General features: G+C 57.9%; 56 protein-coding genes (1 of these 56 only partly in view). 36 read left to right on the top strand and 20 right to left on the bottom strand.

Annotation, left to right across the window (positions count from 1 at the left end):
• Window positions 1–358 carry the beginning of a KamA family radical SAM protein gene (locus C7H10_RS05860; RefSeq protein WP_106694128.1) on the bottom strand. 1,007 nt of this gene lie to the left of the window's left edge, so only the first 358 of its 1,365 coding nucleotides appear in the window; the start codon lies at window positions 356–358; its stop codon lies beyond the left edge, outside the window.
• Between the two features lie 659 nt (window positions 359–1,017).
• Here C7H10_RS05860 and aceE point away from each other — a divergent pair.
• From aceE to C7H10_RS05840, 4 genes are all read left to right on the top strand, one after another.
• Window positions 1,018–3,681: a pyruvate dehydrogenase (acetyl-transferring), homodimeric type gene (gene aceE, locus C7H10_RS05855; RefSeq protein ID WP_106694127.1), complete on the top strand. Its 2,664-nt coding sequence runs from the start codon at window positions 1,018–1,020 to the stop codon at window positions 3,679–3,681.
• Between the two features lie 10 nt (window positions 3,682–3,691).
• Window positions 3,692–5,341, top strand: coding sequence for a dihydrolipoyllysine-residue acetyltransferase (gene aceF / locus C7H10_RS05850; RefSeq protein WP_106694126.1), 1,650 nt, complete (start codon window positions 3,692–3,694; stop codon window positions 5,339–5,341).
• Between the two features lie 85 nt (window positions 5,342–5,426).
• A complete protein-coding gene (locus C7H10_RS05845) occupies window positions 5,427–6,608 on the top strand; it encodes an acyl-CoA dehydrogenase (RefSeq protein ID WP_106694166.1) in 1,182 nt (393 codons plus the stop codon).
• 149 nt (window positions 6,609–6,757) lie between these two features.
• Window positions 6,758–8,008 carry an NADH:flavin oxidoreductase/NADH oxidase family protein gene (locus C7H10_RS05840; protein ID WP_106694125.1) on the top strand — a complete coding sequence of 417 codons (1,251 nt, stop codon included), beginning with the start codon at window positions 6,758–6,760 and terminating at the stop codon, window positions 8,006–8,008.
• Window positions 8,009–8,434: 426 nt separating this feature from the next.
• Here the strand turns inward: C7H10_RS05840 and C7H10_RS05835 are convergent, their stop codons facing one another.
• Entirely contained in the window at window positions 8,435–9,565 is a 1,131-nt protein-coding gene (locus C7H10_RS05835) for a DcaP family trimeric outer membrane transporter (protein WP_106694165.1), read from the bottom strand.
• A 183-nt stretch (window positions 9,566–9,748) separates the two neighbouring features.
• Here C7H10_RS05835 and C7H10_RS05830 point away from each other — a divergent pair, with 183 nt between their 5' ends.
• The 6 genes from C7H10_RS05830 (at window position 9,749) to astB (ending at window position 17,704) form a co-directional block, all read left to right on the top strand.
• Window positions 9,749–11,200, top strand: a complete 1,452-nt coding sequence (locus C7H10_RS05830; protein WP_106694124.1) for an exonuclease domain-containing protein — start codon at window positions 9,749–9,751, stop codon at window positions 11,198–11,200.
• A 59-nt stretch (window positions 11,201–11,259) separates the two neighbouring features.
• A complete protein-coding gene (locus C7H10_RS05825; RefSeq protein WP_106694123.1) occupies window positions 11,260–12,474 on the top strand; it encodes an aspartate aminotransferase family protein in 1,215 nt (404 codons plus the stop codon).
• Between the two features lie 179 nt (window positions 12,475–12,653).
• The gene (locus C7H10_RS05820; protein WP_106694164.1) at window positions 12,654–13,670 is read left to right on the top strand and encodes an arginine N-succinyltransferase; all 1,017 of its coding nucleotides are present in this window, start codon (window positions 12,654–12,656) and stop codon (window positions 13,668–13,670) included.
• 27 nt (window positions 13,671–13,697) lie between these two features.
• Entirely contained in the window at window positions 13,698–14,831 is a 1,134-nt protein-coding gene (gene astA, locus C7H10_RS05815) for an arginine N-succinyltransferase (protein WP_106694122.1), read from the top strand.
• A gap of 43 nt (window positions 14,832–14,874) precedes the next feature.
• Entirely contained in the window at window positions 14,875–16,350 is a 1,476-nt protein-coding gene (astD, locus tag C7H10_RS05810; RefSeq protein WP_072676324.1) for a succinylglutamate-semialdehyde dehydrogenase, read from the top strand.
• 13 nt (window positions 16,351–16,363) lie between these two features.
• Window positions 16,364–17,704, top strand: coding sequence for an N-succinylarginine dihydrolase (gene astB / locus C7H10_RS05805; protein WP_106694121.1), 1,341 nt, complete (start codon window positions 16,364–16,366; stop codon window positions 17,702–17,704).
• Window positions 17,705–17,713: 9 nt separating this feature from the next.
• Here the strand turns inward: astB and C7H10_RS05800 are convergent, their stop codons facing one another.
• Window positions 17,714–18,349, bottom strand: a complete 636-nt coding sequence (locus tag C7H10_RS05800; protein ID WP_106694120.1) for a TetR/AcrR family transcriptional regulator — start codon at window positions 18,347–18,349, stop codon at window positions 17,714–17,716.
• A gap of 163 nt (window positions 18,350–18,512) precedes the next feature.
• Here C7H10_RS05800 and C7H10_RS05795 point away from each other — a divergent pair, with 163 nt between their 5' ends.
• A complete protein-coding gene (locus C7H10_RS05795; protein ID WP_106694119.1) occupies window positions 18,513–19,595 on the top strand; it encodes an efflux RND transporter periplasmic adaptor subunit in 1,083 nt (360 codons plus the stop codon).
• Window positions 19,595–22,621, top strand: a complete 3,027-nt coding sequence (locus C7H10_RS05790) for an efflux RND transporter permease subunit (protein WP_106694118.1) — start codon at window positions 19,595–19,597, stop codon at window positions 22,619–22,621. Before C7H10_RS05795 ends, C7H10_RS05790 begins: the two co-directional genes overlap by 1 nt.
• 24 nt (window positions 22,622–22,645) lie before the next feature.
• Here C7H10_RS05790 and C7H10_RS05785 read toward each other — a convergent pair whose 3' ends face one another.
• The 6 genes from C7H10_RS05785 to C7H10_RS05760 all read right to left on the bottom strand — a co-directional run bounded on the left by C7H10_RS05785 (window position 22,646) and on the right by C7H10_RS05760 (window position 27,925).
• The gene (locus C7H10_RS05785; RefSeq protein WP_106694117.1) at window positions 22,646–23,698 is read right to left on the bottom strand and encodes a succinylglutamate desuccinylase; all 1,053 of its coding nucleotides are present in this window, start codon (window positions 23,696–23,698) and stop codon (window positions 22,646–22,648) included.
• A gap of 219 nt (window positions 23,699–23,917) precedes the next feature.
• Entirely contained in the window at window positions 23,918–24,640 is a 723-nt protein-coding gene (locus tag C7H10_RS05780; RefSeq protein ID WP_106694116.1) for an ABC transporter permease, read from the bottom strand.
• 2 nt (window positions 24,641–24,642) lie between these two features.
• A complete protein-coding gene (locus C7H10_RS05775) occupies window positions 24,643–25,347 on the bottom strand; it encodes an ABC transporter permease (RefSeq protein ID WP_106694115.1) in 705 nt (234 codons plus the stop codon).
• A gap of 51 nt (window positions 25,348–25,398) precedes the next feature.
• Complete coding sequence (locus C7H10_RS05770; RefSeq protein WP_106694114.1) at window positions 25,399–26,151, bottom strand: transporter substrate-binding domain-containing protein; 753 nt, start codon at window positions 26,149–26,151, stop codon at window positions 25,399–25,401.
• Window positions 26,152–26,238: 87 nt separating this feature from the next.
• Window positions 26,239–27,009, bottom strand: coding sequence for an ABC transporter ATP-binding protein (locus tag C7H10_RS05765; protein WP_061330594.1), 771 nt, complete (start codon window positions 27,007–27,009; stop codon window positions 26,239–26,241).
• A gap of 154 nt (window positions 27,010–27,163) precedes the next feature.
• A complete protein-coding gene (locus C7H10_RS05760; RefSeq protein ID WP_061330932.1) occupies window positions 27,164–27,925 on the bottom strand; it encodes an FCD domain-containing protein in 762 nt (253 codons plus the stop codon).
• Between the two features lie 226 nt (window positions 27,926–28,151).
• Between C7H10_RS05760 and C7H10_RS05755 the strand changes: the two genes are divergently transcribed.
• From C7H10_RS05755 to C7H10_RS05730, 6 genes are all read left to right on the top strand, one after another.
• Entirely contained in the window at window positions 28,152–28,577 is a 426-nt protein-coding gene (locus tag C7H10_RS05755; RefSeq protein WP_106694113.1) for a GlcG/HbpS family heme-binding protein, read from the top strand.
• Window positions 28,578–28,592: 15 nt separating this feature from the next.
• Entirely contained in the window at window positions 28,593–30,080 is a 1,488-nt protein-coding gene (locus C7H10_RS05750) for an FAD-linked oxidase C-terminal domain-containing protein (RefSeq protein WP_106694112.1), read from the top strand.
• A complete protein-coding gene (glcE, locus tag C7H10_RS05745; RefSeq protein ID WP_106694111.1) occupies window positions 30,073–31,140 on the top strand; it encodes a glycolate oxidase subunit GlcE in 1,068 nt (355 codons plus the stop codon). The genes C7H10_RS05750 and glcE overlap by 8 nt, the downstream gene beginning before the upstream one ends.
• Window positions 31,141–31,142: 2 nt before the next feature.
• Window positions 31,143–32,351, top strand: a complete 1,209-nt coding sequence (gene glcF, locus C7H10_RS05740) for a glycolate oxidase subunit GlcF (RefSeq protein WP_106694110.1) — start codon at window positions 31,143–31,145, stop codon at window positions 32,349–32,351.
• Window positions 32,352–32,459: 108 nt separating this feature from the next.
• Entirely contained in the window at window positions 32,460–32,897 is a 438-nt protein-coding gene (locus tag C7H10_RS05735; protein WP_208622803.1) for a DUF4124 domain-containing protein, read from the top strand.
• Window positions 32,898–32,973: 76 nt separating this feature from the next.
• A complete protein-coding gene (locus C7H10_RS05730) occupies window positions 32,974–34,173 on the top strand; it encodes a multidrug effflux MFS transporter (protein ID WP_106694109.1) in 1,200 nt (399 codons plus the stop codon).
• Window positions 34,174–34,176: 3 nt separating this feature from the next.
• Here C7H10_RS05730 and C7H10_RS05725 read toward each other — a convergent pair whose 3' ends face one another.
• The 4 genes from C7H10_RS05725 to C7H10_RS05710 all read right to left on the bottom strand — a co-directional run bounded on the left by C7H10_RS05725 (window position 34,177) and on the right by C7H10_RS05710 (window position 37,980).
• Window positions 34,177–34,986: an ABC transporter ATP-binding protein gene (locus C7H10_RS05725; protein ID WP_106694108.1), complete on the bottom strand. Its 810-nt coding sequence runs from the start codon at window positions 34,984–34,986 to the stop codon at window positions 34,177–34,179.
• Entirely contained in the window at window positions 34,983–35,996 is a 1,014-nt protein-coding gene (locus tag C7H10_RS05720; protein WP_244178196.1) for a FecCD family ABC transporter permease, read from the bottom strand. The genes C7H10_RS05725 and C7H10_RS05720 overlap by 4 nt, the downstream gene beginning before the upstream one ends.
• Window positions 35,996–36,940, bottom strand: coding sequence for a FecCD family ABC transporter permease (locus tag C7H10_RS05715; RefSeq protein WP_244178194.1), 945 nt, complete (start codon window positions 36,938–36,940; stop codon window positions 35,996–35,998). The genes C7H10_RS05720 and C7H10_RS05715 overlap by 1 nt, the downstream gene beginning before the upstream one ends.
• An 89-nt stretch (window positions 36,941–37,029) precedes the next feature.
• Window positions 37,030–37,980: an ABC transporter substrate-binding protein gene (locus tag C7H10_RS05710; RefSeq protein WP_167392880.1), complete on the bottom strand. Its 951-nt coding sequence runs from the start codon at window positions 37,978–37,980 to the stop codon at window positions 37,030–37,032.
• Between the two features lie 122 nt (window positions 37,981–38,102).
• Between C7H10_RS05710 and C7H10_RS05705 the strand changes: the two genes are divergently transcribed.
• Both C7H10_RS05705 and C7H10_RS05700 read left to right on the top strand, forming a co-directional pair.
• Window positions 38,103–39,029 carry a LysR family transcriptional regulator gene (locus tag C7H10_RS05705; protein ID WP_106694159.1) on the top strand — a complete coding sequence of 309 codons (927 nt, stop codon included), beginning with the start codon at window positions 38,103–38,105 and terminating at the stop codon, window positions 39,027–39,029.
• Window positions 39,026–39,880 carry an Nmad3 family putative nucleotide modification protein gene (locus tag C7H10_RS05700; RefSeq protein ID WP_106694107.1) on the top strand — a complete coding sequence of 285 codons (855 nt, stop codon included), beginning with the start codon at window positions 39,026–39,028 and terminating at the stop codon, window positions 39,878–39,880. The genes C7H10_RS05705 and C7H10_RS05700 overlap by 4 nt, the downstream gene beginning before the upstream one ends.
• Here C7H10_RS05700 and C7H10_RS05695 read toward each other — a convergent pair.
• Window positions 39,877–40,842, bottom strand: coding sequence for a calcium/sodium antiporter (locus C7H10_RS05695; RefSeq protein ID WP_106694106.1), 966 nt, complete (start codon window positions 40,840–40,842; stop codon window positions 39,877–39,879). The genes C7H10_RS05700 and C7H10_RS05695 overlap by 4 nt on opposite strands.
• Window positions 40,843–41,072: 230 nt before the next feature.
• Here C7H10_RS05695 and C7H10_RS19180 point away from each other — a divergent pair, with 230 nt between their 5' ends.
• From C7H10_RS19180 to C7H10_RS05665, 6 genes are all read left to right on the top strand, one after another.
• A complete protein-coding gene (locus C7H10_RS19180) occupies window positions 41,073–41,228 on the top strand; it encodes a hypothetical protein (protein ID WP_167392879.1) in 156 nt (51 codons plus the stop codon).
• Window positions 41,229–41,368: 140 nt separating this feature from the next.
• A complete protein-coding gene (locus C7H10_RS05685; protein WP_106694105.1) occupies window positions 41,369–42,118 on the top strand; it encodes a ParA family protein in 750 nt (249 codons plus the stop codon).
• Between the two features lie 49 nt (window positions 42,119–42,167).
• Entirely contained in the window at window positions 42,168–42,836 is a 669-nt protein-coding gene (locus tag C7H10_RS05680; protein ID WP_106694104.1) for an alpha/beta hydrolase, read from the top strand.
• A 49-nt stretch (window positions 42,837–42,885) separates the two neighbouring features.
• Window positions 42,886–43,257, top strand: coding sequence for a thiol-disulfide oxidoreductase DCC family protein (locus C7H10_RS05675; protein ID WP_106694103.1), 372 nt, complete (start codon window positions 42,886–42,888; stop codon window positions 43,255–43,257).
• Window positions 43,258–43,309: 52 nt separating this feature from the next.
• Complete coding sequence (locus C7H10_RS05670; RefSeq protein WP_106694102.1) at window positions 43,310–43,876, top strand: NADPH-dependent FMN reductase; 567 nt, start codon at window positions 43,310–43,312, stop codon at window positions 43,874–43,876.
• Window positions 43,877–43,935: 59 nt separating this feature from the next.
• Window positions 43,936–45,336, top strand: coding sequence for an SLC5/6 family protein (locus tag C7H10_RS05665; RefSeq protein ID WP_106694101.1), 1,401 nt, complete (start codon window positions 43,936–43,938; stop codon window positions 45,334–45,336).
• On the opposite strand, the gene C7H10_RS05660 is transcribed toward C7H10_RS05665, so the two are convergent.
• From C7H10_RS05660 to C7H10_RS05650, 3 genes are read right to left on the bottom strand one after another with little or no spacing between them, the layout of a single operon-like run.
• The gene (locus C7H10_RS05660; protein ID WP_106694100.1) at window positions 45,333–46,841 is read right to left on the bottom strand and encodes a flavin-containing monooxygenase; all 1,509 of its coding nucleotides are present in this window, start codon (window positions 46,839–46,841) and stop codon (window positions 45,333–45,335) included. The two genes, C7H10_RS05665 and C7H10_RS05660, sit on opposite strands and share 4 nt — an antisense overlap.
• 22 nt (window positions 46,842–46,863) lie before the next feature.
• Entirely contained in the window at window positions 46,864–47,790 is a 927-nt protein-coding gene (locus C7H10_RS05655; RefSeq protein WP_106694099.1) for a ferritin family protein, read from the bottom strand.
• Window positions 47,791–47,829: 39 nt separating this feature from the next.
• A complete protein-coding gene (locus C7H10_RS05650; protein WP_106694098.1) occupies window positions 47,830–48,660 on the bottom strand; it encodes an SDR family NAD(P)-dependent oxidoreductase in 831 nt (276 codons plus the stop codon).
• Window positions 48,661–48,826: 166 nt separating this feature from the next.
• On the opposite strand from C7H10_RS05650, the gene C7H10_RS05645 reads away from it, so the two are divergent.
• Window positions 48,827–49,450, top strand: coding sequence for a TetR/AcrR family transcriptional regulator (locus tag C7H10_RS05645; protein ID WP_106694097.1), 624 nt, complete (start codon window positions 48,827–48,829; stop codon window positions 49,448–49,450).
• 226 nt (window positions 49,451–49,676) lie between these two features.
• On the opposite strand, the gene C7H10_RS05640 is transcribed toward C7H10_RS05645, so the two are convergent.
• The gene (locus C7H10_RS05640) at window positions 49,677–49,943 is read right to left on the bottom strand and encodes a type II toxin-antitoxin system RelE family toxin (protein WP_106694096.1); all 267 of its coding nucleotides are present in this window, start codon (window positions 49,941–49,943) and stop codon (window positions 49,677–49,679) included.
• On the bottom strand, window positions 49,888–50,262 hold the full coding sequence (locus tag C7H10_RS05635) for a type II toxin-antitoxin system Phd/YefM family antitoxin (RefSeq protein WP_208622802.1): 375 nt from the start codon (window positions 50,260–50,262) through the stop codon (window positions 49,888–49,890). The genes C7H10_RS05640 and C7H10_RS05635 overlap by 56 nt, the downstream gene beginning before the upstream one ends.
• A gap of 161 nt (window positions 50,263–50,423) precedes the next feature.
• Between C7H10_RS05635 and C7H10_RS05630 the strand changes: the two genes are divergently transcribed.
• From C7H10_RS05630 to C7H10_RS05615, 4 genes are all read left to right on the top strand, one after another.
• Complete coding sequence (locus C7H10_RS05630) at window positions 50,424–50,813, top strand: hypothetical protein (RefSeq protein ID WP_146136800.1); 390 nt, start codon at window positions 50,424–50,426, stop codon at window positions 50,811–50,813.
• 26 nt (window positions 50,814–50,839) lie between these two features.
• Complete coding sequence (locus tag C7H10_RS05625; protein WP_106694094.1) at window positions 50,840–51,514, top strand: SOS response-associated peptidase; 675 nt, start codon at window positions 50,840–50,842, stop codon at window positions 51,512–51,514.
• A gap of 297 nt (window positions 51,515–51,811) precedes the next feature.
• On the top strand, window positions 51,812–52,765 hold the full coding sequence (locus C7H10_RS19090; protein ID WP_146136799.1) for a hypothetical protein: 954 nt from the start codon (window positions 51,812–51,814) through the stop codon (window positions 52,763–52,765).
• Between the two features lie 8 nt (window positions 52,766–52,773).
• Complete coding sequence (locus tag C7H10_RS05615; RefSeq protein WP_106694092.1) at window positions 52,774–53,340, top strand: hypothetical protein; 567 nt, start codon at window positions 52,774–52,776, stop codon at window positions 53,338–53,340.
• A gap of 5 nt (window positions 53,341–53,345) precedes the next feature.
• Here the strand turns inward: C7H10_RS05615 and C7H10_RS05610 are convergent, their stop codons facing one another.
• Window positions 53,346–54,086, bottom strand: a complete 741-nt coding sequence (locus tag C7H10_RS05610) for a hypothetical protein (protein WP_106694091.1) — start codon at window positions 54,084–54,086, stop codon at window positions 53,346–53,348.
• A gap of 564 nt (window positions 54,087–54,650) precedes the next feature.
• Here C7H10_RS05610 and C7H10_RS05600 point away from each other — a divergent pair.
• Genes C7H10_RS05600 through C7H10_RS05580 form a run of 5 tightly spaced genes read left to right on the top strand, consistent with a single transcriptional unit; the run spans window position 54,651 to window position 55,963 of the window.
• Window positions 54,651–54,812 (top strand): MerR family transcriptional regulator, encoded by a 162-nt coding sequence (locus C7H10_RS05600; protein ID WP_244178193.1) that lies wholly within the window; start codon window positions 54,651–54,653, stop codon window positions 54,810–54,812.
• Complete coding sequence (locus C7H10_RS05595) at window positions 54,812–55,123, top strand: hypothetical protein (RefSeq protein ID WP_106694088.1); 312 nt, start codon at window positions 54,812–54,814, stop codon at window positions 55,121–55,123. Before C7H10_RS05600 ends, C7H10_RS05595 begins: the two co-directional genes overlap by 1 nt.
• The gene (locus C7H10_RS05590) at window positions 55,120–55,368 is read left to right on the top strand and encodes a hypothetical protein (protein ID WP_106694087.1); all 249 of its coding nucleotides are present in this window, start codon (window positions 55,120–55,122) and stop codon (window positions 55,366–55,368) included. The genes C7H10_RS05595 and C7H10_RS05590 overlap by 4 nt, the downstream gene beginning before the upstream one ends.
• Window positions 55,365–55,700 carry a hypothetical protein gene (locus C7H10_RS05585; RefSeq protein WP_106694086.1) on the top strand — a complete coding sequence of 112 codons (336 nt, stop codon included), beginning with the start codon at window positions 55,365–55,367 and terminating at the stop codon, window positions 55,698–55,700. Before C7H10_RS05590 ends, C7H10_RS05585 begins: the two co-directional genes overlap by 4 nt.
• Window positions 55,697–55,963: a hypothetical protein gene (locus C7H10_RS05580; RefSeq protein ID WP_106693788.1), complete on the top strand. Its 267-nt coding sequence runs from the start codon at window positions 55,697–55,699 to the stop codon at window positions 55,961–55,963. Before C7H10_RS05585 ends, C7H10_RS05580 begins: the two co-directional genes overlap by 4 nt.
• Window positions 55,964–56,130: the final 167 nt, after the last annotated feature.

Genomic DNA, 56,130 nt, shown 5'->3' with positions numbered 1-56,130 from the left:
TCAGTTCGTCCCGGATAACCTTCGCGGCAGCCTGGATGTCCTTCTTGTCGGCACCCTCGCGGTGCAGCTTCGCCATCTGTTCGTAATGTTCGTCCTTGAGCATACCCTTTTGAGGGAATACGAGCTGATAGATGGGATCGTTTGGTACCTTGTCCCAGTTGATCAGTTCGTTGATCACATATTCGTTGACCCGGAATGGCAGCACGCTGGCCACCACTTTCATTTCGAACAGGGTCTCTTCGGGGAGATTCTGGATCGCCTCAATTTTATCGAGCTGGCGGTCGGTAAAAACCTTGAACCGGCGTTCCTCGAATTCCTGAACCGGGATGCGGTTCGGAAAGGTGACGATGGAGTTCATAGATCGCCCTCTGATTAGGTGCCAAAGATAAAAGGAGGGTTAGTAACCTCCTTCACTGGTTAAAAAACGGGCAGGCAAGTATACATAAATCGAAATTCATTTTCAGGTCTAATTAATAATTCAGTGTTTGGGGTCTGAGTTCATCGTCTAAATTCACCGAATATCGCTAATTTAAGGCGAAATAGTCCAAAAATCGCAGATTTGTTTAAGCTTCAGGTGTTTAGCATGGCGATGCAATTCGTAAGTACCAATGCGCTCATACATTGGTCTGATGCCTGGTTGTGAAAGTCATCGAAACCGGACATTATTGCGTAACTAATCTAAATAAAACGGCTGTTTTAGCATTTCAAACGGCTGTTTGTTTGTTTTTCTGGCTCATTTTGTAGTAAAAGTACGAAAGTTTTGGCATGCGGCGCGCTCAGTGCCGCCGGTGTCGGGAAGTTCGGGGCCAAAAGCTCCGCCCGCAGCCGGCCCGCGCGGCAGGAAAAATGTGAAAGCTGTTCTATGCTTGAGAGAGGTCAAACGCGCTATTAAGCATTTCTCGCAAGCTGATGTATCCACAATAAAACTGCAGGTTATCGCAGCATTTCAAGTTTGCACCGTGACAGGCTGCTGATCGTGGCCCACGAGGCACCTTTTGAGTCCAAGGGGAGGGTTTGATGTACCAGGATGATGATCCCATTGAAACCAGTGAATGGCTTGATGCGCTGGAATCTCTGATCGAGAACGAAGGCGTTGATCGGGCCAAATACATTCTGGAGCGCCTGTCTGAGCGCGCCAGCCGCGATGGCACCGCGCTGCCATATTCCATCACCACGCCATTCCGCAACAGCATTCCAGTGGCCAAGCAGGCGCAGATGCCGGGCGACCTGTTCATGGAGCGGCGCATCCGCTCACTGATCCGCTGGAACGCCATGGCCATGGTGGTGCGGGCCAACAAGCGCCCGGGCGATCTGGGTGGCCACATTTCCACCTTCTCTTCTGCCGCCACATTGTATGACGTGGGCTTCAACTATTTCTTCCACGGTGGCGACGACAAGCGGGAATCTGACCTGGTGTACTTCCAGGGCCACGCAGCGCCGGGTATCTATGCGCGCTCCTTCCTGGAAGGCCGCTTTAGCGAAGAACAGCTCGACAAGTATCGCGAAGAGGTAGACGGCGAAGGCCTGTCCTCTTACCCGCACCCCTGGCTGATGCCGGATTACTGGCAGTTCCCCACGGTTTCCATGGGCTTGGGGCCGATTCAGGCCATCTACCAGGCCCACGTGATGAAGTACCTGCACAGCCGTGAGCTGACCGATATGGACAACCGCAAGGTTTGGGCGTTCATCGGTGACGGCGAGTGCGATGAGCCGGAAACCCTTGGCTCCATTTCCAAGGCTGGCCGCGAGAACCTGGATAACCTGATCTTCGTGGTTAACTGTAACCTGCAGCGCCTGGACGGCCCGGTGCGTGGTAACGGCAAGATCATCCAGGAACTCGAAGGCGTGTTCCGTGGTGCTGGCTGGAACGTGATCAAAGTCGTATGGGGTCGCCATTGGGACCCGCTCTACGCCAAAGACGAAAACGGCGCCATGCAGCGTGCCATGGATGAAATCTGCGACGGCGACCTGCAGAACTTCAGCTTCAAGGGCCCGGCTTACACCCGAAAGGAATTCTTCGGTCGTTACCCGGAACTGGCGAAGCTGGTTGAGGACATGTCTGATGAAGAGATCAGCAAACTCAACCGTGGTGGCCACGATCCCTACAAAGTCTATGCCGCTTACCACAAGGCGGTGAACCAGGCCAACGGCAAGCCGACGGTCATTCTGGCTCACACCATCAAAGGCTACGGCTTTGGCGCGGCGGGCGAAGCCCAGAACACCGCGCACTCCCTGAAGAAGCTGGACATCGACACCCTGAAGGAATTCCGGGACCGTTTCGGCGTGCCCCTGAAAGACGACGAGCTGGAAGAGGTGCCTTACTACCGCCCGGCGCCAGACAGCCCGGAACTGGTGTACATGAAAAAGCGCCGGCAGGATCTCGGTGGCTTCTATCCGAAGCGCAACAAGGACTGCCAGCCCCTGCAGATTCCCGACCTGGATATCTTCAAGCAGGTGCTGGAAGGCTCTGACGGCCGTGCTATCTCCACCACCATGGCGTTTGTGCGGATTCTGAGCGCACTGGTGAAAGACAAGCGCATCGGCAAACGCGTGGTGCCCATTGTGCCGGACGAAGCCCGTACCTTTGGTATGGAAGGCATGTTCCGTCAACTCGGTATCTACACCTCCGAAGGCCAGAAATACGTGCCCCAGGATCGTGACCAGATCATGTACTACCGGGAAGACAAGAAAGGCCAGATCATGCAGGAGGGCATCAACGAAGCCGGTGCCATGGCTACCTGGATGGCCGCTGCCACGTCCTATAGCACCAACAGCTACCCGCTGATTCCGTTCTATGTGTTCTATTCCATGTTCGGCTTCCAGCGTGTGGGCGACCTGGCCTGGGCTTCCGGCGACATGCAGGCCCGTGGCTTCCTGATTGGCGGTACCGCCGGCCGTACCACCCTGAACGGTGAAGGCCTGCAGCACCAGGATGGCCACAGCCACGTACTGGCCAACACCATTCCGAACTGCAAGGCCTACGACCCGGCCTACGGTTACGAAATGGCCGTGGTGATTCGCCACGGTATGAAAGAAATGTTCGAAGACAACAAAAACGTCTTCTACTACCTGACCATCGAAAACGAAAACTACGAACAGCCTGCCATGCCGAAAGACTGCGAAGACGGCATCATCAAGGGCATGTACAAGTATGAATCGGTGGAAACCAAGGGCCGCAAGAAGAGCCCGAGGGTTCAGTTGCTGGGTGCCGGCGCGATCATGAACGAAGTGCGCGAAGCCGCCCAGATGCTGAAAGACGACTGGGGTGTAGCCTCCGATGTGTGGAGCGTGACCAGCTTTAACGAACTGGCCCGTGACGGTCAGCACGTAGAGCGCTGGAACCACCTGCACCCGGACGACAAGCCGCGCCAGGCCTATGTTACCCAGTGCCTGGAGAAGGCCCAGGGGCCGGTGGTGTCTGCCACCGATTACATCAAGCTGCACTCCGAGCAGTTGCGGGCCTTCATCCCGAAAACCTTTATGACCCTGGGCACCGACGGTTTCGGCCGCAGCGATACCCGCGAGAAGCTGCGTAGCTTCTTTGAGGTGGACCGCTACTACATCACCGTCACCGCCCTGTCTGCCCTGGCCAAAGATGGTGAGATCAAGCTTGAACAGGTTCTCGAAGCCATGCGCAAGTACGGAATCGATCGCAACAAAACGAACCCGGTGCTGAGCTAAGGAGACCGCCATGAGTGAACAGGAAATCAAGGTTCCCGATCTCGGCGGTGCTGATGAAGTCGAGGTTATCGAAATCATCGTCAGTGCAGGGGACTCCGTTGAAGAAGAAGATCCGATTCTGACCGTAGAATCCGACAAAGCCTCCGTGGAACTGCCGGCGCCCGCCGCCGGCAAGATCACCAAAATCACCGTGAAGGTGGGTGACAAGGTCAAGGAAGGCGATGTGATCGGCATGATGGAAGGTGGTGCCGGCGGCTCTGACGACGACGGCAGCGACAAATCCGACGAGCCCGATCCGAAGGCAGAAAGTAAAACCGAGGCCAAATCCGAAGACAGCAAACCGGCGCCCAAGAAAAAATCCGGCGGCTCCCGCACCGAAGTGGTGAAGGTTCCGTCGCTGGATGGTTTTGATGACGTGCCGGTGATTGAAATCAACGTGGCGGAAGGCGACACCGTTGGCGAGGATGATCCGCTGGTCACCGTGGAATCCGACAAGGCCACCATGGAAATTCCGTCGCCCTATGCCGGCAAGATCGGCAAGATTCTGGTGAAGGAAGGCGACAAGCTTTCTGAAGGCGTTGACCTGCTGGAAATGACCATAGAAGAGGATGGTGGCGACGAGGAAGAAACGTCAGATTCCGGTGAAAGCGCCAAGGCTGACAGCCAGGGCAGCAAGCCCGAAGCAAAAGCCGACAAGCAGGAAGCCGCGCCCCAGCCCCAGGGTTCTACCTATGAGCCACCGGCGCCGGGCACCAAGGTGCATGCCGGCCCCGCCGTGCGCAAGCTGGCCCGGGAGCTGGGTGCAGACCTCACCCGTGTGAAAGGTTCCGGCCCGAAAAGCCGCATCCTGAAGGACGACGTGCACGCCTATGTGAAGAGCCAGCTGCAACAGGCCCAGCAGGGTACAGGTGTGGCGACAGGCTCCGGCATTCCGGGCGTGAAGCTGCCGGACTTCAGTCAGTTCGGTGAAGTGGAGCGCGAAGGCATGTCCCGCATGATGGCGGCTACCGCCACCAACATGCAGCGCAGCTGGTTGAACGTACCCCACGTCACCCAGTTTGACGATGCCGACATCACCGAAATGGAAGACTTCCGCAAGGCCCAGAAAGTGGCCGGCGAAAAGCGTGGCGTGAAAATGACCCCGCTGCCGTTCCTGCTCAAAGCCTGCGCTGCCGCGTTGGCGGAACTGCCTCAGTTCAATGTGTCCCTGGACATGGAACGTAAAGAGGTAGTGCGCAAGAAGTACATCCACATCGGCATTGCCGTGGACACACCCCATGGCCTGATGGTGCCGGTGATTCGAAACGTCGACCAGAAAGGCCTGTGGGAACTGGCTGCCGAGAGCGCCGAACTGGCCCAGAAGGCGAGGGACAAACAGCTGAAGCCGGCAGAAATGCAGGGCGCCTGTTTTACCATCACCAGCCTGGGTGGCATTGGCGGCACCGCGTTCACGCCCATCGTGAACACGCCGGAAGTGGCCATTCTGGGTGTCTCCAAGGCATCCATGAAGCCCGTGTGGGACGGCAAGGCATTCCAGCCACGGCTGATGCTGCCGCTGTCGTTGTCTTACGACCACCGGGCGGTGAACGGGGCGGACGCAGCCCGGTTTACCAACCTGCTGGCGCAGCTGTTGGGGGATATTCGTACCCTGCTGTTGTAATGCATGCCTGCTGCCGCCTCCGTTAGCGATGACGGGGGCGGCAGAAACTGGCAGGATGATGGTTTTCTGGTTCAGGGAAACCGTCATGGCCAACAAACCAAGCTTCAACTGGGAAGACCCCCTGCTGCTCGACCAGCAGCTCTCCGAAGACGAACGCATGGTGCGCGACAGCGCCCGGCAGTTTGCTGACAAGAATCTCCGCTCCCGTGTGGTGGAGGCCTTCCGTAACGAACACACCGATCCTGCTATCTTTCGCGAAATGGGCGAGAACGGCCTGCTGGGTGCCACCTTGCCGGAGCAATACGGCGGCAGTGGCCTCAACTATGTGAGTTATGGCCTGATCGCCCGTGAGATCGAGCGGGTGGATTCCGGCTATCGCTCCATGATGAGTGTGCAGTCCTCACTGGTGATGGTGCCCATCTACGAATTCGGTAACGAAGAAACCCGCCAGAAATACCTGCCCAAACTGGCCTCCGGTGAATGGATTGGTTGCTTCGGCCTGACCGAGCCGGACTATGGTTCAGACCCCGGCGCCATGATTACCCGTGCCCGCAAAGTAGACGGCGGCTACCGCCTGACCGGCAGCAAGATGTGGATCACCAACAGCCCGATCGCGGATGTGTTTGTGGTCTGGGCCAAGGACGATGACGACAAGATTCGGGGCTTTGTGCTGGAGAAGGGCTGGCAGGGCCTGAGCGCCCCGGTCATTCACGGCAAGGTGGGCCTGCGGGCGTCGATCACCGGTGAAATCGTGATGGATAACGTCTTCGTGCCGGAAGAAAACGCCTTCCCCGATGTGCGAGGCCTCAAAGGCCCGTTCACCTGCCTGGACTCTGCCCGCTATGGCATTTCCTGGGGTGCCCTCGGTGCCGCCGAAGACTGCTGGCACACCGCTCGCCGGTATGTGCTGGACCGCCAACAATTCGGCCGGCCGCTGGCCGCCAACCAGCTGATCCAGAAAAAGCTGGCCGACATGCAAACGGACATCACCCTGGCCCTGCAGGGCAGCCTGCGCCTGGGCCGGATGAAAGACGAAGGCACAGCGGCGGTGGAGATAACCTCCATCATGAAGCGCAACTCCTGCGGCAAGGCACTGGATGTGGCGCGCCTGGCTCGCGACATGCTCGGTGGCAATGGCATCAGTGACGAATTCGGTGTTGCCCGGCACCTGGTGAACCTGGAAGTGGTGAACACCTATGAGGGCACCCACGATGTGCACGCACTGATTCTTGGCCGGGCCCAGACTGGCATCCAGGCCTTTTTCTGAGCGCGGTAGCTCGCCATGAACGGGGCCATTGCCGGTAGGGCATGGTCCCGCTATTCCGCTGAAAGGCTGTCTCCTCGGCCAATGTCTGACGGGTGGCAGCCATCCACTATCAGCCCCATGAACATCCAGAACAATGACATGAGGCTCCCATGAACCCCGCAAAACTGCTCTCCACCCCGCTTAAGCTGCGAAACGGCTCTGTTATCCCCAACCGATTTGCCAAGTCCGCCATGAGCGAGACCCTGGGCACCATCGATAACCATCCCACCAAAGAGTTGGCAACCCTGTATCGTGCGTGGGCAGAGGGCGGCACCGGGCTGTCTATCACGGGTAACGTGATGATCGACCGCCGGCACATCGGGGAGCCACAGAACGTGGTTCTCGAGGATGAAAGCGATCTCGAGCTTCTGACCGCCTGGGCCAAGGCCGGGCAACAGGGAGGCAAGCAGATCTGGATGCAGCTGAACCATCCCGGCAAGCAAAGCCCCAAAATGCTGAACAAAGACCCTGTCTCGCCCAGTGCGATTCCGTTCAAAAAAGAACTCCGCAGCATGTTTGCCACACCCCGCGCCCTGACCGGCCCGGAAATAGAAGACATCATCCAGCGCTTTGCCCGCAGTGCTGCCGTTGCCCAGAAGGCAGGCTTCGATGGCGTGCAGATTCACGGCGCTCACGGCTACCTCGTGAGCCAGTTCCTGTCGCCCCATCACAATCAGCGCACAGACGAGTGGGGTGGCTCTGCCGAGAAACGCCGCCGCTTTGTGCTGGCAGTGTACAGGGCTATCCGGAAAGCCTGCGGTGAATCGTTCAATATCGGCATCAAACTGAACTCCGCAGACTTCCAGCGCGGCGGTTTTACCGAGGACGAATCGCTGGCGGTGATCAAGGCACTCGTCGCAGAGGGGATTGATCTGGTGGAAATCTCCGGCGGTAACTACGAGAACCCGGCCATGGCCAAGGGTGCGGAAGACGGCGAGGTAAAAGCCAGCACCCTGGCGCGGGAGGCTTACTTCCTGGAATTCGCAGAGAAAGTGCGTGAGCTGACCGACGTACCGCTGATGGTGACCGGTGGCTTCCGTACCGAAACCGGCATGGCCCAGGCCATCGCCTCCGGCGCGACGGACCTGGTGGGCCTGGCCCGGCCATTAGTGGTTGAGCCGGATCTGCCGAATAGGATTATGGCCGGCAATCAGGTCACCAGCGCCGTGAAACCCATTAAAACCGGTATCCGCCTCATCGACGATATGGCCCTGATGGAAGTGAGCTGGTACACACGGCAGATCGGCCGCATTGCCCGTGGCAAGGCACCGAAACAGCATGACAGGGGGATTCTCTCGTTAATGGAAGTGCTGGGTGTGATGACCACCCGGGGTGTGCGAACCCGATTACGGGCTGGCTAATAGAGCTCCTCAGCAGCAGGTCAGGGCCTTGGCCGCTGGCCTGCTGCTGGTTTGATCAGTTAGCTCAGTTAGCAAAGAACATCCAATCGAAATAGTCGTGCAGATCCTGCATGGCAATGGCTTCAGAAGGCTGGGTAAGCTCGAACAGAACAGACTGGTCTTGGGCTATTTTCATGGTGTCACCTCATGGGGTTGCGACAGTAGAGGCCGGGCAGCGTTGCGGAGGCCGGCTTTGCAATCAGAACATTGCATCAGTCGTGCCAAAGGTGCGGAAACGGCTAACTTGTTGAGTTTTCAGGGTTGGTGTGAAGCGCAATTCGGGGCAAGTGAGCGCAGTGATTCATGGCGGTGCAAACTGCACCAACCTGAAACGAAAAACCCCGGCCGAAGCCGGGGTAATTCTGAGTTAACTTCTAACAGGAAGGGTTAGAAGTTGTACTGCGCAGCGAACAGGATGCGGCTGGCATCACCGTCGGTACCGTCCACGTTTTCACGCTTCAGGAACTGGTACTCAACGCCCATCATGACGTTTTTGACCGGTGTCCACTGGTAGTTGGCCATAATGGCCTGGTTGCTTTCGCTTTGATCAGCAACTGCTGCTGCACCGAGATCACTCACCGCATCGTCCCAGTCAACCTCAACATAGCCGTAGCCAATGTTGATACTGCGGCCACCGCCCAGGTTGATGCCGGCACCGATGGAGCCGCCGTAGCCTGAGATGGTTTCAACGCTGTCTCCATCCACATAGGCGCTGGCGGCACCGAAGTTTTCACCGGAGCGATACAGGTAGCTGTTGGCACCGTCGGTGTAGGTCAGCGTACCTTGCAGGGTGATCATGTCGGTCAGAGCCATCTTGGCGGCAACGAAGGTGGCGAAGCCAAATGCACTATCGTCATCAGCCCCGTCGTCAACGGTAAGTTGGTGTGCCAAAACAGCTGCGGAATAGCTAAGCCCGCCCTGGGAGTCTTCCAAGCGCGCAGTGAAGGCTGGCATGCCGTCCCGTTTGTCCGCATCATCTAACTCAGCTTCCACTGGATCGAAAAAGACAATTGAGTTCTGCGGCTGCTCCAGAGAGAACGACAGCGGACCAGTGGTATAGCGAGCCTGGGCCACGCGGCCTTGCAGGCCTGCCAAACCGGGCAGAGAGTCAAAATCCAGAGTTGAGGTGTTGCCGACGAAGCTGTTGAAGTTAGACCAGGTCTGGCCCATCAACACGCCATTGTATTCACCAAACGCGTGGCGCAGGCGCAGGTTACCCGGGCGGAAGTCGCCCTCAACGGTAACGCTTACACCTTCCGGTGATACTGTCTTGAAACCGAGGCGGCTTTGAACCGCATCCGCGCCGAAATGGCCGTCAGGTGCGTTATCGTTGCCGGCAAGGTCTTCGAATGAGCCTGAGCGAGTGCTCAGTGCCTGATCGCTATCCACGTCGTAGCTGGCATTCATACGAGCGTAACCGTAAACGCTTACGTCGTAATCACCCGCACTGAAACTAACAGCGCTTGCCTGGCCAGCTACGCCAAACACAGCCACTGCCGCCGTTGCACGGATTGCCATTCTTAACTTGTTGCTTTGCATCGTTGTTGTCTCCACACGTTTATTGTTGTTGGACCCAAAAACAAGGTAGTTACGAATCTGTGACAATTCAAACATAATTGGTGGTTATTTAGACGAATGTCTATAGCTCGATGGTGCAACGATGCTGGCATCCGGCCCTGCCAAATGGTCGTAATACCTCAGATGACAAAGAAACCTGCGCTTCTCAGTAACGAAACATTTGCTTTCCTTGATATCGAAACCACCGGCGGCAATCCGCAGCGGGACAGGATTACCGAGATCGGTATCCGGTTCTGGCGGGCCGGTGACGTGGTGGGGGAATGGCAAACCCTGCTGAACCCGGAAACGCGGATCTCCGGCTTTATCGAGCGCCTGACCGGTATCAGCAACGAGCTGGTGGCGGACGCTCCGCTATTCTCAGAGATTGCCGATGAGCTGGAAGAACAGTTGGCCGGAGTGATTTTTGTGGCTCACAACGCCCGCTTCGATTACGGCTTCATTAAGTCTGAGTTCCGTAAGCTGGGGCGAGCATTCAGCGCCCGGGTGTTGTGCACGGTCAGGCTCTCCCGGGCACTTTACCCGGAACACAGCCGCCACAATATGGATGCCCTGATCAACCGCCACAACCTGCCGCAGGTGGAGCGTCATCGGGCCATGGGCGATGTTTCCGCCATGCTGGCGTTCTTCGAGCACACTCTGGTTGAGCATGACACCGACACAGTGAACCAGGCCATCCAGCGACTGCTTCAACGCCAGAGTACGCCTTCTAACGTGCCGCCGGAGATCTTCGCGGAGTTGCCGCAGGGGCCGGGTGTTTATCGGTTTTATGGTGACAATGATGCGCTGCTGTACGTGGGCAAAAGCACCAACATTGCCCAGCGGGTGGCCTCACATTTCGCCGGAGATCATCAGTCTCCCCGGGGATTGCGCATGTCCGAAAGCCTGCGCCGGGTGGAGTTTACGGAAACCGCCGGTGAGCTGGGCGCTCTGTTGCTGGAACTGAAACAGATCAAAAGCCTGAACCCGCTCTATAACCGCCGCTCCCGTGCTGCCAAGAACCTGGTCAGCATCGCACTGACAACCAATAAGGAAGGCTATTTGCAGGCCGGACTGGCGCGAAAAGTGGTGCCGGACCAGCTCAGCGATTACTTCGGATTGTTCCGCAGCAAACGCGATGCGCTGGGCGCCATCCGCGGCATTGCCGGCAAGAACGACCTGTGCGGCAAACTGCTTGGGTTGGAGCCTGCCGGTGCCGGCCCATGCTTCCAGCGTAGCCTGGGCCGATGCAAAGGCGCCTGCGAAGGCGCGGAAGACCCCACCCGCTACAACCTGAGAATGCAGATCGCCTTCCACAACCTGCGCCTGAAAACCTGGCCCTGGCCCGGGCCTGTTGCCCTGGTGGAAGATAACCGCGACACCGACCGCACCGATATTCTGGTTGTCTACAACTGGGTGCACATCGCCACCCTGAACAGCGAGGAGGAACTGAACGACTTTGAACCGGGGGCTGACCCCGTTACCTTTGATCTCGACTCCTACAAACTGCTGGTCAAAGCCCTGCTGGGCCGTGACAAAAAGCCGTATCGAATCATCGAACTACCACCTTTGACGCAACCGGCTGTTCTTATGCCGTGAGTGGCGTATTATGGGGGCATTCACCCTGTCACTTAGCAATGAGTCACTGAGAGAGATCCATGAACAGAGAACCTGTCTCCCGCGAACTGTTTGATGAAGTAATGGTGCCCAACTACGCCCCCGGTAACATCATCCCGGTGCGAGGCGAGGGCTCCCGCGTGTGGGACCAGGAAGGGCGAGAGTTTGTGGACCTGCAGGGCGGCATTGCCGTCACCAGCCTCGGCCATTGCCACCCGGGCCTGGTGGGCGTGTTGCAGGAACAGGCGGAAAAAATCTGGCACCTGTCCAACGTCATGACCAACGAACCCGCGTTGCGTCTGGCCAAAACCCTGTGCGACCAGACCTTCGCAGAACGGGTATTCTTCGCCAACTCCGGCGCCGAAGCCAACGAAGCCGCCTTCAAACTGGCCCGCCGCTACGCCTGGGAACACTACGGCCCGGAGAAAAACGAAATCATCTCCTTCACCAGTTCCTTCCACGGCCGCACCCTGTTCACTGTCAGCGTCGGTGGCCAGCCGAAATATCTGGAAGGCTTCGAACCGGCTCCCGGCGGCATCCACCACGCCGAATTCAACAACCTGGATTCCGTGAAAGCATTGGTCTCCAAAGAAAAAACCTGCGCCATCGTCGTCGAGCCCATCCAGGGCGAAGGCGGCGTAATGCCCGCAGACCCTGAATTCCTCAAAGGCCTGCGCCAGCTCTGCGACGACAACAACGCCTTGCTGGTGTTCGACGAAGTACAAAGCGGCGTCGGCAGAACCGGCTACCTCTACGCATATGAGATGTACAACGTAGTGCCCGACATCCTCACCAGCGCCAAAGGCCTGGGCGGTGGCTTCCCGGTAGCTGCCATGCTCACCACCGCCAACGCCGCCAAAAGCCTTGGCGTGGGCACCCACGGCAGCACCTATGGCGGTAACGCCCTGGCCTGCGCCGTCGCCCAGAAAGTAATCGACACCGTCAGCCAGCCGGAAATCCTCAAAGGCGTCAAAGCCCGCTCCGAAAAACTGCGCAAAGGCATGATGGACATCGGCGAACGCTACGGAGTGTTTTCCGAAGTACGCGGTGCTGGTCTACTCTTAGGGTGTGTGCTGACCGAAAAGTGGCAGGGCAAAGCCAAAGACTTTCTCAACGCCGGCCTGGATGAGGGCGTGATGGTATTGGTCGCCGGTGCGAACGTGGTTCGTTTGGCGCCTTCGCTAATTATTCCGGAATCGGATATTGATGAAGCGCTGGAGCGTTTTGAGGCGGCCGTGAAAAAACTGACGGCGTAACAGGACGGCATAGCCCGAAGTAGGGGGCGGGCTGTTCACTCCTTCCGGGAATCTTGGAGGCCATGGATGGCCGGAACGAAGCGCACAGGGATGTGCTCGTAGCGTTTCCCGGAAGGAGTGAACAGCTCGCCCCCGGCCGGCAAATCAAAAGTCGCCGTTAGACCCGGGGAGTAATGACCATGTGGCGAGTCAGACCAGCCAAACTGGATGACCTGCAACAGATTCTGGACCTGACCAGCGCCCAGAGCGGCCGGCTGTCGTCCACCCTGCCCAATACCCAATCCGCCCTGACAAAAAAACTCCAACAGTCCCAGGCCAGCTTCGCCAACAAAACCGACACCAGCACCCCGCGCCGCCTGCTCTTCGTACTGGAAGACACAGACACCGGCCAACTCGCCGGCACCGCTGGCATAGACACCCGGGCAGGCAACGGCCAACCGTTCTACAACTACCGCCGCGATTACCTTATCCACGCCTCCCACGAACTCAACGTCTCCCGGCGCGTGGAAGTGCTGTACCCCAGCCACGCCCTGACTGATCTGACCCTGCTGTGCGCCTTCACCCTCAAACCGGACCTGCGAAATACCCCGGCCTTTGAACTGCTCTCCCGCGCCCGCATGATGTTCATCGCCAGCCACCGGGAATGGTTCACCAATCGCACCGTAGTGGAAATCCAGGGCATACAGCATGAGAGCGGCGAGGTGCCCTTCTGGGACAGCCTTGGCCGCCACTTCTTTAACATGGATTTCGAAACCGCCGACCAGCACTCCGGCCAGCTCAGCAAAACCTTCATTGCCGAACTCATGCCCCCGAACCCAATATACGTGACCTTACTCAGCGAAGCCGCGCAAGAGGCATTGGGTGAGCCGCACCCGCTTACCCGGCCCAATTACGACCTGCTGCAACGGGAAGGCTTTCTGCCCGGTTGCTACGTGGATATCTTCGATGGCGGTCCGGTGTTGGAGGCCCGAACGGACACGTTGAAAACCGTTGTGACCAGCCAGCCGAAAACGCTTCACGGTAGCGAGGGTCTGGATGGGGAAACCTGCCTGATCTCGGCGGGAGAAGCGCAAGACTTCCGCTGCCTGCTGACCTCGGTGTCTGAAACCCTGGCGGACGACGTAAAAGTACCGGTCAGCACCTGGCGTGCACTGGACAGGAGCGCCGGCGACCGGGTAAGGATCTCGCCATTATGATTAATCCAGCTCAGGGGAGGGCGTAACATGTTGTTGATTCGCCCGTTGCAGGAAAACGATCTTGATGATCTTTATGGAATGGCCCAGAACGCCGGCAAAGGGCTGACCACCCTGCCGGCAGACCGGGAACTGCTGCAACGTAAGATTGAGCGTACCCGGGAATCCTTCAACCAGCGCTGTGCCCCGGAGGCCGGGCTGTATCTGTTTGCCCTGGAAGAGACCCAAAGCGGAAAAACCGTTGGCATCAGCGGCATTGAAGCCCGCGTGGGCCTGGAAGAGGTGTTCTACAATTACCGGCTAAGCGTTACGGTGAATGCCTCGCGGGAACTGGGCGTGCATGTGCGTACACCCACCTTGCACCTGTCCAATGATATGACGGACACCACCGAAATCTGTTCGCTGTTGTTGGCCGGAGGTTATCAGGGAGGAGGTAACGGCTTGTTGTTATCCCGCTGCCGGTTCATGTTCCTCGATGACTTTCGCAAGCACTTCTCGGAAAAAGTCTTTGCCGAGATGCGTGGCGTGTCTGATAAAGACGGTCGCAGCCCGCTTTGGGATGCCCTTGGCAGCAAGTTCTTTGACATGGAATTCAGCCAGGCGGACATGCTCTCTGGCCTTGGCAACAAGTCCTTTATTGCCGAGCTGATGCCCAAGTACCCGATCTACCTGCCGATGCTGCCGGAAGAGGCGCGGGCGGTCATCGGCATGGTGCATGATAATACCCGGCCGGCATTGAAAATGTTGCAGGCAGAAGGTTTCAACTTTAACGGCATGGTGGATATTTTTGATGGCGGGCCGGCGGTGGAGGCGTTCGTGAACAACATCCGAACCGTGCGGGAATCCATCAATCGCCACGCCATGGTGGTCAATAAACCCATGAACCTGGACGTGCCACCGGAACAGCGCGTGATGATTTCAAACCGGTCGTTCCGGGACTTCAGGGTAACCACCCTGCCCATGGAATGTATCGGGCCGGATACCGTGAGTATTCCCCGCGAGGTGGCGGATGCCCTGCTGATCGAGTCCGGAGATCCGGTTCGTCTTGCGCCCTTGAAGGAAAGCGCTTTGTCACCCATTCATATACTGAAGGGCCAGGAAAGTGAGGACGAGAAAATTCTCGACCGGGTACGCCATTATCGTAACCGGCATGGTCAGGATTAGCGCCGAAGCCGCTGACAAATTCCCTAATTGGAGGTGAGGAACAATGGCAAACCTGTCAGGCAATCTTTTTATAGACGGGCTGTGGATTCAGGGCCACGGGCAGCCATTTGAATCGTTACAGCCGGTCACGGGTGAGACTGTCTGGGACGGCAACGGCGCTAACCTGGAAGATGTAGACGCCGCCGTTCGCGAGGCCCGGGCTGCATTTGCAGCCTGGCGGCGGAAGAGTTTTGCCGAGCGCCAGGCGGTGGTGGAGGCGTTTGCCCAGCAGCTGGAGGCCAACAAAGAGGCCCTGGCCCATCAGATTGGCCTGGAGACCGGCAAGCCGCTGTGGGAATCCCGCACCGAGGTGGCGGCCATGATTGGCAAGGTGCCCATTTCCATCCGGGCATACAACGAACGTACCGGACACTCAGAGTCGGATGTGGCCGGAGGGCATGCGGTACTTCGGCACCGGCCCCATGGCGTGGTGGCGGTGTTCGGCCCTTACAACTTTCCTGGCCATTTGCCGAACGGCCATATTGTGCCGGCCCTGCTGGCGGGCAACACCGTGGTGTTCAAGCCCAGTGAGCTGACACCGGGCGTTGCCGAAATGACCGTGCGTTTCTGGGAAAAGGCAGGCCTGCCGGATGGTGTGATCAACCTGGTCCAGGGCGGCGCTGATACCGGCATATGCCTGGCCCGCCACCCGATGATCGACGGTCTGTTCTTCACCGGCAGTTCCAATGTTGGTCATCTGTTGCACGAACAGTTTGGCGGCCAGCCGGAGAAAATTCTGGCGCTGGAAATGGGCGGGAACAATCCGTTGATTGTGCAGAACGTGGCGGATGTAGACGGTGCAGTACATCATACGATCCAGTCTGCTTTTTTGTCGGCCGGCCAGCGCTGCACCTGTGCACGCCGGCTGCTGGTTCCCAAAGGCAAGAAAGGGGATGAGTTCCTGGCCCGGCTTGTAGACGTTGCCTCCCGTATTCAGGTGGGCGATTTTGATGCGGAGCCCCAGCCGTTCATGGGCTCGGTCATCTCTGCACAGGCGGCTGAGATGCTGCTGCAGGCCCAGGCCGATATGCTGGAGAAGGGCGCCAGTTCCCTGCTTGAGATGAAACAGCTGAAGCCGGGCACAGGCTTGTTGTCACCAGGTATTGTCGATGCCACGGAGGTGGAGCTGAAGGATCAGGAATTCTTTGGCCCGCTGCTGACGGTATACCGCTACAAGAGTTTTGACGATGCCCTGGAGCTGGCCAACAACACCCGTTTCGGGTTGTCGGCGGGCATTCTGAGTGACGACCGCAAACTGTATAACCGGCTGGTGGAAGAGGTGCGCGCGGGCATTGTGAACTGGAACCGGCCGCTGACCGGGGCCAGCAGTGCGGCACCGTTTGGTGGTGTGGGCGCCAGCGGCAACCACCGCGCCAGTGCCTATTACGCGGCGGACTACTGCGCCTGGCCCATGGCCTCGCTGGAGGCTGGCAAGAGTGAAATGCCAGATACCCTGGCGCCCGGCCTGACATTTGACTGACAGGAAGCCTGCTATGGTGAAACACGCGGTTGAAGCGAATTTTGACGGGCTGGTGGGCCCCACCCATAACTACGCAGGGTTGTCCTGGGGGAATGTGGCGTCGAAATCCAACGTGAACTCGGTGGCCAATCCCAGAGAGGCCGCCTTGCAAGGGTTGGCCAAGATGAAGCAGCTGGCCGACCGGGGCTACGTTCAGGGCGTCTTGCCGCCCCATGAGCGGCCACACCTGCCAACACTGCGCGCCCTCGGGTTTACCGGTAATGACCGGCAGGTGCTGGAGCAGGCCGCGAGTACAGACCCCTCCATTCTGGCCGCGGTGTCGTCCGCATCTGCCATGTGGACCGCCAATGCGGCGACGGTGTCCCCCAGTGCGGATACCAAAGACCATCGAGTACATTTCACTCCGGCGAATCTCAGCGCCAAGTTTCACCGGTCCATCGAGCACCGGGTGACCGGTCGTGCCCTGAAAGCCATTTTTACGGACGAAAGCTACTTTGCACACCACCCGGCCTTGCCCTCGGTCAACCACTTCGGGGATGAGGGTGCGGCCAACCACACCCGGTTGTGCAGCCGTTATGGTGAGCCCGGTGTGGAATTGTTTGTGTATGGCCAGGTAGCCTTCAACGAGCAGGCCCCGGCACCGGTCAAATACCCGGCCCGGCAAACCCTGGAAGCCTCCAGGGCCATCGCACGGCTGCATGGGCTGAATGACCGCCACGCGGTGTTTGCCCAACAGAACCCTGCCGCCATTGATGCCGGCGTGTTCCACAACGATGTGATTGCGGTGGGCAACGGCAACTGCCTGTTCTACCACGAACTGGCGTTTCTGGAGGAAGACCGGGTGCTGGCGGAGCTGAGCGACCGGCTTACCGGGGCAAAGCTGGAGGCCGTTCGGGTGTCTGCCAGTGAGGTGCCCATTGAAGATGCCGTGGCCTCGTACCTGTTCAACAGCCAGCTGCTGAATACCCCCGACGGCATGTTGCTGGCGGTGCCCGGTGAGTGCCGGGAAGTGCCTTCAGTAAGCCGTTACCTGGATCAGATGGTCAAAGGCGATGGCCCCATCACCAGCGTCGAAGTGTTTGATGTGAAACAGTCCATGAGAAACGGAGGTGGGCCCGCCTGCCTGCGTTTGCGGGTGGTGTTGAACGATGAGGAGCTACACGCCATCAACCGGGGCGTGATTCTGACCGATGCACTCTACGACCGCCTGGTAACCTGGGTGAACGCCCATTATCGGAGTGAGCTCGACCAACAGGACCTGGCAGACCCGATGCTGCTGGAGGAAGTCCGCAAGGCCCTGGACGAACTCACCGGTATTCTGGGGCTGGGTTCTATTTACGATTTCCAGTTGTAGCGAGCGGCGCTACTGGCTGGCGATGGAGCGGGTCAGCATATCCATGGTGTGGCGAATCAGGGCATCGGCGGGAAAGCTGCCGGCCTGAGTGGCTTCTGATTGGCAAAGCATGATCACGCCGTGCAGGGCGCCCCGCAGGTACAGGGCCGTTTGTGCCGGTGAGCTGATGCGCTCCCGGCTCATGGTGCCGTCTTCCAGGCCGGTGTGAATAGCGGCTGTCATCAACTGCATCAGCTCGTTCTTGGAGCAGAGCATTTCCCGGGTCTGATCTTCGTCGGCATCGGCGATGGCGGTAGACGCCTTGGTGAGCGCCGAGAAATAATCCGGTTCCTCCAGGTAAAAGCGATAGTAAGCCTCCCCCATGGCGCGGATCTGCGCCAGACCTGTCTCTGCTGAACCAAGCGCGTTTTCGAAACGTGTCACCAGGCTTTGGCCGGCCCGCAGCATGATCCCACGCTGAATGGCCGCTTTGTCCTTGAAATAGACGTACAGCAGTGCCCTGCTCAGACTGGCCGTGCGTGCAATGTCGTCCATGGACGTGCGCTCATAACCCTTCTCGGAGAACACCAGCTCAGCGGCATTCAGAATGGCGTCGTACCTTGCCTGTTTTTCCCGTTCCCGTCGTGACTTCAGGGGTTCGTTCATGGTGTTCCCGGCTTCCTGTGCGATGGCTGCATGATACCTGAAAGTGAATGGAAACCGATTATTGACAATTTGTCAAAGAATGACATGATGTCGGAAACAACCGGCGGTTTCCGAAGGAACGGAGGCCAACAATCAATCGTTTCAGGGAAAGGGGCTGAACATCATGTCTCTCATTAAGCGCGGTGCGCCATTCTCTCTCGCTAGCCTGGCGCTGGTGGTTCTGGTTCTCTCTGGTTGCCGTGGTGGTACTGCCGATGTCCCCTCGGAGGCTGCGGTGTCTGTACGCGTGGCGGAGGTGACCGGCGGACAGGTGGAAGAAATCCCCTTACGGTTCTCCGGCATTGTCCGGGCTGCCCAGCGGGCCACCCTCACGTTCCAGCTCAGCGGCACCCTCCGGGAGCGCCCGGTAGAGCTGGGGCAGAATGTGAAGCCGGGGGATGTGCTGGCACGCCTCTACAATCCCGCCCTGGAACCGGCCCGTGATTCTGCCGCTGCACGATTGGAAGAGCTGAAAACCCAGTTTGATCAGGCCCAGCGGGAATGGGAGCGTTCCAGCCGGCTGCACCAGCGTGGTGTGGTGTCGGAACAGAACCTGGAACAGATCGCCGCCCGTCGGGATTCCCTGAGAGCCAGTATGGCCACAGCGGAAGCCTCACTGGCGGAAGCCACCCGCTTGCTGGAAGAAAGCGTATTGAAAGCGCCGTTTGCCGGTCAGGTGGAAGCCTTGCTGGTGGAGCGTGATGAATTTGTATCTGCCGGCCAGCCGGTGATTCGATTGTCGTCACCGCTGGGGCGGGAAGTGGAGGTGCGTGTGCCTGCCCATCTGCTCAGCCACGTACGCGTGGGGCAGGAGTTGCCGGTCTGGTCCGTGCAGGATCGCAACCGGGACGCGGAAACCGGCACCGTGATTGAGATTGCCCAGGGTAGTTCCATTCGCGGTGAGCTGCACCCGGTTTTGGTGAGCCTGCCGCCCCAGTCCCTGGGTTCCGGCGAACCGGTCGAGGTGGGTATCACACCGGTGCGGGCCTCTGCCATGACCGTGCCTTTGCTGGCAGTGGTGAGAAACGACTCGGGCACCAGCGTATTCAGGGTGGACGACGCCACTGCGCGGCAGGTGCCGGTTAAAATCGACCGGGTGATTGGTGAGCGGGTGATGGTGCACCCGGGCGAATTGCAGGCGGGTGACCAGGTAGTATACGCCGGCACTACCCGGCTGGTAGATGGTGACCGGGTGGAGATCCGCTGATGGCCCGCCAACTGCTGAACTATCAACGCTTGCTGGGCATGGTGGTGACCATGCTTTGCCTGTTGGGTATTGCGGCCTACAGCACCATGCCCCGGCAGGAAGACCCCTCGTTTCCCTATCGTGCCGGCATGATTACCGTCAGTTATCCCGGTGCCAGTGCCGAGGCGGTTGAGCGCCTGGTATTGCGGCCACTGACCGATGAACTGCGTCAGGTGGAGGAACTGGATTTCAGCTTCGGTACCGCCCGCACCGGCGTGGCGCTTTCCCGCCTCAAACTCCGGGACCATATCTACGATACCGACCCCGCCTGGGACCGTGTGCGACAGGCCATGGAGCGGGCCCGGCAGGACTTTCCGGACGATGTTGGCCAGATGACCCTGGATGATCGGCTGATTGATATTCCCGCCGTGGTGATTGCCGTGGGTGGCTCGCCCTCGGTAACCGAACTTTCGAAAGTGGCCGAACGCCTGAAACAGAACCTGTCGGATATTCCCGGCATTTCCCGCATTGAGCTTGAGGGGGATGCCGACGAACAGATCACCCTGGCCCTGGACGACGCCGCACTGTTCCGCCTGGGCATTTCTCCGAAACGGGTGCTGGACACCCTGGCCCAGCGCAACCAGACCATTCCCGGCGGCTTTGTGGTGGTGGACGGCAAGCGACTGTCTGTGTTGCCCAACACCGAATTCGCTGACATAGATGATATTCGCGCAACCCCTATCGAACTGCCGGACGGCTCCCAAGTGCCTCTGGCCGCCGCTGCCGAAGTGTGGCGAGGCCCGGCGGAACCCCGGCAACCGGAAACCTGGTTTGATGGTGAGCGAGTGGTGCTGCTGTCCATCATCATGGAAGAGGGCAGTACCGACGCGATTCGCTTTGGCGAGCGTATCCGCGAGCGGGTGGAGCAGGTTCGGGGCGATTTCGAACCCTATGAAATCCGGGAGATGTTCTTCCAGCCAGACAAGGTTGCCGAACGCCTGGTGAACCTGGCCTGGAGCCTGGTGTTGTCGGTTTTGATTATCGTTGCCGTGGTGTTCACCGGTATGGGCATTCGCATGGGCCTGCTGGTGGCCTCGATACTGCCGATGGTGGCGCTGATCAGCGTGGGCCTGTACGACCTGGGCGGCGGAGTGCTGCACCAGATTGCGGTGATCGGCATGGTGATTTCCCTGGGTATCCTGATCGACAATGCGATTGTCATTGTTGAGAACATTCAGGGTCATCTGGACGAGGGCATGCGTCGCCTTGATGCCCTGAAACAAGCGGTTGGCGAGCTGGCCGGCCCGCTCGGTGCGTCCACTGGTACCACACTGGCAGCCTTTGCACCCCTGCTGATGGCCAAGGGCGGTGCGGCGGATTTCACCCGGGGTGTGCCGGTGATGATCATGCTCACCCTGTCGGTCAGTTACCTTCTGGCCATTTCAGCGGTGCCCCTGCTGGCGGCCCGTTTCCTCAAACCCCGCAGAAACGTGCAGGGTGATCGCCTGATCGGGTTGGCGCGCTTTCTGGGCGGGCTGGTGTTCCGGTATCCCGGGCGCCTGATCATCCTCGGCGCAGGGCTGGTCACCATCAGTCTTTCCATGACTCCGTTCATGGCGCAACAGTTCTTCCCCAATGCGGACCGGCCCCGGGTGATCGTGGAGCTGTACATGCCGGAGGGCACCGACCAGGCCCGCACCGCAGAAGTTGCCGAACGCCTGGAACGGGCCATTCGCACCCTGCCGGAAGCACTGGAGGTGCACCGGTTTGTTGGCTTCACCGGCCCAGCGTTCTATTACAACCTCCAACGATCGCCCCAGTCGCCCAATCGGGCCAGGCTGGTTATCCGCACACCCACCCTGGCCGACACCACCGATTTGATCCACTGGGTCAGGAATGAAGTAGCGGTGTCCATGCCAGAGGTGGATATCTCTGCGGGCATCCTCGGCCAGGGGCCGCCCCGGACCGCACCGGTGGAAGTCCGGGTTTACCATGCAGACGACGCCACCCGCACCCGGGCGACGGAGCAGGTGTTCTCCGCGCTGAGGCGTATTGAAGGTACCGTGGACGTGCGTAACGACCTGGATATCGGTGTGCCCAGCATTGCCATCAACGTGGACGACGCCACTGCCGCCCGTTATGGCCTGAGCCGGGCGGATGTCGCCCAGAGCCTCTACGGCCAGAGCTTCGGTGCGGTGGCTGAGCGTTATCGCCAGGAAGATGACCCGATTCCCATGATCCTGCGTTCCCGCGAGGGTACCTCCCTGTCGCTGTCCCGGCTGTTGTCCGTCAACACCTACAACGACCGGGGCGATGCCGTACCGTTATCCGCTGTCGCCACCGTGGAAACCACCTGGGAGCCGGCTGCCAGATACCTGCGCAACGGCGTTCGGGTGAACACCGTGAGTGCCAACCTGGAAGACGGCTACAGCTTCAGCCAGGCCCTGGATGGCTTGAATGCGGCTCTTGAGAATCAGCCGTTGCCCGCCGGCACGCGGCTGGAAATGGGGGGCGATGCCGAAGGCTCCAACGACGCCAACACAGCACTGTTGAAAGCCGCGCCCATCGGCATGTTGTTGCTGTTGTTCTTCCTGCTGCTGCAGTTCAACTCATTCCGGCGGGTGGGGGTGATTCTGCTGACCGTGCCGCTGGCGACGGTGGGCATATTCCCCGGGCTTGTGTTATCCGGCTCGCCGTTCGGGTTTCAGTCGCTGCTGGGAGTGATTGCGCTGGTGGGAATTGTGGTGAACAACGCCATCGTGCTGCTGGATGTGATGGACCGGGAACTGGAGCGGGGCAGGGCCATCCGCGATGCGGTTCGTACCGCCGTTGAACGCCGAACCCGGCCGATCCTGTTAACCACGGCCACCACGGTTGCCGGATTGCTGCCCCTGGCATTCTCCAGCTCCACCCTGTGGCCGCCCATGGCCTGGGCCATTATCTCTGGCCTGCTGGCCTCAACGGTACTGACCCTGCTGGTGATCCCGTCTGTGTGCACCAAACTGATCAAACTGCCAGTGGCCGAACCGGAAAACGCCCCGGCCTGAGCCTGACCGGGGCCGGGTAACGAGCTACCTGGCCCCGAAACTTCCCTTAGCCCGAATCATCAAACCCACCCGCTGGCCAACCGGCACCGCCCGGTTCGGGAACACAATGGCCTCCGGCGCCGTGCCCACCTGATAACGGGTTTCGTCGTCTTCCCAGATCACCGTGCCCGGCTGGTATTCGGTAAAATTCGCCACATCATCCGGCACATGAAACCGGAAGGCTGGCCCGGTATTCAGAATCTCGTGCACCACCTCAAACACCGTCAGATGATCAAACGGCGCCTGAACCGCAGGCGCCGGCTGGCCACAAAACCGCCGCCGAAGCCCCCGCTCAATCCCCCTGAACCGCCGCAAATCATTCTTGCCAAACGGCTCCACCTTGCCTAGCTCCACGGTAAAACTCTCAGCGTTCAGCAGGCTGGCCGTGAACGACGAAAACACCGTCGACTCCCGGTGCTGCAACAACAGCGTCTCCACCTCCGCCTCCAGCAGAAACTCACACTGTGCCGCCGGTACCGACCGACCCTCCAAAAACGGATACAACGCAAACCGCTCCCGCTTCGACGGCCGAATCGCCGTGTGCAAATCATAGTGACTCAACGCCAGCCCCTGATGCGCCATCGCAAACTGCCGACACATCTCCTCCAGAAACCGCGCCCGCGCTGCCTCCGGCAGGCCCTTATATTCCGGCTTACTGTGAGCCCCGTTAAACAGCCGGTTCATGTTCACATCCACAAACCGCTCCCCGGCCAACATCGCCACCGGATTCCCCAACATCAGCAACGCCGGACAAGCCAACTGCCACTGCCCGGCAAACAATTCCGACACCAACCCGTTCAACACCTCAATCGGCGCCGTCTCATTACCGTGCACCCCGGCCGAGATAATCAACGCCTCCTTGTTCGGATTCTCCCGCCCCGCTGGCGGTGTCAGCCACAAAACACCATTGGCCTTACGGGAAACCTGCGTGCCGTCTGGGAGTTGGTGTTTGGTTTCGGGTAAATCGGAAGACGCGCTGGCCAGCGTATGGGCCAGCCAGTCGGGGTGGAAGTCAAAAAGATGATTTGAAGCGCTCATAGACTCCCCGCAAGGAAAGGAAAGGCGTGAATCCCCTGAATGAGTTTGGGGTCAGACGGCGGAGCAGGCTTTCCGGGAATCTTGGAGGCCATGGATGGCCGGAACGAAGCGCACACGGACGTGCTTGTAGCGTTTCCCGGAAAGCCTGCTCCGCCGGCTGGCCGTGCACCAAAACCGAAAGCCAGCCCTGCCAGCAGGCCAGGCACCAAAAGCCACAACTCAGGAGTTTATAGGCCTCTGATGCCGCAAAAGATGGTTTTCCAGTTTGCGGAAAACGAACACCAGCATAAACGTCAAAGCCATGTAGCAAAGCGCCACAAAAATAAACGCCTCAAAAGGAGCATAAAACCGCGAATAAATGTTCCGCGCCGCCCCCGTCAAATCCACAATCGTCACCACACTGGCAATCGCACTCGCATGAAGCATAAAAATCACCTCATTCGAGTAAGCCTGCACCGCCCGCCGCGCCGCATTGGGCAGAATAATCCGCCGCATTCGCAACAGCCAGTTCATGCCATAGGCCTTGGCCGCCTCAATCTCGCCATTGGGCGTCGCCACAATCGCCCCCCGGATAATCTCCGTGGTATAGGCCGCCGTATTCAACGTAAAGGCCAACAGGGCAGGGTAGAAAGGCTCCCGGAAAATGGTCCACCAGAAGGTCTCGTGAATGCCCGGAATCTGCGCCACGCCGTAATAGATAATGTATAGCTGAATCAGCAGCGGCGTGCCCCGGAACAAATAGGCGTACAGCCAGATTGGACCAGACACAAACGGATTGCGCACCGTACGCAGAATCGCCAGGGGAACTGCAACCACCAGGCCAATCACCAGCGACAGAAACACCAGCTGCACGGTGGTCACCATGCCATCCCAGTATTCCATCATGGTCATGGCATTGAAGATATCGTTCGTGTTCAACCATTCGGCAATGAAATCAGGCATCCTCAATTCCCCCGAACCACGCCGACATTGGCCCGCTTGTCGAGCCACTTGATGAACAACTCAGAGCCCGCCGTCAGTGCCAGATAAACCGCCGCCACCGGGATAAAGAAGTGGAACGGCATACGCTCAGCCTTGGCGGCTTCTTCCGCCACCCGCACCATATCGGTCAGGCCGATGATCGACACCAGAGCAGTGGTCTTCAGCAGCACCTGCCAGTTATTGCCGATACCAGGCAGGGCATGGCGCAGCATCTGCGGGATCATCACCCGCCGGAAGGTGTGCCAGCGGGAAAAGCCGTAGGCCTTGGCGGCCTCGATCTGGCCGGTATCCACCGCCAGAAAAGCGCCCCGGAAGGTTTCCGTCATATAGGCACCAAAGATCAGCCCGATGGTCACCACGCCAGAGATGAACGGATCGAACTGGAAGAAAAAGTCGATTTGCCGGGTTTCCCATAAATAATCGGATAGCGCGTTCACCGCCACCTGGCCGCCATAGTAGAACAACAGCATCATCACCAGATCGGGCACGCCGCGAATCAGGGTGGTGTAAGCGGTTGCCACGCCGGTCAGTACCCGGTTGCCAGAGAGTTTGGCCGAGGCGCCAAGCAACCCCAGAGTGACTGCGAGAGCGAGCGAGAGGAAGGCCAGCTCAATGGTGACCACCGCCCCCTCTGCGAGGGCCGGGCCGTAGCCTTTCAGATCAAGCATGGGAAGTTCCGGAAAGCGGGGAGCAGCCAACAGGCTGCTCCCGGGGTCTTTTTAAATCTTGATGTCGTAGCTGAAGTACTTCTCCATGATGGCATCATAAGTACCATCTTCTTTCAGCTTCTTGAGCGCGGCATTGATATCTTCGGCCAGCTGGGTGTCACGCTTGCGCATGGCAACGCCCACACCGTCACCGAGTTTTACTGACTCGCCGACTTCCTTGTAACCTTCGCGGTTAAGGATGGTTTGCTCGCCCACCGGGTAGTCCACAAAGACCGCGTCCAGACGCTGGCCTTCCAGGTCCAGAACCATGTCTTCAGCGGTGGTGTAACGCTTGATGGAAACCACGCCGCCCATGTTTTCGGTTACGTAGGTGTCCATGGTGGTGCCACGCTGTACACCGATGTTCTTGCCCTTCATGGCGTCCATGTCGGTTACGTCGGTGTTGAACGATTCAGGGCCGAACCAGCCGCCTGGAGTGATGTAGTACGGCTCGGAGAACAGTACACGCTCGGCGCGCTCAGGGGTGATTGACATGGATGACATGATCAGGTCGAACTTACGGGCCAGCAGGCCCGGGATCATGCCGTCCCACGCCTGGATGACGAACTCACAGTTGGCGTTCAGTTCTTCACACATGGCGGTAGCCAGTTCCACTTCGAAACCGGTCAGCTCGCCGTTCTCGTCGCGGTATTCGAACGGCTCGTAGGGGATATCGAATGCGATGCGCAGGTTCCGGTCCTGAGCCTGAGCGGTGCCGGCGATCATGGCCAGGGCACAGCTTGCTGCAACAATCAGTTTTTTCATGTGTCACTTCTCCAGTAAGTTGCCGTTATGGCTTTATTCTTTATGGAAGTTTCTATTCCGTTTCCGGTTTCAAGATAGCACCGGAGTTCAGAACTTGGGAGCAAGAAATTGCTTCATGCGTTCGGATTCCGGGTGGTCGAAGACCTTGTCCGGTGAACCCTGCTCCTCAATCACGCCCTGATGCAAGAACAGGACCTGAGTTGACACATCCCTTGCAAACGCCATCTCGTGGGTGACCACAATCATGGTGCGGCCTTCCTCGGCCAGACTCTGCATAACCTTCAAAACTTCACCCACCAGCTCCGGGTCCAGCGCCGAGGTGGGCTCATCAAACAACATCACCTCCGGCTCCATGGCCAGGGCGCGGGCGATGGCTGCGCGCTGCTGCTGGCCGCCGGACATCTGGGCCGGGTAGTAATCCTTGCGTTCGTAGATGCCCACCTTGTTAAGGTAGGCCTCGGCCCGCTCGATGGCTTCTTTTTTCGGGATTTTGAGAACGTTGATCGGCGCTTCAATAATATTCTCCAGCACCGTCATGTGGGACCATAGATTGAAGCTCTGAAAAACCATGGACAGCCGCGCCCGGATCAGCTCCACCTGGCGATTGTCTGCCGGAATTCGCTCGCCCTTGCGGTTGTTTTTGAACCGGATTGGGTCACCGTGCACGATAATGTCGCCGGATGTCGGGGTTTCGAGCAGGTTGATGCAACGCAGGAAGGTACTCTTGCCAGAGCCTGAACTGCCGATCAGCGAGACCACGTCGCCTTTGCGGGTTTCCAGAGAAATGCCCTTGAGGACTTCGAGTTTGTCAAAGGTCTTGTGGATGTCCCTGCAAATCAGAGGCGCTGATTCCGCCATGGGGTGACTCCTGGGGCTGTCATACAAAGGCGCATGTTTTACGGACTGTTGCCGTGGAAATCAATACCGCTTTGTTGGATTTTGGTGAAAATCGAAGCACTTGCCTGTTGGTCATTCTGGCCTAATCAATGATCAATGCAAACAATTTTACACCTCACGGTGAGCCTGAATCGTTCAGCAGATCGGCGAGATCTTCCGGGGCGGGGATGCGCAGCAATTCATCGCCTTCTTTCTCCATTTCTTTCATGGTTTGCCGCACAAAACGAACGTGGGCGGTGGCCACTTTGCGTGCCTGGTCAGGTTTGCCGGCCATAATGGCTTCGTAAAGTTGGCGATGCTGCCCCATGATTTTCCGGCGCATGTCTTCTTTCGGGTTCAGGTTAGAAACCGAGGCCTGAACGGTCAGCAGCATCATGTTTTTCAAGCCGCTCAGGATGTGCACCAGGATCGGGTTGTGGGAGGCCTCCACAATGGCATGGTGAAAGCCGTGGTCCGGTCGGGCGTTGCTCAGCGGGTCTGTGCTTTCCAGCGCGCGGAACGCCCGGGTAAGCCGGTGCCGGTCCAGATTGGTGGCCCGCTGTGCCGCCAGAAAAGCGGCCTGGCCTTCCAGTTGCTCCCGCACTTCCAGCAGGTCATAGAGGGTGCGGGTATGGCCCTGATAGAGGTACATCAACGGGCTGTTCGCGCCCTGTGCGCCGGACTCCGGCACGATGCTGGCAACAAACGAGCCCTTTCCGTGGCGGGTTTCAATGACGCCCCGGGCCTGCAGCTCATGCAGTGCCTCGCGCACCACCGATCGGGATACCCCAAGTTTGGTTGAGAGCTGCCGTTCCGACGGGATCTTCTGCCCTGGCGCCAGGCCGCCTTCCAGAATCAGGTGCTCAAGCTTGTAGGAAATTTCTTTGGATATGCCCATGATCTTATTGCTGGTCTGACCAGTTTAGGGTTGTACGGATCCGTTTTTGCTGAGGCTGCCTGTACCGCCAAACTTCATGAATGGCGGGAGGTTACGAATTATTCCATGTTTCGGGATTTAACAAACTGGTAGGACCAGTTGCTAAAACGATAGACGATCTCTGCGCTGATGGCGAGTATTCTGAGGTTTGTAGATTCTGAAATTGTACGTCAGCGAGGTTGAAGCCATGTTAACCATCCATCGCCTGGATCTTGAAGATGCCCGGCTCCTGATCAAAGGCGCTAGCGAAAAGGCCCGCGACATCGGTGTTCCCATGTGTATAGCGGTGGTGGACGAATCCGGCAACCTGGTGGCGTTTGAACGCATGGACGGTGGCAAAACCACCAGTGTCATTATCGCCCAGGACAAAGCCTTTACGGCCGCCGCCGCCCGCAAAGCCACCCACGAATACAACGCGGTCAACGTGCCGGGCAATCTGGCCTTCGGTATTCATACCGAAGTGGGTGGCCGTTTAAGCACGGTGGGCGGGGGCTTGCCAGTGCTGGTGAATGGAGAGGTGGTTGGCGGGATTGGTCTGAGTTCAGGCACCCCGCAACAGGACATGGATTGTGCCCAGGCGGGTATCGACTACTTTGAACAACAGCGCCAATAACAATCAGAGAACGTTATGACAACCACATCACATGCCACCAAATCGGGGTTAACTAAAACGGAATTGGCTGAACAGTTCCGGGCCTTTATCGACCCGGAGTTTGTCATTACCGATGACGAAACCCTCAAACCCTATGAGTGCGATGGCCTGGCCATGTACCGGGAAATGCCCATGCTGGTGGTGCTGCCAGAGACCGTACAGCAGGTGCAGCGGGTCATGCGAATCTGCCACGAACAGGGCGTGCCCGTGGTGGCCCGCGGCGCCGGTACCGGTTTGTGCGCAGGAGCCATGCCCCACAAAGAGGGCGTGGTGCTGTCTCTGGCCAAGTTTAACCGTATTCTGGAAATTGACCCGCTGGCCCGGACGGCCCGGCTGCAACCGGGCGTGCGGAACCTGGCCATCAGCGAAGAGGCCGCCCATTTCGGCCTGTATTATGGGCCGGACCCGTCATCCCAGATTGCCTGCACCATTGGCGGTAATGTGGCGGAGAACTCTGGCGGCGTGCACTGCCTGAAGTACGGGCTGACCGTCCATAACCTGCTGAGTGTCGAAATCGTCACGGCCGAAGGTGACCGGGTAACAGTGGGCAGCGACGGGCTCGATAGCTGTGGTATGGACTTGCTGGCACTGCTGACCGGCTCCGAAGGGCTTCTGGGTGTGGTCACGGAGGTGAAGGTCAAACTGTTACCCAAGCCGGAAGTGGCGCAGGTGATCATGGCCGGTTTCGACAGTGTTGAGAAAGCTGGCGATGCGGTCGGTGGTGTCATCGCCCATGGCATCATTCCCGGTGGTCTGGAAATGATGGATGGCCACGCCATTATTGCCGCTGATGATTTTTGCCAGGCGGGCTACCCGAGAGACGCCAAGGCCTTGCTGCTGTGCGAGGTGGATGGCACCGAAGAAGAAGTGCACGAACACATTGCCGAGGCAGAAGCGGTGTTCCGGAAACTGGGCGCCACGTCTATCCGCACGTCCTCCAGCGAGGCGGAGCGTGCGCTGTTGTGGAAAGGCCGTAAATCGGCGTTTCCGGCGGTTGGTCGAATCTCGCCTGACTATTACTGTATGGACGGCACCATTCCGCGCCGACACCTGGCCAAGGTGCTTCTGGAAATGGAGAGCATGTCCGAGCGGTTTGGCCTGCGGGTGGCCAATGTGTTCCACGCCGGCGACGGCAACTTGCACCCGTTGATTCTGTTTGATGCCAATGTGCCCGGTGAGTTCGAGAGTGCCGAGGCTTTCGGCAGCGCCATCCTGTCTCTGTGTGTGGAAGTGGGCGGCTGCATAACCGGCGAACATGGCGTGGGTGTGGAGAAAATCCGCCAGATGGCCGTGCAGTTCAACGACGAAGAATTGCAGCAGTTCCACGATGTAAAAGCCGCCTTCGACCCCACCGGCATCCTGAATCCGGGCAAGGGCGTGCCGACGCTGCGGTTCTGCCAGGAATATCGCTCTATCGAACATAAGCAACACAACCACGAACAGGCGGGTGCCAGCCATGGCTGATCAGATTCAACAACTGCAGGAGCAGGTGCTTCAGGCCCGGCAGAACGGAAACAAGCTGAATATTGTTGGCGGTGGCAGCAAGGCGTTCATGGGCCGTGAGCCAAGCGCAGACGCCGACACCCTGAGCCTGGCCGGCCACACGGGCATTGTGGAGTATCACCCGGTTGAGCTGGTGCTGACGGTGCGGGCCGGCACACCCCTTAAAGATATTGAAGAAGCGCTGGCGGCAGAAGGCCAATGTCTGCACTTTGAACCGCCTCGTTTCACTGAGTCTTCCACCATTGGCGGCACGCTGGCCTGTAACCTGTCTGGCCCCGCCCGCCCCTGGACAGGATCGGTGAGGGATCAGGTGCTGGGTATTCGGCTGCTGAATGGCAAAGGTGAACACCTCCGTTTTGGTGGCCAGGTGATGAAGAACGTGGCCGGGTACGATGTGTCCCGGTTACAGGCTGGCGCCATGGGTACCCTGGGCGTGATCACCGAGATCAGCCTGAAAGTGATGCCGAAACCGGCGGCTTCCGTCACCCTGGTTCAGGATATGGCCATGGGTGAGGTGATCGACTACATGAACCGCCGGGCCGGTGAGCCCAAGCCCATCACCGGCGCCTGCTGGGTGGATGGCAAGGTGTACCTGCGTTTGTCTGGCGCACGTTCGGCTGTAGAGGCCACCGCCGACAAATGGTCTGGCGATGTATTGGACGAAGGTGACCGCTTCTGGCAGCAGATCCGGGATATGCAGCATGGGTTCTTCTCCGATGCCGAGGCACCCCTCTGGCGCTTTTCAGTGGGATCAACCGCGCCCGCCGCTGATCTGCCCGGCCCCTGGCTGATGGAATGGGTGGGTGGCCAGCGCTGGTATCGGGGTGACGCCTCGCTTGCCGACATGGAAAAGCTGGCGCGGTCAGCGGGTGGCCAGGTCAGCCTGTTCCGCGGCGGCGACCGCCAGGGCGAGGTGATGCAATCGCCACCAGAAGCGCTGAAAACCATCCAGCGCGGTGTAAAAAACTCGTTTGACCCCGACGGCCTGTTTAATCCTGGCCGCCTTTATAGTTGGTTGTAATCATGCAAACGAATCTGGTTCAGCAATTTGCCAATACATCCGAAGGCCAGGAGGCGGAAGAGATCCTCCGGGCCTGTGTGCACTGCGGTTTCTGCACCGCAACCTGCCCCACCTATCAGGAACTGAACGACGAGCGAGACGGTCCCCGTGGCCGGATCTATCTGATGAAGATGTTTCTGGAAGGCGGGGAAGTGACAGAGAAGACCCGGGAGCACCTGGACCGCTGCCTGACCTGCCGCAGCTGCGAGACGACGTGCCCCTCAGGTGTCCAGTATGGTCGTCTGGTGGATATCAGCCGTGGCTTGCTGGAAGAGGAGCTGCCCCGCAAGCCGAAAGAAAAGTGGCTGCGCTGGGCGCTCACCCGGGTGTTACCCCATCGCCGGTTGTTCGGCTTGCTGCTGAGGGCCGGGCAGGCATTCCGGCCGATGCTGCCGGAAAAGCTCCGTGCCAAGGTGCCGCCGCGCCGGCAGGCCAGCCCCTGGCCAGCTTCAAACCACAACCGCATTGTGCTGGGGCTTGCCGGATGCGTGCAGCCTTCGGCGGCCCCCAACACCAATGCGGCGACAGCCCGGGTACTGGATAAACTGGGCATTACCCTGGTGGAAGCGCCCCAGGCTGGCTGTTGCGGTGCGGTCAATTATCACCTCTCCGAGCACGAGCGTGGCCTGGAACAGATGCGCCGGAACATTGATGCCTGGTGGCCGGCCATTGAGGCGGGAGCGGAAGCCATCGTAATGACAGCGTCCGGCTGCGGAGCCATGGTACAGGATTACGGCCATCTGCTCAGGGACGACCCGGTCTATGCCAACAAGGCCCGGAAAGTGAGCGAACTGTGCACCGATCTGGGCGCCTTCATGCTGAAGGAGGATCTGGAGCCCCTGAAAGCCAGTGCCCAGGCGGGTAAAGTGGCCTTCCATTGCCCGTGTACCCTGCAACACGCCATGAAACAGAACGGTGTGGTGGAGCAGGTGCTGACCCGTGCCGGCATTGACCTGGCCGCTACCAAAGACAAGCACCTGTGCTGTGGCTCGGCGGGAACCTATTCAATCACCCAGCCGGAGATGAGCCAGAAGCTGCTGAGTAACAAGCTGGAAGCGTTGACCATTGATGATCCGGTGCGGATTGTAACCGCCAATATCGGTTGCCAGCTGCATCTGGAGTCCCGCTCAGACGTGCCCGTTCAGCATTGGATCGAGCTGCTGGACCGGTGACACGGTTCCTGCAAAACCGCTCGTCATCGGTTATAGTCTGACCCGGTGCCAGGTTTCTGCCTGGCACCGGTATACTCGGACAACACCCACTTCACAGGATGTGAACCCATGCCAAGGATCAAGGCCCTGCCGTTTTGCCTATGTCTTTTTCTCTCGCTGCCGGCTCAGGCGGAAATCTATCGTTGGACCGATGCCAACGGCTCCATTCACTTTTCCGATACGCCGCCGATGCTGGACGAGCACCATCGGGTGCAGGTGCGGCCTACCACCACGATGCCCATGGCAGAGAATATCCGGCAGTCTGACCGGGTAACCCGGAACCGCAAAGAGCTGGACCAGCTACTCTCGCCTAACAGCAAGAATCGTTACGCCAAATCTCAGCAGGCGGAGGAAGCTCGTACCCGGCAGTGCGAGCAGTACCGCAAGCAACTGGACCGTTTGCAGGCGAGACTTCGCGCCGGTTACGGCAACGATCGGGGCAACAGTCTCCGGCAGCGGCGCCGGGAACTGAGCCAGACCTATAGCCATGAGTGTGTGCTGAATTAAGCGGCTTTCGGAAAGCGCTGATTGCCAGGCGGCCATAAATATTGTTAGCTATCTACCTTGTCTCTGGAGGTAGATCTTGTCGCATTTTCAGCTTGCACTTCTGCTTGGTATGACTGTCGCACTTGGGCCCCTGGCCCTGGATGCCTACCTGCCCGCGTTCCCGGCCATTGCCCGGGATTTTGCCATTCCCCATGCCGATGTAGGCCTAACGCTGAGCGCCTATGTGGCAACTCTGGGCATGGCCCAATTGGTGGGCGGGCCGTTGTCTGACCGTTATGGCCGCCGCAACATCCTGTTTATCGGACTGGCGGTGTTTGCTCTGGCCAGCCTGATGATAGCGCTGGCGGATAACCTGTCCAGCATGATTGCCTGGCGGGTGGTCCAGGGTATTGGCGGCGCATTCTGTGCGGTGTCGGTGCCCGCTATCGTGAGGGACCAGGTGGGTGGCCAGGAAGCAGCCAGACTGTTCGGATTGATCGGGCTGATCATGTTTATTGCCCCTGCGGCGGCTCCGTCTCTTGGCGCCCTGATGCTTGCGCTGGGTGACTGGCACTGGATCTACGTATTTCTGGCGGCCTACGCGTTCTTCCTGGCCGTGGTCCTGCAACTGGCTTTGTTTCCCCGGCTCAAACCCCGGCCACGGGCAACCACGCCGGTCAAAACCCTGGTGACCAACTATGTGCTGGTGCTCAAGCATCGCACGACCATGCGTTTTGTCGGTATCCAGGTGATGTGTTTCAGCAGCATGATGCTGTTTATCACCCATTCTTCGTTTATCTATCAGGAGTGGTTCGGGCTGTCGAACAGCACGTTCTCCGTTCTTTTTGCCGCCAATATCGGAGTGATGGCAGCGCTCAACCTGATTAACCGGCCTCTGCTGCGCACCTTTTCTTCCGTGGTGCTGTTAATGGTGCAGGTCATCATCCAGTTCGTGATGCTGGTGGGTCTGGTGTCAGTGGTGTTGCTGGATGGGCCCTTGTGGGCGGTAGCCGGATTTATTATCGCGGCGGTAGGTTGCCAGGGTGGGATTGTGCCGAACAATATGGCCAACGCCCTTGAATTCTTTCCCCACATGGGGGGGACGGCCGCGGCCATGCTGGGGGCGTCCCAGTTCACTCTGGCCGGTGCGATCAGTGCCTTGTCATCGGCCTTTGGTGGCGAGGCTCTGCTGCCTATTACCCTGAGTATGCTGGCCTGTTCGGTGGGTGCGGTTTTGTTGTCATTAGGAGCGCCGGCAGCCGTAGCCCGGGAAAAGGCCGCAGAACAAGCGGCCTGAGCATCAGGCGGGCTGGCGGTTGTTGCGCCTGACATTGACCAGCAGCGGGCTGCCTGTGGCCGGGTCGTGTAGCAACTCGCAGCTCACGCCGTAGAGTTCCTGAACCAGCTCCGGCGAGACAATCTCTGCCGGGCTGCCCTCCTCGATAATCTTGCCGTCTTTCATGGCGACCATGTGGTCGGCATAACGACAGGCACTGGCCAGGTCATGGACCACCATGGCGATGGTTTTACCCTGCTCCCTCAGGTTCCGGATAAGCTCGAACACTTCAATCTGGTGCCCCAGATCCAGTGCCGAGGTGGGTTCGTCCAGCAGCAGAAGCGGCGTTTGCTGGGCTACCGCCATGGCAATCCAGGCTCGTTGGCGCTGGCCTCCAGAGAGGGTGTCCAGCGCCCGGTTGACCAGGCCCTTTACGTCAGCCGCCTGCACCGCCCGGTCAAAGGCTTGCTGATCTTCCTGTGACCACTGCTTCATCCAACCCTGGTGAGGCTGGCGGCCAAAGCGCACCAGATCTCCGACGGTCAGGCCTTCTGGCGCGGTATTCTCCTGGGGCAGCAGGGCCAGTTTGCGGGCAACGTCTTTCGAGGGGAGCCGGTGAATGTCTTTGCCGTCCAGCAGTACCGCGCCGGCCGCCGGGGCGTGGATTCGGGCCAGGCCGTTAAGCAGGGTGGATTTACCGCAGCCATTCGGGCCGACAATGGCAGTGACTCTGGCGGATGGCAGCGTCAGGCTCAGATTCTCCGCCACGGTAAAACGCCGGTGCGCCAGGGTTATCCGGTCGGCGGCCAGGGTGGCCGTGTTGGAATGGCTCATGTCAGGCTCCGTGTTGAAGGTCTCAGCAGAATCCAGAGAAGGTAAGGGCTGCCGACAATGGCGGTAATAATGCCCACCGGAATCTCCAGGGGCGAGAACAGCGTTCGGCCAAGCAAGTCGGCGATCACCATAAAAGCGGCTCCGGCCAGGGCGGCAGCCGTCAGTGGGATCCTGCCTGGCCGGCAAACGGTGCGGGCCAGTTCCGGTGCTAACAGTGCCACCAGGCCAACCGGACCGCACACCGACACGGCCAGCCCGGTCAGCAAGACCGACAGGCCCAGGCCAACTACTCGGGTGCGGCGCAGGCGGGTGCCCAGGGCAATGGCGACGGGGTCTGAGAACTGAAGGGTGTTCAGTGCACGGACAATGGCCACCGTTACCAGGCAACTGGCGGCCAGCCCCAGGGCCAGAACCTGAACACTGGCACCGGAGCGGGCATTCAGGCTGCCCACCGTCCAGGGGTAGGCGGCATTGGCGTCGTCTATGGCTACCTGGCTGAGCATGACCTGGGTGACGGCGCCGGCAATGGCGCCGATGCCGAGGCCGGCGACAATAAAGCGATAGCCCCGGGTGCCATTGGCCCCGGCCAGGCCAAAAGCCAGGGCGGTGGCAGTGGCGGCGCCAACCAATGCCATGGCAGAAGGCGCGATCGCTATGCCGGTACCCACCACGGATGCCACAGCAAAGGCGGTGGCTGCATTGTCGATACCAATGATGCCGGGCGTGGCCAACCGGTTGCGAGCCAGGGTTTGCATCAGGCAGCCAGCCAGGGCCAGTGCTGCGCCACTGAGCATGCCCGCCACAACTCGGCTCAACCTCAGTTCGTTAATCACAAAGGCCGCCGTAGGATCTTCGGTGGTGCCGATCAGAGCGCGGATGACTTCAGCCGGCGCAATCTGCACCGTACCCATGGACAGCGAAATAATCACAGCCGCGGCGACCAGCAACAGAAGAACGGCGTTGGCAACCAACGTGCGGGAGTCGGGCATGGTGAGCGCGTGTCTGTGCATCACAGTGAAGGCATCCGGCCGGCGCGAACAATCGCCAGCAGCACCGGGGCGCCGATCAGGGCGGTAACCACACCCAGAGGCATTTCCGCCGGTGCCGCCATCAAACGGGATGCTACATCGGCTGCCAGCACCACAGCGGGGCCGATGGGCAGGCACAGCCACAGGGTTTTTCGGATGTCGGGCCCGGAAAAGGCGCGGGCGATAAACGGCACCACCAGGCCGACAAAGATCAGCGGCCCGGCCAGAGCCGTGGCAGCGCCGACCAGCAGGGCAACGGTAACGGTGATCAAAAAACGGATGCGGCCGGGATGGTGGCCAAGCCCTACGGCTGCACGTTCACCCAGTGCCATGGCAGCCAGCGGTCTGGCCACCACGACGACCAGCGTCAGTGCAATGATCAGAGAGGGCAGGGTAGCCTGAAAGGTTGCCAGGGATTTGCCGGCAACGCTGCCGGTAATCCAGAAGCGGATTTCGTCTGCTGCCCGTTGATCCATCAGCATCAGCATGGAGGTGAGTGCCAGCAACAAGCCGCTCAGGGTTGCCCCTGCCAGTACCAGCCGAACCGGATCGTTGCCCAGCCCCTGCACACGGGTGGCGGCAATCACCAGAGAGCAACCTGCAAGTGCACCGACCTGGGCAATCAGGGTAGTGAGTGTGGCCGTGCTGGCGCCGAACAGGATGGCAACGGCCACGGCAAATCCCGCACCGGCGCTGACGCCAAGCAGCCCCGGTTCGGCCAGGGGGTTACGGGTCATGGCTTGTAGCAGGGCACCGGCAATGCCCAGAGCCAGGCCGGTGGCCAGGCCAATCAGGGTTCGCGGCAGGCGCAGTTCACGGATGACAAACCAGGCCTCATCAGAACCCGTGCCAGCCAGTGCAGCGAGAGCCTTCCGAGGGGTTACCGGGCCGGCGCCGTAAATCAGGCTGCCAATGATTACCAGCAACAGAAAAAGCCCTGCCGCAACCAGCGGCAGGAATAAGGAGCGAGACGCAACAACGTTTCGCGGGTTTGCCGGGGCAGTCAGCGGGGCGTTCACGGTGCAAGCGTGGCCAGCGCCGCCTCAATATCGTCAAGAATGGCTTTGGCGGCCAAGGGGCCGCTGGCGCTGCTCCAGAGCTGACCGTTAACGGCGACCACCTGGTTCTGGCCGCTGGCTTTCAGGCGGCTGAAGGCCGGTGTCTGGCGGGCGGCTTCCAGTGCCTGCTGGCCATCGGCATTCAGGGTGGCCAGGAACACCCAGTTCTGATCCATGCGGGCCAGATTTTCCAGGCTCAGGGGTTGGCTGTGGGGGCGGCCGTCGCTCACCAGGCCGTTATCGGTTACCTCAAAACCGACCGCCTGCAGGAGCGTGGCGGAAAACAGCCCCTCTGCCATCACCAGCGGGCCTTGCGGCATCCAGCGCACAAGCGTGGCATCCCGTTGATCCTCCGGTACCGTTCTTTCTACCAGAGCGGCGACTTCGGCAATGCGGGCTTTGACGTCTTCAATGGCGTTTTCAGCGGCTTCCTCGCGCCCCAGTGCCCGGCCAAATAGCCGGGTTTCCTGTTCCCAGCTGTCTGCCTGGAACATAGGAACGTTCGATACCACCACCGGGGCAATTCGGGACAGCAGTTGATACTGCTGCTGGTTGGTTTGCGCGGGCGCCAGGATGATATCCGGCCGGGCTGCAATCACGGCTTCAATATTCGTTTCCGCCGGGGCGCCCACGATGGCAATGTCACCGGCCCGTGGCTTGATGTATTCGGCCACGTCATTGCCGCCTCGGGTGATCACAGCGCCTACTGCATTGGCGCCTACCGCCAGGGCAGGGTCCAGAGCACCTTCGTAAAGTGTGACCGCTCTCTGAGGTTGACCGTCGATGGTGACTGCGCCATAGGCCGTGTCCACGCTGCGCGACTCTGCGTTGGCCGGGCCCAGGGCCAGGGCGCCAAGTATGGCGATTGCAGCTGTGAGACGGCGTTTCATCGGCGGGTGTTGGCTCATTGTGCTGCGGCTCCGGACAAAAGATAGTTTGCAAAGCAAGCTGGAAATTAATGATAATGGTTCGCATTACATTTTTAAAGTGATAAATTGGGACGGTAGGTTTCAGAATGTGGAACGAGAAGATGTACGATCTCTCAGAGCTGGAAGCATTTGTCTCAGTGGTGCGAACAGGCAGCCTGACGGCCAGTACCAGAGACCTGGGGCTGCCGAAATCAACGCTCAGCCGGAAAGTTCGCCAGCTGGAACAAGCCGTAGGGCAGCCACTGTTGCTGAGGCAGTCCCGGCGCATTGTGCCTAACGAGGCGGGGCGCGTGTTCTACCGTTACAGCGTTGAGATTCTTGAATTGGTGTCCCAGGGCCGGGAGGCGCTGGATGAATTGAAGGAGGATGTCAGCGGAACACTGGAGCTCCGGTGCCATGAAGCTTTTGTGCGTGGTTGGTTTTCCGGTGTGGTGCGATCGTTTCTCGAACAGCATGGCGATGTGCGGGTGGCTATTGGTACCCAGCAGACGGTTCCCGGTGAGCTGGAAGATGGCGTTTGTTTATGGCTCGGAGAGGTTGGAGAAACCACCCTGAGACAGGAGCATTTGGGGAGCCTTAGCCAGGGTATCTATGGCAGCCCGGACTATTTCGAGCGGTTTGGCGTGCCGGCGTCTCCCGGCGAGCTTGATGGCCACCAGTGGGTTGACCTGCTTGGAGGCACTGGGCCGGGTCTGGTTTTGCGTCATCCCAAGCTGGGAACCTACCCACTCGCCATGCCTGTACGGACGTTTACCGTTGATCAGTCGTGTGTTCAGGGCGATGCCATAGCGGCTGGCCGAGGCCTGGGGTTGATTCCTCACTGGTTGGCCGAGCGCCGGCTGGAAGCTCACCCGGGGCAATTCAGATTGTGCCTGCCTGAGTGGCGAGGGCCGGTGCTGCCAGTCACCCTGCTGTATCCTCACGGTCATTTGCCCAGAAGGGTGAGGGCGTTCATGGCTCACCTGCGAGCAAACGTGCCGGATGAATGGCTCCGGGAGTTGGAAATCGCCCATAATGTGCCGCTATGAAACTTATCCTGAGCCGCAAAGGCTTCGACAGTTCTGCCGGTGGTTGCCCGAACCCTGTGTTTCCGGACGGACGTGCTCTGGCACTTCCGATACCGGATGATCAGTCGCCTATCCGGTATAGCCAGATTCAGCACGATGGCCAAAGCATTGGCCCCCTGGTATCCCAGCTAACCGGCCGCTCTGGCTTCTCTCGAACAGGCGCCCACCTGGACCCGGATCTGATCGAGGGTGCCTATTCCCGGCTGCCAGGCTGGCGCCCGGTACTCGGTCAGCACGGCTCGGCCCAGGCTCATCTGGCCAACCACGGTGTGGGGCCCGGCGATCTGTTTCTGTTCTTTGCTTTGTTCCGGCAGGTGGAGCGGTATCGCCGGCGCTGGCGCTTTGTGCCGCAAAGCCGGCCGTTTCACGCCATTTGGGGCTGGTTGCAGGTGGGGCAAGTCTGGCCAGTTTACGAGGCGGCGCCCATGCCGGAATGGGCGGCCTACCACCCGCATCTGCACGGCACACGATCCGCTCACAACTGCCTGTATGTCAGTGGTGACAGACTGCAGATTCCTGGTCTGAATGGGGACTTGCCCGCCGCCGGGGTGGTGACTGTTCCATCGGATCAGCATCGATTGACGGCGGCGGGAGCGGCAAACGTGACTGACTGGCGGTTGCCGGCGGCTTTCATGCCAGGAGCCGATAGCGTGCCGCTGAGCTATCACCAAAAACCGGAGCGCTGGCGCCCGGATGGCTCCCCGGAATACTGTCGCCTCAAAAGTGCGGCACGGGGGCAGGAGTTTGTGTTGGACCTGGAACAGTATCCGGGAGTCAGTAAATGGTTGCTGACCCCGGGATTGTTGTCTTAGAAGGCGGTGGTTAACAGATAGAACGTGTAACCAATAAAGACCGCCAGCAATCCGCCCCCTTCCAGCCGGTTGATGCGCCCGGGGCCCCGAAAGCCGTAACCAAGTACGAACAGGGCAAGGGTGAGGCCTACCATCACGGGAATGTCGCGCATCAATACCTCGTCCGCTACTGCCATGGGTGCGATGGAACCTGCAATGCCCACCACCGCCAGAGTGTTGAACAGGTTGGAGCCCAGAATGTTACCCAGTGCCAGGTCGTGCTCACCTTTGCGGGCCGCAATGATGGAGGAAGCGAGTTCCGGTAGCGACGTGCCGATCGCAACAATGGTCAGGCCAATGACCAGGTCACTGACGCCGAAGCGGGTAGCCAGGTCGACGGCTCCCCAGACCAGGATGCGGGAACTGATAATCAGCAGGAGAAGCCCCACCACCAGCCAGATAATTGCCTTGCGAATGGGCATGGGATGAGCGGCAAGCTCGGCATCCATTTCAGTGGCGAAGGCATCATCGTTTTTTCTCATGCCAGACCAGATGCTCCAGCCCAGCAACAGCGCAAACAGCACCAGCAGGCCGGCTGCATCCAGCCGGCTGAGTTCACCATCAAACAGCAGCCAGGCCGCCGCAAGGGTAACAAGAGCCAGAATTGGCAATTCCTTGCGCATGACCTGAGAGTGCACGGCGATGGGCGCAAGCAATGCAGTAATCCCCAGTATCAGGGCGATGTTGGTGATATTGGAGCCATAAGCGTTACCCAACGCCAGCCCCGGATTTCCCTGGCTTGCAGCCAAGGCTGAAACCACCATTTCAGGTGCAGACGTACCAAAGCCAACTACCACCATACCAATCAATAGAGGCGGCATGCCGAAATGACCAGCCGTCGCAGCCGAGCCTTCCACAAAACGATCCGCGCTCCAGACCAGAAGGGCGAGACCGGCAAGAATGGCGAGAGAAGCAGTCAGCACGTTAGTGGCTCCCTGGTTAATGTCGGAGTATTTGACGGCAATCGCGGTGGCCGCACAATTACACAGAATTACCTATGAGCAAAAGGTCTTTCCAGGACGCCTGGCGCTGTCAGGGCCGCTGCGACCAGAAATGTGAGCCACACCGTGAGTGTCATTGCTTACGCTCTTGGAATTTGGGGACGTGATATAATAGTAAAGATTAAATGCAGGCCAACAAAGGAGAAACCGAGATGGCCAGAAAAAAGGCGAAAGCCACACAGCACAGCGCTGTGCAACGGGAACTGAGAACACCAAAGTACCAGATGCGCGTGGTTGAAGACAAAACCAAGTACAAGCGCAACCGGGACAAAACTGTGCGGATGGAGGGCTTCCGCAAAGCCGCGTGAGCGTGGTTTTACGAAAGCCCTTCTTACTCGCAACACACCCGTTCCAGCTATTGCTCTGTCATAAAAGCTTCATAGAAGCCTGGCGGGTGGCTGTTATCCTGTAGTGTTTTCTGACACCAGACACGGCAGGAGCCCCCGTCATGAGAATTATTGCCTTCTACAGCCCCAAAGGTGGCGTGGGTAAAACCGCAGCGGCCGTCAATATGGCCTACCTGGCCAGCCGCGAGAACATCCGCACATTGCTTTGGGATCTCGACCCGCAAGGGGCTGCCAGTTTTTACCTGGCGGGTGCGGAAGTGGTCAAAGGCCGCAAACTCTCCAAACTGCTGGAAGGCAAATCTCCTATCGCCCGCTTCATCCATGAAGACGTTTACCCCAATCTAGACTTTATCCCCGCCCATAGCAGCTTCCGTAACTTCGATATCAAGCTTGAACACGACGAAGGACACAACGTCCTGAAAGACCTACTGGCGCCGTTGTCTGAAGACACCAGTCTGGTGGTTCTGGACTGCCCGCCCACGCTCTCGCGCCTGACCGAACAGGTTCTGGAAATGGCCGACAAAGTCTATGTACCGGTGGTGCCTACCTGGTTGTCACTCAACAGCTGGAACCAGTTACGGGATTTTGTGAAAGACAAGAAGTTGGGTAACAAGAAACTGCGGCCGTTTTTCTCGATGGTGGACCGGCGCAAGAATCTGCACAGGGAAATACTGGAGCAGGCTACAGAGTTACTTGGTACGCCGGTGAGCGTTGCTGTCCCTTATGCCAGTGTGGTTGAGCGGATGGGGGAGGAGGGCCAGCCGCTGGAACTGTTGGCGCCAAATAGCCCGGCCGCTGTCGAGTTTCGTAAGCTGTGGGTGAGCGTCCGGAAGGATCTTTGGGCTCGCTGACCGGGAAAGTGTTAAAGTCGCCGGTCTTCACCTGACTTCCGGAGGCCCGATGACAGCCCTGAATACCTTGCAAATTGATACCGGCGAAAATCCCCAAACCACCATCATCTGGCTGCATGGCCTCGGCGCCAGCGGCCATGATTTCGAACCCGTTGTTCCGGAGTTTCGTTTCTCCCGGGAGCAGCCCGTTCGCTTTATCTTTCCGCACGCACCGGAGCTGCCAGTAACCATCAACGGCGGCATGGTTATGCCCGCCTGGTACGACATTCTGGCCATGGATGTGGACCGTAAGGTGGATACTACGCAACTGCGCGCTTCTGCCGGGATGGTGGCTGAGCTTGTTCGGCAGGAACGGGAGCGGGGTATTGCCAGCGAGAACATCATTCTGGGTGGTTTCTCCCAGGGCGGCGCTGTGGCCTATGAGCTGGCGCTGAGTTATCCGGAGCGGCTGGGCGGCCTGTTTGCCTTGTCTACCTACTTTGCCACTGCGGACTCCATTCGATTAAGCGACGCCAATCGGAAACTGCCGATCTTTATCGGGCACGGCCGATTTGATCCGATTGTGGCAGAGCACCTGGGGCTGGCGGCGCAGCGAAAGCTTCAGGATCTTGGGTATGAGCCGGAGTATTACTGCTATGGTATGGAACACAGCCTTTGTCTGGAGGAGGTGAGGGATTTGGACAGGTTTCTGTTCCAGCTCACTTCGGAACGAAAGTAAGGGGCGTGAGCCCCGGGCGTTGCCATAGTTTTAACAAAAGGGAGGCGTTATGACGCATGCCCAGGACAAATTGTTGGTATTCTATGACGGTTCCTGCCCTGCCTGTATCAAGGATCGCCGCTGGTATGAGAAGCTGGCCGGGCGGACCGGTGAGTCCGTGGAGTGGCTGGATATCACAGGCCGTGACGAAGAGCTGCGGCAGCAGGGTATAGACCCGGACAAGGCTCTGAGAGAGCTTCACGTCAAAGACGGTGAGGGCAATATCCATCGGGAGCTGGATGCGTATATCCTGCTGATGTCCCGCGTGTTGGTGCTGAAGCCGTTGGCCTGGGTAATTGGCTTGCCAGTCATTCGTCCCGCGCTTGCTCGACTCTACCATCGATGGGTTGACCGCCGTCTTTCGGACGAAAAAGGGCGATAAGATTCCCGGTTTATCAGCAAAACTGAACAATGACTGAAGAAGGAAATCCGGTATGCCTCTCAAGCTACAAACCATCATCTGCAGCACCCGCCCTGGCCGTGTTGGCCCATCCATCGCCGAATGGTTTAACGGTTTTGCCAATGAGCAGGGCAGTTTTTCCAGCGAACTGGTTGACCTGGCGGAGTTTAACCTGCCGGTTTATGACGAACCTAACCACCCCCGCCAGCAGAAGTACCAGCACGACCACACCAAGGCCTGGTCTGAGAGCGTCGCCAAGGCGGACGCCTACGTGTTCGTGATTCCCGAATACAACTTCTGCCCGCCACCCTCCTTCATGAACGCGATCAACTATGTGTACAACGAGTGGAATTACAAGCCCTGTGCCTTTGTCAGTTATGGAGGTGTTTCCGGCGGCCTGCGTTCCGCGCAGATGTCCAAACAACTGGTTACGACGGTGAAGATGATGCCCATGGTTGAGAGCGTGATGGTGCAGATGCCCTGGGAACTGCTGGATGATAATCGCAGATTCCAGCCGGCAGACCACCACACCAGTTCGGGGGGCAGTATGCTGGCCGAGCTGGCCAAGTGGGCGGATGCGCTCAAAGCCATGCGCCAGTGAGTGGGCCAAGTGCCGACCCCGGAACCTGATCCGGTTAATACCGGCGGAGGAAGTGCGACTTGTTCTATCTAACGGTTGCCGTGCTCAGCGCGGCGCTCCTCGGTTTTGCTGTTCTTGGTCTGCGGGCACGACGTGCAGACGGTCTGCTTGATGACTACGTTACCGCCCGAAACTCCCAGAGTGCGCAAGCTATCGGCTTGTCCTTTCTTGCCTCCGGTATGGGCGCGTGGATTCTTTTCGCGCCTCCGGAAATCGGTGCGTTTGTGGGGCCTGTGGCGCTGGCGGGTTATGCGGTCGGCTCCGCGTTGCCGTTTCTGGTGCTGGGCTTCTATGGCCCTGCCATCCGTAAGCGGCTACCGGCAGGCCGGAGTATCGGCGAGTTTGCCGAGGCTTGTTACGGTGCCGGTGTCCGGCGCTGGGTGTCGATGGTTTCGGTAGCCTACATGGCCTGCTTCCTGGCGGCGGAACTCACCGCTATCGGCGCCATTGCCGCGCTGCTTTCCGATGTGCCGCCCGCGTTGGTGGTTCTCGGCGTGGCGCTGGTCACACTGACCTATACTTCTGTCGGTGGTTTGAGGGCAAGCCTCGCCACAGACCGTTGGCAGGCCTGGTTGTTGTTGGCCCTGTTGCTGCTTGTGGGTGGTGTGGCCTGGTACTGGTTGCCCTCCATGCCAACGGAGGCGGTCATGCCCTCTGTGCCTGTTGGCAGTGCGCTGTCTGTGGCGCTGACTCTGGTGATTGCGGTGACCGCCGCTAACCTGTTTCACCAGGGCTATTGGCAGCGGGTGTGGGCAGCTGAAACGGATAGCGCCCTTGGGCGCGGTGCAGTGTTGGGCGGTATCAGCACGTTTCTGGTGGTGATGGCCATTGGGGGCCTGGGGATGCTGGCGGCCATGCATGGTTTACCGCTGGGCGAGCCTCCCATTCCATTCTTCGCATTACTTTCCGCAGCCCCGGCCTGGCTTGCTCTGCCAGCGCTGGTTCTGGCGGTGACGCTCGTGGCCTCCAGTGTCGATACCTTGCAGAACGCTATTGCTTCCATGGCGGTGGCCAGTTCCGGACGACGTGGCCTGTCAGTGCGTGCTGCCCGCTGGGCGACGGTGATACTGATGGTGCCGGTGGTGTGGGTGGCGCTTCAGGGCTTCTCAGTACTGCGGCTGTTCCTGATTGCAGACTTGCTGTGTGCGGCGATTGTGGTGCCGGTGCTGCTGGGATTGTGGCGCCGGATGTCACCGCTGGCTGCAGTAGCTGGTGGCCTGGCCGGGTTGCTTGGTGCCGTGCTTCCCGGCTGGGTGAGCCAGGGCAGCTTCACCGCAGGGGCTCTGGCGGCGAGCTTTCCGGACAGCATCCCGACGCTGGCACCGTTCCTTGGCGCCTTGCTGGCGTCCAGCCTGGTCAGCTTGCTTATTGCCTGGCTGTATCCGGGGGGCCGGTTTCGGGAGGCTGTTGGGCTGTCCTAAAAGGTCTCGCTCGCGGCCTCTTCTGCCAGCAGGCGATAATCCTTCAGCTCCAGATCGGCCATCTGCTTCGCGTATTGGGTTGCGAAACCGGGGTACATTGTCGCGTTGAATCCATCCTCGGTGAGGTACCAGCTCTGGCATCCGGAATTCCAGTTGGTTTTGGCCAGCCGGCTCTGAATACTCCGGTTGTGGTCGTCCTGGGCTGATTGCCGAACATCCAGGGCTTTGAGCTTGAGGCTCTTGATGGTGCGAATGCTCCGGACGATGTAATCCATCTGGGATTCCATGTAGACCAGCGCAGAGTTGTGGCCTGGCCCGGAGTTTGGCCCAAAGGTGAAAAACAGATTGGGATAGCCTGATACGTTGATGCTCTTGTACGCCTGGGCGCCTCGCTTCCATTCCTCGTTCAGTGAGCGGCCGCCGATGCCGGTAATCGGGAACGGTGTACCGGCGTTGCTCACCTCAAAGCCGGTGGCAAACACAATACAGTCGAACTGGTGCTCGATACCCTCCACCGTGCGGATTCCGTGTTGGCTGATCCGGTCTATCGGCCAGGTAATCAGCTTGGTGTTCGGTTTCTGCAGGGCCGGGTAGTAGTCGTTGGATACCAGAATGCGCTTGCAGCCCAGGCGATAGTCCGGGGTCAGTTGCCGGCGTAGCCAGCGGTCCGGTACCTGTTTGCGCAAGTGCCACCGCCCGAGGCGCTCGGCAAAACGGGTCAGCGGCGAGTTCCAGATGACCGCCAAGGCCATGGACTCATGGGCCAGATAGAGTGCTTTGCGGACAGCGGTCTGGCTCACCGGCGCTTTGCGGAACAGCGTCTTGTTCCAGTCCGGTGTGGTGAAGTCCGGCCGTGGCATGATCCACGGCGGAGTGCGCTGGAATACCGTCAGCTTGCCGGCGCATTTGGCCAGCTCCGGTACGATCTGTATGGCGCTGGCACCCGTGCCGATCACCGCGATGCGTTTGCCCTTGAGGTCGTAATCGTGATCCCAGGCGGCGCTGTGTATCTTCTTGCCCTTAAACTCGTCCAGGCCGGCGATGCCGGGCCAACCGGGGTTGGACAGCGGCCCCTGGGCCATCACGGCGGTGCGCCCTGAAAACACATGGCCATTCGTGGTCGTTGCCTGCCAGAGGCCTTTGTCCTGGTCCCAGGCCAGGTTGCTGACATTCTGGTGGAACCGGATGTATTGCCGAAGGTTGAAGTGATTCACCAGGTGATGGATGTACTCCAGAATTTCCCGGCTTCCCGAGAAACTTCGGGACCAGTTCGGGTTCTGGGCGAACGAGAAAGAATAGAGATTGGAGGGGATGTCACAGGCAGCCCCCGGATACTGGTTGTCGCGCCAGGTGCCGCCAACATCGTCTGATCGCTCCAGAATGGTGATGTTGCGAATGCCCTGCTGTTGCAGGCGAATGGCGGTGCCCAGGCCGGCAAAGCCGGCACCGATAATCAATGCGTCGGCGGGCGGCTGCTGTTGAGCAAGCGGTTGGTTGTTCTTCATCAGGTAATCTCGTAAACGGTGGTCAGGCGGTCGGGTGATAGGTGATCTCTTTGACCCAGCTGGGTACGGCCGGAAACGCCTTTCTCGGGATGACGTCAGCCACCTTCACCAGGGCATCGATGGGCGCGTGGTAGAAACGCTTTTTCCGGTCGACAACGAACCGGCCGTGGTGCTTGATGATCTGGAACCAGGGGTTCCTTCGGCCGTCCCCAGTGCGCCCTCCGATCTTTTCGAATTTGCGCATGGCCTCGTACAGCTTCTCCTCAGGCAAACCCATCTCGACAATGTTGTCCCGCATCTTGTTAAGCAGCGGAAAGTAAGAGGCAATGCCCAGAATCAGTCTCGGGTCCATCAGCTGCGCTGTCATCCGAATAAGCTCGATGTAGGTTTTGCCATGGCCCTGCATTTCCATCACGGTGAAACCCACGCCAAGGTGGCGGGCCTCATCACCATTGATCAGTTCGAAGGCTTGATGGCACACCGGGTCGTCTACCGTATCCAGCAGGAACTTGCACAGCGCGCCGTCGAGTGCGATTTCCAGCATGGGTACCACGGTGCCTAACACATAGACCGGCTGATCATCGGCAAACCGGTCCAGCCACTCGATGACCAGCCTCAGGTTGTTGTTCGGCTCCGGCAATTCGCCATCTTCCAGCATGCCCCAGCGTTTCATTAACGCCATTTCGGCGTTGGCGTGGCGCTGTTCTTCGGCGTGGAAATAGGTGTAAATCTGGCGCAGGGTGTCGTCCGGCGCTTTCTTGGCCATGGCGGCAAAGGCCCTGGCACCGACATGCTCGATCCACATCAGGTCTGCCATGAAGGCTTTCAGTTTTGGCCACTGTTCAGGGGTGATCAGCTCAGCGCCCGGAGCATCCCAGTCGACATCCGACAGGCTCCACTGAGTGTTTTTGATCTTTTCCAGCATGTTATCGAGATCAATCTTTGCCATGTCAGTCTCCTGGCTTGTGGGGAGTGTTAGGGCCTGTCATCAGACGAACTTGGACGTCATCCGGCGATTAATAAGCCCAGTGATCGCCGCATAGGAATTAGGCAGCAGACGTTTGATTCGCCAGATCATACGGGCATCGACCTGTGGCATAACGTAAAGCTGTTTGTTATCCAGGCCATCCAGAGCCATGCGAGCGACCTTGTCGGCGGACATGCCGATGCGGTCCATCAGGCGATTAAACAGGTCATTGGATTCGCCCTGTATGCGGCCATTGGCCGAGATGTTGGTTTTCACGAGGGTAGGGCACAGCGCGGTGACGCTGACGCCGGTGCCCGAGAGTTCTGCCGCCAGGGTTTCTGATATCGCCAGCGCGGCAGCCTTGGTGGCGTTATAGGGGCCCATGAGCGGTGCTGCGGAGAAACTGGCGGTTGAGGCCACATTGATAATGCCGGCCTGCTCCTGCAGGCGCAGCCGGGGGGCGAACACATGGCAGCCATAGACCACGCCCCACAGGTTGATGTTGACCGTCCACTCCCAGTCTTCGATCGATGTTTCGCCGATGGTTTTGCCACCTACGCCAACACCGGCGTTGTTGATGACCAGGTTGACCGGTTCTGGCAGCAGCTCGTCGGCTTTATCAGCCAGCGCCTGTACCTGCTCCAGCTTGCTGACATCGCAGGCGACCGCCCAGGCCTGGCCACCGAGGCGGCGGACTTCGCTGGCGGTTTGTTCCGCGGCGTCCAGATTGATGTCAGTGCACACCACAAGGCTCCCGCGACGGGCGAGTTCCAATGCGAGCGCTTTGCCGATGCCGCTGCCGGCGCCAGTGATGACTGCACGGGCATTTTTAGTCAGAGAGTTTTTGAACATGAAGATTTCCGCAGGTTTGATGTAAGTGTGACGCTGCCAGGGCTGGTGCCGCCCGAAAGGGACAAAACTAGTGCCGAATAGGCCTGAAAGCCTTGCCCTGCTTGCGTTTGCGCCCAGCTGACTGCAGATTAGAGCGAACGCTTGTTCGGATTCAATTCGGAAAATTATGCCCAGAAAACCAAAACAGGATCGCTCGCGCGCAACCGTGGATGCGATTGTTGAAGCCGGGTTTATTGCACTGAGTCAGCGGGGTCCTGCCGACACCACAACACGTCACATCGCTGAAATAGCAGGCGTGGGGGTAGGTTCGCTTTATGAATACTTCGAGAACAAACAGGCGATCTTCAACGCCATGAGCCAACGTTTCATCTCCGACACAGCGGCGATGATCAAGCCGTTAACGCCAACACTGGTACAGATGCCCATTGATGAAGCCATTCGCACATTGCTGAACCAGTTCCGGAGTTTTCTTGAGCAGGATGATGGCCGGTATCTGAAGTGTGTGCGATACGCCATGGCGGTGGACTTTGAGCTACACCTGGACCCGCTCTACAAGGTGCTCAACAACGTCATCATGCGCTACCTGATGGAGCACCCGGAAACCCTTCGGGTTAGCCGCATTCCAGCGATCACCTACATCGGGATTAATGGCGGCATATTCGCCGTTATCCGCCATTTGTCGGACCCGGACCCGATGGTCAGTTTCGATGAAATGGCGGACGGACTGGCGAGTATGATTGGCCATTACATAGCGGCCGAGTTGTCGCTTTTGGGGGATGTGGTGAGATAGTCGGGAAGAAACGGAGAGGGCAGAAACAACAAAACCCGCACAAGGCGGGTTCTGTCTGAATTCTTAATGGTGCCCGGAGGCGGAATCGAACCACCGACACGGGGATTTTCAATCCGTGTCACAAGCACCTCATAACGCCACATGTCTGCGCAATCAGTCACTTACAATAATCAAAGACCACTTGTGCCCACATAAAACCGCAATTACGTGGACACTTTGTTGACACCTAGAATGACTGATAAACGGCGTCTCTCCGGCCGACGGTGATCACCGTAACGACCACTTTCCCATCGTCCACATGGTAGACCAGGCGAAAGCCTTGGGATCGCAGTTTGATTTTGTAGAAATCCGAAGAACCCTTGAGCTGGTGCTTCGGGATTCTCGGATTCTCCAGGCGGCGCTCCAGAATGTTCAGAAACTCCGCCTGGATCGTCGCGTTAAGCTTGTTCCACTCCTTGAGCGCTTTTTTCTTGAATTCCAGCTCGTAGCTCATTAATGCTCACCGGTATTGATTCATCATCCATACGCTTGCGAGCCTCCTGGAGTAATCGGTAATCCTCAAGCTGCTCTTGCATCTGTTCGAATGTCTCGACAGGCACCATATAGGCTCTTGGCTTGTTGTGACTCAGGATCACAATCGGTTCGCCATTAGCCTGGTTGAGCACCTCATTCGGATTAGCCTTCAGCTCCGAAATAGTGGCCGCAAGCCTCGCAAATAGGCTTCTCATTAAAGATTCTCCCGTGCCGTGATCCTTATTGCTGGTTTTGTCGCCGCTTCGTGTTTTGTATCGATTCAGCGGTTTCTTCGTCATGTTGCCCTTAATCTTGGCGGCACAAAGTAATTATACCAAAATTTAGATCTAAAAAAAGATCTAAAAATAGCCCTCTTAGTTTGGGTGGTCGAGTGTAAATCTATGTTGCTACCTAACAACCGCATTGGGTAATCTTCACATAACTATTTTCAAAGGAGTGAATGATGTCCTGGTTAAAAATCTTCTCTGCAGTCCTTGCCGCGAACCTCGCCACAGCCGTTATCGGCTTCCTGGTTTCCACCTTCCTGTTCGCAAGCGCTATGAATATGACCATGTCAGCTGTTCAGGATCGAATGTTTGGTGGTCACGTTACGTTCGGTTCAACACAAACCGCGCCAGACCCTGAAGCCGTTCGGGCTATGAACGAAAAATTGAAGCAACAACGCCTGGAAAGAGAAGCCCAAGCCCGTCGGCAACAAACACTGAGGGAACGGCAGCAAAACGCGCAGCGTATCAACGCCGAAACGTGCAACTTCTGGCGCCAGCAGTACCAACAGTCACCAACAGATATGAACAAAGCCTACAGAGACTCAGCGTGTTCTAAACTGTAGAAAACCTGCCGTCTCTGAGGTGCTTCATGTGCGGCCGATTCAACGTATCAGACGACCCCTTAGTCCAGGGCCTCCTGGAAGAACTCGGCATCCCGCTCCGGATAGAACCGCGCGTTAACATCGCCCCCGGAGCTGAAGCTCAGATCGTCTACGAAACCCACCAGGGCCGCACCCTGCAGGGCGCCATCTGGTCACTGCTCATAGAACGCAAACCAGACGGCACCGGCTACCGCCCCTCACCAAAGTACAGCACCTTCAACGCCCGATCGGGCAGCCTGGGCACCAGTCCACTCTGGAAGAAACGCTTTCACAGCCAGCGGGCCATCATACCGGCCAGCGGTTTTCATGAATGGACAGGCGAGAAAGGTCACAAACAGTGCTACAACATCCACCCGGCCGACAGCGCCATAGCCTTTGCTGGCCTATATGAGCTGTGGGACTTCCAGGAAGAAGTGGTACCGTCGTTCACCATCATCACCCTGCCACCACACCCCAGGTTCAGCCACATCCACCCGAAAAGCATCCCACTCATGCTTAACCGGGAAGACTTCGACATGTGGTTGGACCCAAGCCTGACCAACACAGACCCATTCCAGGACTTACTCAAAACCAGAATCCGACAATCCCTGCTGGTAGAGCCCATAAAATCACCCGCTACCCTGGAACAAACCGGTCAGGCAGAACGAATCGAGCCGGATTAACTGGCATCACAGAAAGGGCAGTGTGGGAAATGTCTCACATCGAATTAGGAGAAATCGACTAAACGTTACAACGTGTAACCGTACACTGGCAGTGAGCCGATTGGTCAGGAAGACCGGGGCTCACCGCCGGAAGGGATGCCAGGCAAGCGCGACACCTGCAGAGTGGTGTGACTACAGGGAGAGTTCTGATACTTAATGTTCCCAATATTTAGCTTTCCATCTACCCTCCCTAGAAATTACGTTTCATTCATGCTATAGAAACGAGTTGTTGAGTTAATAGTTTTCAAAAGGAAGGTCATGGCTACAAAAAAGGAACGTCAAGTATTTCACCTCGATTTGCATCTTACTTCTAAGGCTAGAGGTTATAAAGGTTTGTCGCCTGATAGTATGAGGTCTGTTGCTAACTATTTGAAGTCTTATTTTGATTCTTCAAAGGCTATATATAAGAGGAAATCCGGGAATGAGATATGGTATATATCTGACTGTGTAGTTAAACCCGACTATGCATGTTTCTTGATAAATCTCTCGGATAAGATGGCCCCAGATCCGTCATTTACTGATCCGTTAAATAATCATCGCCGCGATGTTGCTAAAACAACAAGTGAAGGAGATGATCGGTCAGCACATTTTGTGGTTTGGTTTAAACAGATTCCTAAAAAACCTCATATGTATCCTGCTTTGCTCGAGTTTTGTTATGGAATAACTACCCCAAAAGTTGCTCAGCTTTTTAATCGTCTACTGAGAGAATTTGCATCTTCGAATCGGCCTTCCTTTGAGCGGAATAACCCCGATGGAAGTAATAATAAGATTCTGGCTTGGCCCTTCATGGAAATTCATGGCCATATGTGTGACAGCTTGAAAGATGAAATTGATAATGGTGTCTTGAAAGGAATTGAAATGTACACCGAGACTAAGGCGGCCCAAAACTGGGATAAGAATGCCTATACTGTTATTGAACATGAGTTGATTAAAGTGAAGCCGCAACCTCACAAAATCTCTGGGGGTGCATTTGCACCGCTAAAAGCCATAGTCGGTGAAGGTCATAAAAGGAATTTTGAAAAAGCAAGGGTTAAATTTGTAAATTCTGAAGAGTTAGCGCGAACTGTTAATATATATACGGATAACATGGCTGTCGTTTCTGATTATAAATTTATAAAGAAAAGTAAGATTGGTGGGTTCTCTTCTCCTCTTAAAGCTTCGTATGCAAGTATTCATGACCCGATATTACAAGCCATGTTAAAGCTTTCTTAGAGGTTTTTATGGTTTCTTTAATTTTTAGACCTTTTATTTTTCTTTTAATAAAGCATCCTCAAAAGCAATTTTTTGACTGGATTTTTCCAGCTATTTTTTCAATCGCGTGTGTGGTTTTCTTTGTTTTTTATCGTGAGGAAATAGTTTTGGCCGGTCCTGGAGGGTTGCTAGACAGGATTTTGGCTTTTGTTCAAATATTGCCAGGCTTCTATATTGCAGCGCTTGCAGCTATTGCGACATTTAATCGTCAAGAGATGGACGATTATATGCCCGAACCTACTCCTAAAGTTAAACTTGTTTTAGGTGGTCAGGTCAATGACATTAAGCTAACTCGGCGGCGTTTCTTGTCAATGCTTTTTGCTTACTTGACGGCTGCAAGTATTCTTTTGTGTGTGGTTTCTATATTTGTTCTCGAGTCCTACTCTATTGTTTTGGATTGCATTCCAAGCGCAATTGAAGTTTTTGTTTATTTTTTGTTTTTGTTTATGTATTTCTTTCTTTTTTGGCAGTTAATTTTTGAGACTATGCTTGGTATTTACTACTTGGGCGAAAGAATACATCAGCCGGACTCATAGTGTTTTTAATTTAATAGTGTGCTGAGTGGCGCAATTAGATCTCTCGCGCCGTTAGCGGCGTCTATCAGTTTGTGTACTTTTTCTAAAGCTTTCCAAAAGCCGGCAATTTCGTTTTTTGATTTGGCATTTTCGGACGCCTTTTCAACAGCCTTTTTTCTTATAATAAGTGAGCCGGCGACCCTTTCATAAGCACTCTCGATGCCTTTTAATCCACATATTTGATAATTTGTAATGGAATTAATTATTATTTGAATGTTGTCTAAAAGAATGATTTTGAGGTCATCCTCAATTTCTGAATTGATGATTTGATCTTGTATTTTTATTAGCTCGTTTCTTATATCTTTAATGTCTGAAATAGGTATGCTTGTAAGTGAGGTTTTCTTTTTTACCAGGTCATCAAAAATTGTTAAAGATTCTATCGATGACTTTGGAAATCTGGCGGCAACATGACTCCATTTTCTATCTAGGGAAGCGTACCCTATAAAACTTTCTAATTTTTCGAAATGATGTAGATAAATGCTTTCTGAGAATTCAGTATGTCGCTGTATCTCAACCTTTGCTTTCTCAATTTCCTGAATGAAGGTTGAAATTCCCAACAATAACTCTCCTGTAGAGGCGTTTTCCATGCCGAACGCTTGCTCAAAAGCAGTAGATAAATCTAGATCGAGGGGTGTATCGCACAGCTCTTCTGAAATCTTTATTACTCTTCCTAAAGCTGTGTTGGGTACTGATACTTCTTGATTCATTTACTGCATATCTCCAATTTGAAATATATTTTTATCCACTTCACCTGAAACCGCCACCACACACTACGACGGCCAGCCCTCTTGTTCTTGTGGTTCCCCTCGTCGGTCTCCATACCAAGCCTGGGCGATACGTGCAGCCAGGCAGAAACCTATCCTGTTTTCAGGCTGTTTTCTTTCCGTGCTTTTTCCATAGCTGGGCTAATCTGGCCTGCCTCTGCAATTGTTTTACCGCTAACGATCCATAGCGCGAATTGAGGGTAAACCTCGCATACCGCCTGGATGTGGTCTTCGTTGGCTCTCTGCTTTCCGCCTCTGATGTTCGACCACTTGTTCCTGTCTATCCCTGTCGCTTGTTCCATATCACGCGACGAGATTTCCAAAACATTAAAAAGCTCAATCAATCTGTCACGAATCATAGGTAATTTATACTGGTAAATAGTACGACGTGTATTATGATGGTAAATATTACGACGGTATAGTTACGTCGTACCTGTGTATAACAGTGTAGCAGAGTGCAAAACAGTGGACGAGCAAAAACAGATCATCTTGCTAGCAACGCCGGTTATGACGCAGGAGCGCTTTGCGCAACTGACCGGCCTCACGGAAGGGCAGGTAAGGGGCATGATCGAGAAAGGGCACCTACCGTCGCTCAAGATCGGCAAGCCGCGCCTGGTGAACATTGCTGCTCTGTCCCAGGACGCACTGGATAAGGAGGACTGGCAATAATGTGGAACCTTCACACCCACTTTCCCTGCCTGATGGCCCCGGAACTGCGCTTGCAGAAGCTCCAGGAAGTCCGCGTTGTAGTGGATGCTGGCCTCAGCTTCCACAAGAACGGCGATTGGGACACCTACTGCGACAGCATCACCAAACTGATGGGCATGGCCGCCGCCTTCAACAGCCTGGACGACGACCTCTACAACTACACCATGGACTGGGTAAACACCCTGTCCCGGTTCAGCCTACAGCGCACCGCCGTCGACTTCCCCACCTGGGCCATCGGCCAAGCCTGCACCGCACTGAGGGCCGCCGCATGATCCAGGTCACCTACGGCAAACCAGGGCACGGCATGACCCACAAACCCTGCCAGCCCGTGAGCGAGTTCCGGCAAACCAAGCAGGCCATCAACCTGCTCAACTACATCGACCGGTTCATCACCTATTTCGAGCGCACCAAGGGCCACAAACCCCGCTCTGTCCTGCTGCGCCCGGAACAACTCGCCGCCCTGGGCGTAAACCCCGGCACCCGCCGTCACGGCGTGGCGTTGGAGGTGCAGTCATGAAATACCACCGCCACGAACCCCGGCTAACCCGCGCCATCAACGCGGCCAGTTTCGCCTTCCAGGGCCCACGCCCGTCCTCTGCACTCACCCCAGACACCCTGGAAGGCCTTTTTGATTCCCTCCTGCAGCGCCTCAGCCACCTGCAGGAAGTGCGCACCGACTACCCGTGCGACTACATGGCCCGCTGCAAAGCGAGCTTCACCGACGCCCTGATCCACGAACTGGAAGCCCGCGGCCACCACAGCCCCGCGTTTGACCGCCTCATCCAACTGAGGGACGCCTGGGACTGCGGCCAACTGGACCTTCCCAACGTCACGGAGACCAACCAATGAGCCCCATACCTCCCCGTCAGGACCAGGTAGAAGACAAAGAGCGCCGTTTCTACGTGTGCGCCCCGTCTTCCATCTACCTGCAACTGCAGCAAGAAGCCATCCAGCGCGGCACCGACCTCTGGACCCTCGGAGGCTCCGTCCTGCGCGCCTGGTTAGAGGCCGGCTGCCCGAACTTTGGCCATCAGGCCAACCCCCCTGAAAAGCCCTCGAGTCCGCCCCCGTCATCGTCACCACTCGCGCACGAACCGGGGGACGCTCAGTGAGCGCTGCAAGGCTGGCGCGCAGCGCCAGGGCCAAAGGCCCCCTGGCCTTGTGGCGGTCAGTGAGTGGCCCACAGTGCGCATCCAGAGTGGTGAGGATGTCGGGGGAGGACGGCCGCCCCTTGATTCCGAACCATGAGCAAAGGCGGCAAACGGAGTGCGCAGGTCAC

Origin of the sequence: Marinobacter shengliensis, assembly GCF_003007715.1 — a bacterium.
Lineage (GTDB): Bacteria > Pseudomonadota > Gammaproteobacteria > Pseudomonadales > Oleiphilaceae > Marinobacter > Marinobacter shengliensis.
The sequence above is the reverse complement of the archived record's forward strand: the minus strand, read 5'-3'. Positions and strand labels throughout refer to the sequence as shown.

Bases quoted from the DNA above. Each gene is read 5' to 3' on its own strand.
- aceE (WP_106694127.1), top strand. From the start codon at position 1,018: ATGTACCAGGATGATGATCCCATTGAAACCAGTGAATGGCTTGATGCG.
- aceF (WP_106694126.1), top strand. From the start codon at position 3,692: ATGAGTGAACAGGAAATCAAGGTTCCCGATCTCGGCGGTGCTGATGAA.
- C7H10_RS05845 (WP_106694166.1), top strand. From the start codon at position 5,427: ATGGCCAACAAACCAAGCTTCAACTGGGAAGACCCCCTGCTGCTCGAC.
- C7H10_RS05840 (WP_106694125.1), top strand. From the start codon at position 6,758: ATGAACCCCGCAAAACTGCTCTCCACCCCGCTTAAGCTGCGAAACGGC.
- C7H10_RS05835 (WP_106694165.1), bottom strand. From the start codon at position 9,565: ATGGCAATCCGTGCAACGGCGGCAGTGGCTGTGTTTGGCGTAGCTGGC.
- C7H10_RS05830 (WP_106694124.1), top strand. From the start codon at position 9,749: ATGACAAAGAAACCTGCGCTTCTCAGTAACGAAACATTTGCTTTCCTT.
- C7H10_RS05825 (WP_106694123.1), top strand. From the start codon at position 11,260: ATGAACAGAGAACCTGTCTCCCGCGAACTGTTTGATGAAGTAATGGTG.
- C7H10_RS05820 (WP_106694164.1), top strand. From the start codon at position 12,654: ATGTGGCGAGTCAGACCAGCCAAACTGGATGACCTGCAACAGATTCTG.
- astA (WP_106694122.1), top strand. From the start codon at position 13,698: ATGTTGTTGATTCGCCCGTTGCAGGAAAACGATCTTGATGATCTTTAT.
- astD (WP_072676324.1), top strand. From the start codon at position 14,875: ATGGCAAACCTGTCAGGCAATCTTTTTATAGACGGGCTGTGGATTCAG.
- astB (WP_106694121.1), top strand. From the start codon at position 16,364: ATGGTGAAACACGCGGTTGAAGCGAATTTTGACGGGCTGGTGGGCCCC.
- C7H10_RS05800 (WP_106694120.1), bottom strand. From the start codon at position 18,349: ATGAACGAACCCCTGAAGTCACGACGGGAACGGGAAAAACAGGCAAGG.
- C7H10_RS05795 (WP_106694119.1), top strand. From the start codon at position 18,513: ATGTCTCTCATTAAGCGCGGTGCGCCATTCTCTCTCGCTAGCCTGGCG.
- C7H10_RS05790 (WP_106694118.1), top strand. From the start codon at position 19,595: ATGGCCCGCCAACTGCTGAACTATCAACGCTTGCTGGGCATGGTGGTG.
- C7H10_RS05785 (WP_106694117.1), bottom strand. From the start codon at position 23,698: ATGAGCGCTTCAAATCATCTTTTTGACTTCCACCCCGACTGGCTGGCC.
- C7H10_RS05780 (WP_106694116.1), bottom strand. From the start codon at position 24,640: ATGCCTGATTTCATTGCCGAATGGTTGAACACGAACGATATCTTCAAT.
- C7H10_RS05775 (WP_106694115.1), bottom strand. From the start codon at position 25,347: ATGCTTGATCTGAAAGGCTACGGCCCGGCCCTCGCAGAGGGGGCGGTG.
- C7H10_RS05770 (WP_106694114.1), bottom strand. From the start codon at position 26,151: ATGAAAAAACTGATTGTTGCAGCAAGCTGTGCCCTGGCCATGATCGCC.
- C7H10_RS05765 (WP_061330594.1), bottom strand. From the start codon at position 27,009: ATGGCGGAATCAGCGCCTCTGATTTGCAGGGACATCCACAAGACCTTT.
- C7H10_RS05760 (WP_061330932.1), bottom strand. From the start codon at position 27,925: ATGGGCATATCCAAAGAAATTTCCTACAAGCTTGAGCACCTGATTCTG.
- C7H10_RS05755 (WP_106694113.1), top strand. From the start codon at position 28,152: ATGTTAACCATCCATCGCCTGGATCTTGAAGATGCCCGGCTCCTGATC.
- C7H10_RS05750 (WP_106694112.1), top strand. From the start codon at position 28,593: ATGACAACCACATCACATGCCACCAAATCGGGGTTAACTAAAACGGAA.
- glcE (WP_106694111.1), top strand. From the start codon at position 30,073: ATGGCTGATCAGATTCAACAACTGCAGGAGCAGGTGCTTCAGGCCCGG.
- glcF (WP_106694110.1), top strand. From the start codon at position 31,143: ATGCAAACGAATCTGGTTCAGCAATTTGCCAATACATCCGAAGGCCAG.
- C7H10_RS05735 (WP_208622803.1), top strand. From the start codon at position 32,460: ATGCCAAGGATCAAGGCCCTGCCGTTTTGCCTATGTCTTTTTCTCTCG.
- C7H10_RS05725 (WP_106694108.1), bottom strand. From the start codon at position 34,986: ATGAGCCATTCCAACACGGCCACCCTGGCCGCCGACCGGATAACCCTG.
- C7H10_RS05720 (WP_244178196.1), bottom strand. From the start codon at position 35,996: ATGCACAGACACGCGCTCACCATGCCCGACTCCCGCACGTTGGTTGCC.
- C7H10_RS05710 (WP_167392880.1), bottom strand. From the start codon at position 37,980: ATGAGCCAACACCCGCCGATGAAACGCCGTCTCACAGCTGCAATCGCC.
- C7H10_RS05705 (WP_106694159.1), top strand. From the start codon at position 38,103: ATGTACGATCTCTCAGAGCTGGAAGCATTTGTCTCAGTGGTGCGAACA.
- C7H10_RS05700 (WP_106694107.1), top strand. From the start codon at position 39,026: ATGAAACTTATCCTGAGCCGCAAAGGCTTCGACAGTTCTGCCGGTGGT.
- C7H10_RS19180 (WP_167392879.1), top strand. From the start codon at position 41,073: ATGGCCAGAAAAAAGGCGAAAGCCACACAGCACAGCGCTGTGCAACGG.
- C7H10_RS05685 (WP_106694105.1), top strand. From the start codon at position 41,369: ATGAGAATTATTGCCTTCTACAGCCCCAAAGGTGGCGTGGGTAAAACC.
- C7H10_RS05680 (WP_106694104.1), top strand. From the start codon at position 42,168: ATGACAGCCCTGAATACCTTGCAAATTGATACCGGCGAAAATCCCCAA.
- C7H10_RS05675 (WP_106694103.1), top strand. From the start codon at position 42,886: ATGACGCATGCCCAGGACAAATTGTTGGTATTCTATGACGGTTCCTGC.
- C7H10_RS05670 (WP_106694102.1), top strand. From the start codon at position 43,310: ATGCCTCTCAAGCTACAAACCATCATCTGCAGCACCCGCCCTGGCCGT.
- C7H10_RS05660 (WP_106694100.1), bottom strand. From the start codon at position 46,841: ATGAAGAACAACCAACCGCTTGCTCAACAGCAGCCGCCCGCCGACGCA.
- C7H10_RS05655 (WP_106694099.1), bottom strand. From the start codon at position 47,790: ATGGCAAAGATTGATCTCGATAACATGCTGGAAAAGATCAAAAACACT.
- C7H10_RS05650 (WP_106694098.1), bottom strand. From the start codon at position 48,660: ATGTTCAAAAACTCTCTGACTAAAAATGCCCGTGCAGTCATCACTGGC.
- C7H10_RS05645 (WP_106694097.1), top strand. From the start codon at position 48,827: ATGCCCAGAAAACCAAAACAGGATCGCTCGCGCGCAACCGTGGATGCG.
- C7H10_RS05640 (WP_106694096.1), bottom strand. From the start codon at position 49,943: ATGAGCTACGAGCTGGAATTCAAGAAAAAAGCGCTCAAGGAGTGGAAC.
- C7H10_RS05635 (WP_208622802.1), bottom strand. From the start codon at position 50,262: ATGACGAAGAAACCGCTGAATCGATACAAAACACGAAGCGGCGACAAA.
- C7H10_RS05630 (WP_146136800.1), top strand. From the start codon at position 50,424: ATGATGTCCTGGTTAAAAATCTTCTCTGCAGTCCTTGCCGCGAACCTC.
- C7H10_RS05625 (WP_106694094.1), top strand. From the start codon at position 50,840: ATGTGCGGCCGATTCAACGTATCAGACGACCCCTTAGTCCAGGGCCTC.
- C7H10_RS19090 (WP_146136799.1), top strand. From the start codon at position 51,812: ATGGCTACAAAAAAGGAACGTCAAGTATTTCACCTCGATTTGCATCTT.
- C7H10_RS05615 (WP_106694092.1), top strand. From the start codon at position 52,774: ATGGTTTCTTTAATTTTTAGACCTTTTATTTTTCTTTTAATAAAGCAT.
- C7H10_RS05610 (WP_106694091.1), bottom strand. From the start codon at position 54,086: ATGAATCAAGAAGTATCAGTACCCAACACAGCTTTAGGAAGAGTAATA.
- C7H10_RS05600 (WP_244178193.1), top strand. From the start codon at position 54,651: ATGACGCAGGAGCGCTTTGCGCAACTGACCGGCCTCACGGAAGGGCAG.
- C7H10_RS05595 (WP_106694088.1), top strand. From the start codon at position 54,812: ATGTGGAACCTTCACACCCACTTTCCCTGCCTGATGGCCCCGGAACTG.
- C7H10_RS05590 (WP_106694087.1), top strand. From the start codon at position 55,120: ATGATCCAGGTCACCTACGGCAAACCAGGGCACGGCATGACCCACAAA.
- C7H10_RS05585 (WP_106694086.1), top strand. From the start codon at position 55,365: ATGAAATACCACCGCCACGAACCCCGGCTAACCCGCGCCATCAACGCG.
- C7H10_RS05580 (WP_106693788.1), top strand. From the start codon at position 55,697: ATGAGCCCCATACCTCCCCGTCAGGACCAGGTAGAAGACAAAGAGCGC.